The sequence below is a fragment of the Microbacterium martis genome, assembly GCF_047246685.1.
Taxonomy (GTDB): Bacteria; Actinomycetota; Actinomycetes; order Actinomycetales; family Microbacteriaceae; genus Microbacterium.
In genome coordinates, this window is the sequence record NZ_JBFOKT010000002.1 from 505,717 (window position 1) to 563,172 (window position 57,456).

The 57,456-nt window shown below is 71.0% G+C and carries 50 protein-coding genes (2 of these 50 cut by a window edge); 33 read left to right on the forward strand and 17 right to left on the reverse strand.

The window, feature by feature from the left end:
* The 15 genes from AB3M90_RS10350 to AB3M90_RS10420 form a co-directional block, all read left to right on the forward strand.
* Positions 1-704: the 3' portion of a LacI family DNA-binding transcriptional regulator gene (locus AB3M90_RS10350; protein ID WP_412951869.1), read on the forward strand. Its footprint begins 301 nt before the window's first position; 704 of the gene's 1,005 nt are visible here — the last part of the coding sequence; the start codon falls outside the window, past its left edge; the stop codon is at positions 702-704.
* 59 nt (positions 705-763) lie between these two features.
* Positions 764-2,038 carry an extracellular solute-binding protein gene (locus tag AB3M90_RS10355; RefSeq protein WP_412951870.1) on the forward strand — a complete coding sequence of 425 codons (1,275 nt, stop codon included), beginning with the start codon at positions 764-766 and terminating at the stop codon, positions 2,036-2,038.
* Between the two features lie 13 nt (positions 2,039-2,051).
* Positions 2,052-2,948 (forward strand): carbohydrate ABC transporter permease, encoded by an 897-nt coding sequence (locus tag AB3M90_RS10360; protein WP_412951871.1) that lies wholly within the window; start codon positions 2,052-2,054, stop codon positions 2,946-2,948.
* Positions 2,945-3,787 (forward strand): carbohydrate ABC transporter permease, encoded by an 843-nt coding sequence (locus tag AB3M90_RS10365; protein ID WP_412951872.1) that lies wholly within the window; start codon positions 2,945-2,947, stop codon positions 3,785-3,787. Before AB3M90_RS10360 ends, AB3M90_RS10365 begins: the two co-directional genes overlap by 4 nt.
* A 28-nt stretch (positions 3,788-3,815) precedes the next feature.
* Positions 3,816-4,808, forward strand: coding sequence for a glycoside hydrolase family 130 protein (locus AB3M90_RS10370; RefSeq protein WP_412951873.1), 993 nt, complete (start codon positions 3,816-3,818; stop codon positions 4,806-4,808).
* A gap of 94 nt (positions 4,809-4,902) precedes the next feature.
* Positions 4,903-5,034 carry a hypothetical protein gene (locus AB3M90_RS10375; protein WP_412951874.1) on the forward strand — a complete coding sequence of 44 codons (132 nt, stop codon included), beginning with the start codon at positions 4,903-4,905 and terminating at the stop codon, positions 5,032-5,034.
* Positions 5,035-5,114: 80 nt separating this feature from the next.
* Positions 5,115-7,796: an AAA family ATPase gene (locus AB3M90_RS10380; RefSeq protein WP_412952698.1), complete on the forward strand. Its 2,682-nt coding sequence runs from the start codon at positions 5,115-5,117 to the stop codon at positions 7,794-7,796.
* Positions 7,797-7,985: 189 nt separating this feature from the next.
* Entirely contained in the window at positions 7,986-8,585 is a 600-nt protein-coding gene (locus tag AB3M90_RS10385) for a hypothetical protein (protein ID WP_412951875.1), read from the forward strand.
* A 41-nt stretch (positions 8,586-8,626) separates the two neighbouring features.
* Complete coding sequence (locus tag AB3M90_RS10390) at positions 8,627-9,844, forward strand: alpha/beta hydrolase family protein (RefSeq protein WP_412951876.1); 1,218 nt, start codon at positions 8,627-8,629, stop codon at positions 9,842-9,844.
* Between the two features lie 56 nt (positions 9,845-9,900).
* Positions 9,901-10,764, forward strand: coding sequence for a hypothetical protein (locus AB3M90_RS10395; protein ID WP_412951877.1), 864 nt, complete (start codon positions 9,901-9,903; stop codon positions 10,762-10,764).
* Positions 10,765-11,156: 392 nt separating this feature from the next.
* Positions 11,157-11,807 (forward strand): histidine phosphatase family protein, encoded by a 651-nt coding sequence (locus AB3M90_RS10400; protein WP_412952700.1) that lies wholly within the window; start codon positions 11,157-11,159, stop codon positions 11,805-11,807.
* Positions 11,808-12,084: 277 nt separating this feature from the next.
* On the forward strand, positions 12,085-12,504 hold the full coding sequence (locus AB3M90_RS10405) for a Fur family transcriptional regulator (RefSeq protein WP_412951878.1): 420 nt from the start codon (positions 12,085-12,087) through the stop codon (positions 12,502-12,504).
* A gap of 69 nt (positions 12,505-12,573) precedes the next feature.
* Positions 12,574-14,043, forward strand: coding sequence for a catalase (locus AB3M90_RS10410; RefSeq protein WP_412951879.1), 1,470 nt, complete (start codon positions 12,574-12,576; stop codon positions 14,041-14,043).
* A gap of 158 nt (positions 14,044-14,201) precedes the next feature.
* On the forward strand, positions 14,202-14,669 hold the full coding sequence (locus AB3M90_RS10415) for a hypothetical protein (RefSeq protein WP_412951880.1): 468 nt from the start codon (positions 14,202-14,204) through the stop codon (positions 14,667-14,669).
* A gap of 232 nt (positions 14,670-14,901) precedes the next feature.
* Positions 14,902-15,717: an alpha/beta fold hydrolase gene (locus AB3M90_RS10420; RefSeq protein WP_412951881.1), complete on the forward strand. Its 816-nt coding sequence runs from the start codon at positions 14,902-14,904 to the stop codon at positions 15,715-15,717.
* A gap of 85 nt (positions 15,718-15,802) precedes the next feature.
* On the opposite strand, the gene msrA is transcribed toward AB3M90_RS10420, so the two are convergent.
* Both msrA and msrB read right to left on the reverse strand, forming a co-directional pair.
* Positions 15,803-16,345, reverse strand: a complete 543-nt coding sequence (gene msrA, locus AB3M90_RS10425; protein ID WP_412951882.1) for a peptide-methionine (S)-S-oxide reductase MsrA — start codon at positions 16,343-16,345, stop codon at positions 15,803-15,805.
* Positions 16,342-16,818, reverse strand: a complete 477-nt coding sequence (gene msrB, locus AB3M90_RS10430; protein WP_412951883.1) for a peptide-methionine (R)-S-oxide reductase MsrB — start codon at positions 16,816-16,818, stop codon at positions 16,342-16,344. Before msrB ends, msrA begins: the two co-directional genes overlap by 4 nt.
* Positions 16,819-16,970: 152 nt before the next feature.
* On the opposite strand from msrB, the gene AB3M90_RS10435 reads away from it, so the two are divergent.
* The 4 genes from AB3M90_RS10435 to AB3M90_RS10450 all read left to right on the forward strand — a co-directional run bounded on the left by AB3M90_RS10435 (position 16,971) and on the right by AB3M90_RS10450 (position 21,301).
* Positions 16,971-17,888, forward strand: coding sequence for a DUF808 domain-containing protein (locus AB3M90_RS10435; RefSeq protein ID WP_412951884.1), 918 nt, complete (start codon positions 16,971-16,973; stop codon positions 17,886-17,888).
* 13 nt (positions 17,889-17,901) lie between these two features.
* Positions 17,902-19,137: a hypothetical protein gene (locus tag AB3M90_RS10440; RefSeq protein ID WP_412951885.1), complete on the forward strand. Its 1,236-nt coding sequence runs from the start codon at positions 17,902-17,904 to the stop codon at positions 19,135-19,137.
* On the forward strand, positions 19,134-19,661 hold the full coding sequence (locus tag AB3M90_RS10445) for a GNAT family N-acetyltransferase (RefSeq protein WP_412951886.1): 528 nt from the start codon (positions 19,134-19,136) through the stop codon (positions 19,659-19,661). The genes AB3M90_RS10440 and AB3M90_RS10445 overlap by 4 nt, the downstream gene beginning before the upstream one ends.
* A 257-nt stretch (positions 19,662-19,918) precedes the next feature.
* Entirely contained in the window at positions 19,919-21,301 is a 1,383-nt protein-coding gene (locus tag AB3M90_RS10450; protein ID WP_412951887.1) for an LLM class flavin-dependent oxidoreductase, read from the forward strand.
* Between the two features lie 27 nt (positions 21,302-21,328).
* Here AB3M90_RS10450 and AB3M90_RS10455 read toward each other — a convergent pair whose 3' ends face one another.
* Positions 21,329-22,171 carry a helix-turn-helix transcriptional regulator gene (locus tag AB3M90_RS10455; RefSeq protein WP_412951888.1) on the reverse strand — a complete coding sequence of 281 codons (843 nt, stop codon included), beginning with the start codon at positions 22,169-22,171 and terminating at the stop codon, positions 21,329-21,331.
* Between the two features lie 123 nt (positions 22,172-22,294).
* Here AB3M90_RS10455 and AB3M90_RS10460 point away from each other — a divergent pair, with 123 nt between their 5' ends.
* Positions 22,295-23,236 carry an SDR family oxidoreductase gene (locus tag AB3M90_RS10460; RefSeq protein ID WP_412951889.1) on the forward strand — a complete coding sequence of 314 codons (942 nt, stop codon included), beginning with the start codon at positions 22,295-22,297 and terminating at the stop codon, positions 23,234-23,236.
* 42 nt (positions 23,237-23,278) lie between these two features.
* Here the strand turns inward: AB3M90_RS10460 and AB3M90_RS10465 are convergent, their stop codons facing one another.
* A complete protein-coding gene (locus tag AB3M90_RS10465) occupies positions 23,279-23,455 on the reverse strand; it encodes a hypothetical protein (RefSeq protein ID WP_412951890.1) in 177 nt (58 codons plus the stop codon).
* Positions 23,452-24,183 (reverse strand): MerR family transcriptional regulator, encoded by a 732-nt coding sequence (locus AB3M90_RS10470; RefSeq protein WP_412951891.1) that lies wholly within the window; start codon positions 24,181-24,183, stop codon positions 23,452-23,454. Before AB3M90_RS10470 ends, AB3M90_RS10465 begins: the two co-directional genes overlap by 4 nt.
* 85 nt (positions 24,184-24,268) lie before the next feature.
* On the opposite strand from AB3M90_RS10470, the gene AB3M90_RS10475 reads away from it, so the two are divergent.
* The 5 genes from AB3M90_RS10475 (at position 24,269) to AB3M90_RS10495 (ending at position 28,294) form a co-directional block, all read left to right on the forward strand.
* Complete coding sequence (locus AB3M90_RS10475) at positions 24,269-24,709, forward strand: DUF6194 family protein (protein ID WP_412951892.1); 441 nt, start codon at positions 24,269-24,271, stop codon at positions 24,707-24,709.
* Positions 24,710-24,737: 28 nt separating this feature from the next.
* Positions 24,738-25,256 (forward strand): putative immunity protein, encoded by a 519-nt coding sequence (locus AB3M90_RS10480; RefSeq protein WP_412951893.1) that lies wholly within the window; start codon positions 24,738-24,740, stop codon positions 25,254-25,256.
* A gap of 53 nt (positions 25,257-25,309) precedes the next feature.
* Positions 25,310-25,987: a response regulator transcription factor gene (locus tag AB3M90_RS10485; RefSeq protein ID WP_412951894.1), complete on the forward strand. Its 678-nt coding sequence runs from the start codon at positions 25,310-25,312 to the stop codon at positions 25,985-25,987.
* Positions 25,980-27,299, forward strand: coding sequence for a sensor histidine kinase (locus AB3M90_RS10490; protein WP_412951895.1), 1,320 nt, complete (start codon positions 25,980-25,982; stop codon positions 27,297-27,299). The genes AB3M90_RS10485 and AB3M90_RS10490 overlap by 8 nt, the downstream gene beginning before the upstream one ends.
* Positions 27,300-27,523: 224 nt before the next feature.
* Entirely contained in the window at positions 27,524-28,294 is a 771-nt protein-coding gene (locus tag AB3M90_RS10495) for a hypothetical protein (RefSeq protein ID WP_412951896.1), read from the forward strand.
* A gap of 178 nt (positions 28,295-28,472) precedes the next feature.
* On the opposite strand, the gene AB3M90_RS10500 is transcribed toward AB3M90_RS10495, so the two are convergent.
* From AB3M90_RS10500 to AB3M90_RS10530, 7 genes are read right to left on the reverse strand one after another with little or no spacing between them, the layout of a single operon-like run.
* The gene (locus tag AB3M90_RS10500; protein ID WP_412951897.1) at positions 28,473-30,176 is read right to left on the reverse strand and encodes a sugar phosphorylase; all 1,704 of its coding nucleotides are present in this window, start codon (positions 30,174-30,176) and stop codon (positions 28,473-28,475) included.
* On the reverse strand, positions 30,173-31,486 hold the full coding sequence (locus AB3M90_RS10505) for a glycoside hydrolase family 36 protein (protein ID WP_412951898.1): 1,314 nt from the start codon (positions 31,484-31,486) through the stop codon (positions 30,173-30,175). Before AB3M90_RS10505 ends, AB3M90_RS10500 begins: the two co-directional genes overlap by 4 nt.
* On the reverse strand, positions 31,483-32,583 hold the full coding sequence (locus AB3M90_RS10510) for a Gfo/Idh/MocA family protein (protein WP_412951899.1): 1,101 nt from the start codon (positions 32,581-32,583) through the stop codon (positions 31,483-31,485). The genes AB3M90_RS10505 and AB3M90_RS10510 overlap by 4 nt, the downstream gene beginning before the upstream one ends.
* Positions 32,580-33,638: a zinc-dependent alcohol dehydrogenase gene (locus AB3M90_RS10515; protein ID WP_412951900.1), complete on the reverse strand. Its 1,059-nt coding sequence runs from the start codon at positions 33,636-33,638 to the stop codon at positions 32,580-32,582. The genes AB3M90_RS10510 and AB3M90_RS10515 overlap by 4 nt, the downstream gene beginning before the upstream one ends.
* A gap of 26 nt (positions 33,639-33,664) precedes the next feature.
* Positions 33,665-34,579, reverse strand: coding sequence for a carbohydrate ABC transporter permease (locus tag AB3M90_RS10520; RefSeq protein WP_412951901.1), 915 nt, complete (start codon positions 34,577-34,579; stop codon positions 33,665-33,667).
* Positions 34,576-35,592, reverse strand: coding sequence for a carbohydrate ABC transporter permease (locus tag AB3M90_RS10525; protein ID WP_412951902.1), 1,017 nt, complete (start codon positions 35,590-35,592; stop codon positions 34,576-34,578). The genes AB3M90_RS10520 and AB3M90_RS10525 overlap by 4 nt, the downstream gene beginning before the upstream one ends.
* Positions 35,589-36,986: an ABC transporter substrate-binding protein gene (locus AB3M90_RS10530; protein ID WP_412951903.1), complete on the reverse strand. Its 1,398-nt coding sequence runs from the start codon at positions 36,984-36,986 to the stop codon at positions 35,589-35,591. Before AB3M90_RS10530 ends, AB3M90_RS10525 begins: the two co-directional genes overlap by 4 nt.
* A 129-nt stretch (positions 36,987-37,115) precedes the next feature.
* Between AB3M90_RS10530 and AB3M90_RS10535 the strand changes: the two genes are divergently transcribed.
* Both AB3M90_RS10535 and AB3M90_RS10540 read left to right on the forward strand, forming a co-directional pair.
* Entirely contained in the window at positions 37,116-38,267 is a 1,152-nt protein-coding gene (locus tag AB3M90_RS10535; protein ID WP_412951904.1) for an ROK family protein, read from the forward strand.
* A gap of 69 nt (positions 38,268-38,336) precedes the next feature.
* On the forward strand, positions 38,337-38,564 hold the full coding sequence (locus AB3M90_RS10540) for an RNA-binding S4 domain-containing protein (RefSeq protein WP_412951905.1): 228 nt from the start codon (positions 38,337-38,339) through the stop codon (positions 38,562-38,564).
* A gap of 10 nt (positions 38,565-38,574) precedes the next feature.
* On the opposite strand, the gene AB3M90_RS10545 is transcribed toward AB3M90_RS10540, so the two are convergent.
* From AB3M90_RS10545 to AB3M90_RS10555, 3 genes are all read right to left on the reverse strand, one after another.
* Positions 38,575-44,193, reverse strand: a complete 5,619-nt coding sequence (locus AB3M90_RS10545; RefSeq protein WP_412951906.1) for a DUF11 domain-containing protein — start codon at positions 44,191-44,193, stop codon at positions 38,575-38,577.
* Positions 44,194-44,360: 167 nt separating this feature from the next.
* Positions 44,361-45,104 (reverse strand): hypothetical protein, encoded by a 744-nt coding sequence (locus tag AB3M90_RS10550; protein WP_412951907.1) that lies wholly within the window; start codon positions 45,102-45,104, stop codon positions 44,361-44,363.
* Positions 45,101-46,237 (reverse strand): Dyp-type peroxidase, encoded by a 1,137-nt coding sequence (locus tag AB3M90_RS10555; RefSeq protein WP_412952703.1) that lies wholly within the window; start codon positions 46,235-46,237, stop codon positions 45,101-45,103. Before AB3M90_RS10555 ends, AB3M90_RS10550 begins: the two co-directional genes overlap by 4 nt.
* Positions 46,238-46,295: 58 nt before the next feature.
* Here AB3M90_RS10555 and AB3M90_RS10560 point away from each other — a divergent pair, with 58 nt between their 5' ends.
* Positions 46,296-47,612, forward strand: a complete 1,317-nt coding sequence (locus AB3M90_RS10560) for a right-handed parallel beta-helix repeat-containing protein (RefSeq protein WP_412951908.1) — start codon at positions 46,296-46,298, stop codon at positions 47,610-47,612.
* A 12-nt stretch (positions 47,613-47,624) separates the two neighbouring features.
* Here the strand turns inward: AB3M90_RS10560 and AB3M90_RS10565 are convergent, their stop codons facing one another.
* A complete protein-coding gene (locus AB3M90_RS10565) occupies positions 47,625-48,485 on the reverse strand; it encodes a CPBP family intramembrane glutamic endopeptidase (RefSeq protein WP_412951909.1) in 861 nt (286 codons plus the stop codon).
* A 348-nt stretch (positions 48,486-48,833) separates the two neighbouring features.
* On the opposite strand from AB3M90_RS10565, the gene AB3M90_RS10570 reads away from it, so the two are divergent.
* On the forward strand, positions 48,834-51,806 hold the full coding sequence (locus AB3M90_RS10570; protein ID WP_412951910.1) for a DUF5107 domain-containing protein: 2,973 nt from the start codon (positions 48,834-48,836) through the stop codon (positions 51,804-51,806).
* A gap of 4 nt (positions 51,807-51,810) precedes the next feature.
* Complete coding sequence (locus tag AB3M90_RS10575) at positions 51,811-52,737, forward strand: aldose 1-epimerase family protein (protein WP_412951911.1); 927 nt, start codon at positions 51,811-51,813, stop codon at positions 52,735-52,737.
* Between the two features lie 40 nt (positions 52,738-52,777).
* On the opposite strand, the gene AB3M90_RS10580 is transcribed toward AB3M90_RS10575, so the two are convergent.
* Entirely contained in the window at positions 52,778-53,692 is a 915-nt protein-coding gene (locus AB3M90_RS10580; protein WP_412951912.1) for an AraC family transcriptional regulator, read from the reverse strand.
* Positions 53,693-53,896: 204 nt separating this feature from the next.
* On the opposite strand from AB3M90_RS10580, the gene AB3M90_RS10585 reads away from it, so the two are divergent.
* The 3 genes from AB3M90_RS10585 to AB3M90_RS10595 all read left to right on the forward strand — a co-directional run.
* Positions 53,897-54,934 carry a substrate-binding domain-containing protein gene (locus tag AB3M90_RS10585; protein ID WP_412951913.1) on the forward strand — a complete coding sequence of 346 codons (1,038 nt, stop codon included), beginning with the start codon at positions 53,897-53,899 and terminating at the stop codon, positions 54,932-54,934.
* 87 nt (positions 54,935-55,021) lie between these two features.
* Positions 55,022-56,521: a sugar ABC transporter ATP-binding protein gene (locus AB3M90_RS10590; protein ID WP_412951914.1), complete on the forward strand. Its 1,500-nt coding sequence runs from the start codon at positions 55,022-55,024 to the stop codon at positions 56,519-56,521.
* Positions 56,518-57,456, forward strand: partial view of an ABC transporter permease gene (locus AB3M90_RS10595; protein ID WP_412951915.1) — the 5' portion only. The gene runs 93 nt beyond the window's last position; 939 of the gene's 1,032 nt are visible here — the first part of the coding sequence; the start codon lies at positions 56,518-56,520; its stop codon lies off the right edge, out of view. Before AB3M90_RS10590 ends, AB3M90_RS10595 begins: the two co-directional genes overlap by 4 nt.

Here is a 57,456-nt window from a genome sequence, read left to right on the forward strand (position 1 = left end):
TGCAGGTGGTGCACGGGCGCGACGCCGAGGAGCGGGCCTACCGCTCGCTCACCCGCGGTCGCGCCGACGGAGCCCTGCTGCTCGACCTGCGCAGCGACGACTGGCGGATCGCCCTGCTCGAGGAACTCGGTCTGCCCACCGTGCTCGTCGGAGCCTACGAGCAGCCCACGACGTTCTCGTGCGTGCGCACCGACGACGCGGCTCCCGTGCGCGAGCTGATCGACCACCTCCGCCACGCGGGCCACCGACGCATCGCGCACATCTCCGGGCCCCTCGAGTACGTCCACTCCCGTGCCCGCGCCGACGCGTACATCTCGGCGATCGGCGGCACCGACCTCCTGCGCGAGGGCGACTTCACCGCCGCGAGCGGACGCGATCTCACCGAGGAGCTGCTGGCGCTGCCGGAGCCGCCCACCGCGATCGTCTACTCGAACGACACGATGGCCATCGCCGGGCTCTCGTACGCCCGCTCGCAGGGTCTGTCGATCCCTCGCGACCTCGCCATCTCGGGTTTCGACGACGACCACCTGTCGGCGCACCTCTCCCCCGCGCTGACCAGCGTCTCGTCCGACCCCGCGGCCCGCGGCCGTGTCGCCGCCCGACTGCTGCAGAACGACATCCTGGGGGCCGAACCCCGCACCGAGGTCGTCGACTGCAACGTCGTGCACTTCCGCCAGAGCACGGAGGCACCCGCACCGGCCTGAGCGGCATCCGAAGATCCACGCACACGAAAAGCATCACCCATCGCGTCAAGGAGGACACCATGAAGAAGATCCGTGCAGCAGCGCTGATCGGAGTCGTCGGAGCGACCGCGCTCGTCGTCGCCGGATGCTCGTCGGGCGGGGGTGGGGGCGATGCCGGCGGCGAAGGCACCGGCCCGATCAAGGTCTGGCTCTCGAACAACGAGCAGGAGGTCGAGTGGGGCAAGGCCGTCGTCGAGGCCTGGAACGCCGAGCACCCCGACGAGAAGGTCACGGCTCAGGAGATCCCCGCCGGCTCGTCGTCGGAAGAGGCGATCACCGCCGCGATCACCGCCGGCACCGCCCCGTGCCTCGTCTACAACGTGGCGCCCGCGGCCGTGTCCGGCTGGGTCAAGCAGGGCGGCCTGGTCGACCTCAGCACCATGGAGGGCGGCAGCGACTACATCACCGACCGCGGCGGCGAGGTCGACGCCTACGCGACCGACGGCAGCTTCTACCAGCTGCCGTGGAAGTCGAACCCCGTCATGGTGATGTACAACAAGACGCTGTTCCAGGCCGCGGGCATCGATCCGGAGAACCCGCAGATGAACACCTACGACGCCTTCCTCGAAGGCGCCCGCAAGATCGTCGACTCCGGTGTGCAGAGTGCGATCTGGCCGGCACCCACGAGCGAGTTCTACCAGCCGTGGTTCGACTTCTATCCGCTGTACCTGGCCGAGACCGACGGCACGATGCTCGTCGAAGACGGCAAGGCGACGATCGATTCGGATGCCGGGCGCACGGTGTCGGAGTTCTGGAAGACCTTCTACGACGAGAAGCTCTCGCCGAACGAGGCCGCCACCGACGACGCGATGTCGGCGGGCACGACGGCCATGCAGCTCGCGGGCCCGTGGGCCATCCCGTCGTACGCCGAGACCGTCGACGTCGGCTTCATGCCCGTGCCGACCAGCGACGGGCGCGAGACGCCGATGACCTTCGCCGACTCGAAGAGCGTGTCGATGTTCACCGCGTGCGAGAACCAGGCCACCGCCTGGGAGTTCCTGAAGTTCTCCACCAGCGAGGAGAGCGACGGCCAGTTCCTCGAGGCCACGGGGCAGATGCCGATGCGCACCGACCTCACCGGCACGTACGCCGACTACTTCGAGGCGAACCCGAACTACGTGGCGTTCGCCGAACAGGCCGAGAAGACGGCCGACGTGCCCAGCATCCCGAACTCGGTGGAGGCCTGGCAGGCCTTCCGCGACGAGTACTCGGCCGCGGTGATCTTCGGGAAGGAGTCGATCGATGACTATCTGAAGGCGGCGTCCACGAAGATCGACGAGCTCGTCGCCGAGTGACCCGGACCCTCCGATGAGCGACAACCGGCGGTTGCGCACCCGATGGCTGGGTGCGCAACCGGTCGGCGGCCTCTTCGCGCTGCCGTACCTCGTCTTCGTGCTCGCGATCTTCGCGTTCCCCCTGGGCTTCGCGGTCTACATCGCCTTCCACGACTACTTCTTCACCGCGCCGGGCGCAGAGGTCGAGCGCCCCTTCGTGGGCTTCGAGAACTTCGTGACCGTGCTGACCGATCCGCGGGTGCTGGGATCGTTCCGCAACACCCTGATCTTCCTCGTCATCAACGTTCCGCTCACGGCGGTGCTGGCCCTCGTGCTCGCGGCAGCCTTGAACACCGGCATCCGCTGGGTGTCGGCCTACCGGGTCGCGTTCTACGTGCCGTACCTGACGGCGAGCGTCTCGCTCGTCGGCGTGTGGATGCTGCTGTTCTCGGGCAACGGTCTCATCAACTCCATCCTCGGACCGCTCGCCCCCGACCCCTCGTGGCTGGTGAACAGCGGGCTGGCGATGCCGATGATCGCGCTCTACGTCACATGGAAGCAGCTCGGCTTCTACATCCTGCTGTACCTCGCGGCGCTGCAGAACGTGCCGAAGGAGCTCTACGAGTCGGCCGAGACCGACGGGGCGGGCGCCCTCTCGCGCTTCTGGAACGTCACCGTCCCCGGCGTGCGCAGCGCCACCACGCTCGTGCTGATCCTGTCGATCATCACCGGCGCCAACCTCTTCACCGAACCGTACCTGCTCACCAACGGCGGCGGACCCGACGGCGCGTCGTCGACCCCGGTGCTGCTCATCTACCAACTGGGCATCCAGCAGCAGAACCCCGACACCGCCGCGGCCATCGGCATGATCCTGGTGATCCTCGTCGGGATGCTGTCGCTGGCGGCCAACCGCGTGACCCGGGAGCGATGATGCGACGCAGACGTTCACCCATCCGCATCCTGAGCATCGTCCTGCTCACGATCGCGGCGATCGGATTCGCCTTCCCGTTCTACTTCATGCTGGTCGGCGCGTTCCAGGAGAGCCCGACGAACTCCCCCGACGAGCTGTTCCCGACGAGCGGGTGGACCGTCGACAACTTCGTCGCGATCGACTCGCGCATCGACCTGATGGGCTCGTTGCTGAACTCGCTCGTCTTCACCGCGGGCGTGCTGCTCGGCACGGTGGTGTTCGGGCTGCTGGCGGGGTACGCGATCGCGCGCCTCGACTTCCGCGGCCGCGGAGTGATCTGGGTGCTCATGCTGCTCGTGCAGATGGTGCCGTTCCAACTGCTGATGATCCCGCTCTACGTGCAGATCACCCGCAACTACGGCCTCGGCGACTCGTATCTGGGCATGATCCTGCCGTTCCTCATCAACACGACGGCGGTGTTCATCTTCGTGCAGTTCTTCCGAGCACTGCCCGCCGAGATCTTCGAGGCGGCGCGCATCGACGGGGCCGGCGAGATCCGCACCCTGGTGTCGGTCGCGATCCCGCTGATCAAGCCGGTGCTCGTGACCGTCGTGCTCGTCACGTTCATCGGGCCGTGGAACGAGTTCCTCTGGCCGTTCCTCATCACGAAGGACGCGTCGCTGCAGCCGCTGGCCGTCTCGCTCGCGAACTACATCTCCAACGTGGCGCAGTCCACGGCCAATCCGAACGGCGCGATCCTCGCCGGAGCCACCGCCCTGGCGTTCCCCGTCGTCATCCTGTTCATCGTCTTCCAGCGCTTCTTCAAGGCCACCGACCTCGGTGCCGCCGTGAAGGGCTGACGACCGGCATCCGTCAGAAAGGACCCCCATGTTCACCGGAGCCTCCTTCCCCCTCGGCCCGTTCACGCCCTACGAGGGCAACCCGATCCTGCGGCCCCGCGGCGACAGCTGGGAATCGGGCAACCTGTACAATCCGGCGGCGCTCGTCGACGGCGACGAGGTCGTGCTGCTGTACCGGGCGCACGCCGACGACATCGTGTCGCACATCGGTATCGCGCGATCGAGCGACGGCGTGACCTTCACGCGCGAGGACGCGCCGATCCTCTCACCGTCGGAGGACTACGAGCGGTACGGCTGCGAAGACCCGCGCATCGCCCTCATCGACGGCACCTACTACCTCACCTACACGGGGTGGGACCGCCGGAGCGCACAGCTGTGCCTCGCGACCTCGACGGACCTCCGCACCTGGACGAAGCACGGCCCCCTGTTCGACGACTTCGACACCTTCAAGACCATGGATCCACGCGGGTTCAACTGGTCGAAGGCCGGGGTCATCGTGCCGCAGCAGATGCACGGCAAGTGGTGGATGTACTTCGGCGAGGGCGGCATCTACTGGGCGACGAGCGACGACCTCATCCACTGGACGCCGGGCACGCCCGACACCGAGCCGATGTACTCCCCCACCGCCGGCACCTGGGACGAGGCGCTCGTGGAGATCGGCACCTCGCCGGTCGTCACCGACAACGGGCTGCTGATGATGCTGACGAACGGAGCCACCCGCACGATCAACGACGACGGCTCGGTCGACGTCGACTACCGCTGCGGACAGATCGCGATCGATCCGGATGAGCCCACGACCGTCATCGCACGGATGCAGGAGCCGTGGTTGCGCCCGCAGACGTTCGAAGACCTCAACGGCCTCGTCTCGAACGTGACGTTCGTCGAGGGGCTCGTGAAGTTCCACGGCAAATGGTTCGCGTACTACGGCCAATCCGACACGACGCTGGCCGTGGCGATACACGACCCGTCCCAGCCGTGGGGCCGGGCGCTGTGGGCGTCGGGGGCGGATTCCGGGGCCTGAGCCCCGTCGCGACCGAAGGCGGGCCGCACGTCAAGCCCCTCACCGCGATCGGGTTGCGGGCGTACCGTCATCAGTCCGAGCAGAGGAGACGACGATGAGCGATCCGAAGAACCCGTCCGAGGCCGAAGACGAGGCGAGCGCGACCGGATCCGGCGCGGAGTCGCCGGAGGAGGGCGCCGAGGCGGAGCAGGCCGCCGAGGACGCGGTGATCGACGGCGACGACTGAGCCTCCCGCTCCCGTCGCCGCGCACCTCGACGCGGGTCGTCCGACATCGCTAGTCTGACGGTCGTAGAGGGGTGGCTCAGATGTGGGAACTGCGGCCGGAGCGCTCTCGGGCGTTCGCCGAGGCGATCACCGACGCGCGGGCCGGGCGTCCACGCGTGGTGTGCATCGACGGCGACTCCGGCATGGGCAAGAGCGCGCACCTGCGTCGACTTCGGGCCGCCGCCGACGGCTTCCGGGTGCTCGAAGCATACGGCGACCCCGCGGCCTACCGCCCGCCCTTCGGCGTGCTCCAGCAGCTCGGTGTCACCCGCACCGCCGCGGACGACGGAACCCTGCTGAGCCCGGCGGTCGCCGCGCAGGCACTTCGCCGCGTGATCGACGAGAAGAGCCGTGACGACGCGCTCCTCATCGCCGTCGACGACGCGCACTGGGCCGACGAGGAGTCGATGGACGCCCTGCGGCTCGTGCTGGAGCGCACCGCAGGCGACCGGCTGCTCGTCGCGGTCGCCAGTCGGCCGCTGACCGGTTCGGAGCACCTGCCCTGGCGCGGTCTGCGCGACCGGCTCGACGGTGTGGCGGTGGTGCGCCTCGACGGCATCGCCCTCGCGGAAGCCGCTCAGATCGTGGGCTCGTCGTCGCCGACGGCCGACGCCCGCACCGTCGAGCGCCTGTGGCGCCACACGGACGGCAATCCGATGTACCTGCGCTCGCTGCTCGGCCAGTACTCCTGGGAGGACCTCCGCGACGCGGACGAGCTCCCGGCGCCCGTCGAGGTGGCCCGCGACCTCGACGCGCGCCTCTCGGCCTTCGATGCCGACGCCGCCGCGCTGCTGCGCGCCATCGCGATCGTCGGCCCGTCGTGGGTCGACCGGCTGGATGCCGCAGCGATCGCCGAGATCGACGACGCGGCGACGGCCGTCGAGATCCTGCTGAGCAGCGGACTGCTCGTCGCCCGGTCCGGTGGCGCGCTGACCGACGTGCGCATCGTGCACGCCCTGGTTCGCGCGGCCATCCATCAGTCCATCCCGGCCGACGAGAGGCGCCGGGGTCATCTGCGCGCCGCGGCGGTGCTCAACTCGCCCATGCGGCGGCTCGAGCACGAGGTCGCCGGCGCCCGTCGGCGCGATGAGGCCCTGGCACGGCGCCTCGAAGACGCCGCTCTGGCGGCACGCGCGTCCACCGACCACCGACGGGAGGCGCAGCTGCTGCAGTGGGCGTCGCAGCTGAGTGAAGACGTCGCCGAACGCGAGCGGCGCTGGCTCGACAGTCAGCTCGCGACCGTCCTCGCGCGTGACGTGCGATCGGTGCGCGACCGGCTGAGCGAGATCGCGTGGGCGGGCGACATCCCGCGGCGCACCGTGGTGATGGCGATGCTGTTCCTCACCGAGAGCAGGATCGCCGACGCCCGCCACCTCCTGGAGGGCGTCAGCGACGCCGATCTCTCCGCAGCCGACGAGCTCACCCGCACCCGCATCCTCGTGCTGACGGCGTGGACGATGCTCGTCTCGGGCGCTCCGACCGACCGGGTCGCCGCGATCATCCGACATCTCCCGGCGACGGCGGCACAGGATGTCGCGACGGCGTCGTTCTACATCCGCACCGCGGGGCAGGTGGCCGGACGCCAGGACGACTTCGATCACCTCTCCGACGACCTCGCCGCCGTACCGCTCACCGTGCAGGACACCCCGATGGAGGACACGAGCCGGCTGGGCTGGCGCGGTGCCATCTACTCGCTGTGCGGCTTCGCACGGGAGGCGCGGCGCGACCTGGCCGAGGTGGTGTCGCGGGTGCGGTCCGGACGCGTGGGCGGAACCGGTGGAGTGGACCATGTGCTCTACGGCTTCGCGCTGTGGCAGGACGGCGAGATCGACCGGGCCGGCATCGAGTTCGACGCGGCGACGGCTCTCGCTCTCGACCGCCTGCCCCCGCTCGTGCAGGCGGCGCTGCCGCTGGTCCCGCTCGTGCGCGGCGACCTGGAGCGCGCCGACCGTCTGCTGGAGGAGTCCGAGACGGTGCTGCGGGATCTTCCGTGGACCGAGGCCATCGCGATGCTGATGATGGCGCAGGTCGCGCGACGGCACGCCGGCGACGACGAGGCTGCGCGCTCCGGATACCTCGACTACGTGCGCACCCTGTTCGGCGCCGACGTCGCCTCGGCGTCGCATCCGTCGGGGGCGATCTGGCATCTGCACGTCGCTCTCGCCCGCATCTGGGCCGGGGAAGGCGACCAGGTGGAGGACCACCTGATCGCGATCGAGCGAGACATGATCGTTCCCGAGTGGGCGGGATGGGCGCGGCCGTGGCTGGTCGGACTCGCCGCCGAGCGCGACGGCGACGACGCCACGGCCCTCCGGCAGCTGCGCGACGCCGCGGACCGGGCGGACGACGAGCTGCCCCTGTATCGCGCGCACCTGCACGCCGACCTCGCCCGCGTCGCGAGCCGGGCGGGCGACGACGCGACCGCCGGCGATGCCTCCGGGCGCGCGCGCGACCTCTACGCGCGCATCGGTGCGACCCGGTACGTCGAGCGGATGTCGGCCGGCGGGCGATCGACGGATGCCGCCGCCGGCGCGGATGTGTTCGCCGCACTGAGCGACCGCGAGCGCGAGGTCGCCACCCTGCTCATCGCCGGATTCAGCTATGCGCAGATCGCCGCCGAACTGTTCGTCACGCGCAGCACGGTCGGTTTCCACCTCGGCAACATCTATGCGAAGACGGGGGTCTCCACCCGGCATGCTCTCACCAGGCTCGCCCGCAGCTGAGCCGTCGGCCGGGCACCGGCGACACCCACCTGGACGAAACGACCAGGCGGCACCTGGTCGTCGTGCCCCGGCAGGACTGCACATTCGATCCAGTCGGCGCGCGCCCCATCGGTTCGAGACTGGATGCATCGCCGGAGCATTCGGCCCGGCATCCATCCGCCCCCGCGGGCGCCGCAAGAGAGAACCGCTGTGAACCCCGTCAAGATCGTCCTCGCCCTCATCCCGTTCCTGGTGTTCGGCTTCCTGTCGCATCTGATCGTGCCCGGCTGGGCCGCGCTGATCTCCGCTGCGCTCGCGCTGATCGTCACGCTCACCGACCTCCGCGGCGGCCTCAAGATCGTGCCGCTCGCCGGCACGGTGATCCTCGCCGTGTTCGCCGTCGTGGGTTTCGCCGCGACGCCCGACGCTTACCCCGCCCTCGCCGCGTACTCCCACGGCATCGCGACCCTGGTGCTCGCCGGCGTGATCCTCGTCACCGCGGCGTTCGCGCCCTTCACCGCCTCCTACGCGAAGCAGAGCGTTCCCCGCGAGTACTGGACCTCGCCGACCTTCGTCGCCACGAACCGTCGCATCAGCGCCGCCTGGGGCGGCGCGGTGGCAGCCATGGGAGCGGCTCACCTGGCGGCCGGCGCCCTCATGGCGGCCGGCGACACCGCGCCGGTCATCAGCGCCCTGGTCAACTGGGGCATCCCGGTCGTCGCGATCGTCCTCGCCTACAAGTACACGCAGGCCGCGGCCGCGGCCGCGCATCCGTCGACGGCATCCGCCGGAACGACGGCATCCGCCTGAGAACGGCATCCGCCGGAAACGAAGAAGAGAGAAGAGATCCCATGAACGCGCACGAGAAATCCGAGATCAAGCCGTTCTCGGTCAATCAGGACTACGACTTCGAGATCCGCACCGCGCTCGGCCACGCGAGCGCCGGCGCGGGCGATCCGGGCGAGATCCTCGCCGCCACCGAGCAGGTTCGCAAGAACGATCATGAGGGCTGGTTCGACGCGTGGAAGGCCCTGGCCGACCGCACCGCGCAGATCGCCGACACCGCCGCCGGTCGCGGCCACCGGGTCAGCGCCGCCGACGCCTACCTGCGCGCCTCGGCATACTACGGCGTCGCCGTCAACGCCCTGAGCTCGCTCGACGACACGACGCGGCTGCAGCCCACCTTCGCCGAGCAGCGGAAGGCGTGGGACGGCTTCATCGCCCACACCAGCGCCGACGTCACCGCGATCCGCATCCCCTACGAAGACGACGCCCTCCCGGGGTACTGGTTCCGCGGGGCGAGCGGGGCCACCGCGCCCACGCTCATCGCGGTCAACGGCAGCGACGGCGCCCTCGCCGGGCTCTGGGCATCGTGCATCCAGGCAGCGCTCGCCCGCGGGTACAACGTGCTCGCGTTCGACGGTCCCGGACAGCAGAGCCAGCTCTTCGAGAAGAACATCCCGTTCCGTCCCGACTGGGAGCACGTGCTCACCCCCGTGCTCGACCATGTGCTCACGCTCGACGGCGTCGACCCCGACAAGGTCGCCGTCTACGGCATCAGTCAGGGCGGCTACTGGGTCGCCCGAGCCCTCGCGTTCGAGCACCGCTTCGCCGCCGCCATCACCGATCCCGGTGTGGTCGACGTGTCGACGTCGTGGACCAGCCACCTGCCCCCCAGCCTGATCAAGCTGCTCGACGCCGGCGACATGGCGAAGTTCGACAAGGAGATGGCGTTCGGGTTGAAGTTCTCGCCCGAGACCGCGCGCACCTGGGCGTTCCGCGCCCGCCCCTACGGCACCACCGGGTACGGCGAGACGATCCAGGCGGTGCGCACCTACACGATGGCCGACGTCGCGGGACAGATCACGACCCCGCTGCTCATCCTCTCGCCCGAGAACGAACAGTTCTGGCCCGGGCAGGCGCAGCAGCTCGCCGACCTGACCTCGTCGGTGTCGACCGTGATCGCGTTCACCGCGGCCGAAGGCGCCGACGGTCACTGCCAGCCGATGGCCCGCGCCCTGACCGCGCAGCGCATGTTCGACTGGCTCGACGAGAAGCTCGCCGGCTGAGGCCGGCCGCGCCCGCCATCACATCCACACCCCATGTCCCTTACCTGGAGCACCCCATGAGAAGACCCCTCCGCACCCTCTTCGCCGCCCTCGCCGGCACCGCGCTCGCGCTCGGCGGCACGACCGCCGCTCTCGCGCAGACCACCGCCGAGGTGAGCGCCAGCCCGGCCAGCATCCAGGTCGGCGAGAAGTCGACCATCACGGCCACCGGGCTCGGCGATCTGACCACGGCGACGTTCGGGCTCGACGCCACCCCCGGCGGCGAGCTGTCGGCCGACGGCGGGGCGCCCGCGGCATCCGTCGAGGTGACCGTCTCGGGCGGCCGCGCCTCGGCGGAGTTCTCGGCCACCGAGGCCGGCACCTTCACGGTCGCGGTCACCAACGGCGAGACGCCTCTGGGCACCACGACCGTCACGGTCACGGGCGGCGGCGGGTCGGGCGGGTCGGTCGCCGAGGTGAGCGCGTCGCCGGCCGACGTCGACGCCGGCGAGACGGCGACCGTCACGGCGAAGGGGCTCGGCGAGCTGTCGACCGTGACGTTCGGTCTCGACGACACCCCCGGCGGTGAGCTGTCGGCGGCGGGCGGACAGCCATCGAGCTCGGTCCGTGTGAATGTCGAGGGCGGCACCGCGACCGCCGAGTTCACCGCCACCGAGGCCGGCACCTTCACCGTGGCCGTCAGCGACGGCGAGACGGTGCTCGGCACGACGACCGTGACCGTGTCGGCGCCCGCCCCCTCGGTCGAGCCAACCCCGACGGCGACGACCGACACCGATGGCGGCAGCGGGGACGGGGCGCTCATCGCGATCATCGTCATCCTCGCGGTGCTCGTCGTCGCGGCGATCGTGACGCTCATCGTCATCGCGCGTCGCCGCCGGTCGGGCACCGGCACGCCGGGCGCGGACAGCGCGGCGGGCTGAGGTCTCGCGGGCGGCGGGCTCGCGGGCCGGGGTCTCGCGGGCCGGGGTCTCGCCCCGGGCTGAGGTCTCGCCCCCGGGCTGAGGTCTCGCGGGCCTCGCCCGCTCAAGGGAGGAACACGCCGGGAGCGACGCGATCCCACCGGCGTGTTCCTCCTTTGACCCGCGAGCGCGGGGGGAGGGACGGACGGACGGGCGGGCGGGCGGATCTCGCCCGCTCAAGGGAGGAACACGCCGGGGGCGACGCGATCCCACCGGCGTGTTCCTCCTTTGACCCGCGAGCGCGGGGGGGGGGCGGGGGGACGCACGGACGGGCGGGCGGGGCGACGGGCGGGGGCGAGGGGCGGGGGCGACGCGGGGGGGCGAGGGGGCGGGACTACGGTGGCGGTGTGTCCATGAACGATCCTCTGCCCGACCGTCCGGCGCCCGACAACCCGACCGGAAAGCTGGTGCTTCTCCGGCACGGTGAGACCGAGTGGTCGAAAGCCGGCCGGCACACGGGTCTGACCGACGTGCCGCTCACCCCCCGCGGCGAGGCCCTCGCCCGCGGCGCAGGCAGGCTGGTCGCCGACTACGACTTCTCTCTCGTGCTCTCCTCGCCGCTGCAACGAGCGCGTCGCACCGCAGAGCTCGCGGGGCTGCATCCGGAGGTCGATCCTCTGCTCGTCGAGTGGGACTACGGCGGCTACGAAGGACGCACGACCAAAGACATCCGCGAGGAGCTCGGCTACAACTGGAGCGCCTTCACCCACGGCGTCATCCGCGGCCGCACTCCGGGCGAGACGGTCGAAGAGGTCGCCGCACGAGCGTCGCGCGTGCTCACCCGCGTCGTCCCCGTGCTCGCCGAGGGAGATGTCGCCCTCGTCGCCCACGGGCACTTCCTGCGCATCCTCACCGCGGTGTACCTGCGGCTCGCCCCGCGCTTCGGCGCGCAGATCAGCCTGAACGCCGGATCGGTGTCGGTGCTCAGCTTCTACCGCGAGCAGCCGGCGATCCTCTCCTGGAACTACGGGCTCGAGCTGCCGCTCGCGCCCTCCGAGTCCTGAACGCGCGGCGGGTCCGGTGCCGGATGCCGGATGCCGGGGTGCCGGATGCCGGGGTGCCGGGGTGCCGGATGCCGGGGTGCCGGATGCCGGGGTGCCGGATGCCGGATGCCGGGGTGCGGTCCCGATCTGCTCCCGCGGTCCCGATTCGCTCACTTTTCGCACGGATAGGTGAGCGGATCGGGACCGGGTGAGCGAATCGGGACACGCAACACCCGGAACCCCGGCATACCGGCATCCTTCTTTTGAATCATTCAAAACTACGTGTAGGGTCGAAGGCATGGAGACGGACCTCGACTCGGTGTTGCACGACGCCGGGCTGCGCGCGACCGCGGGCCGCGTCGCCGTGCTCGAGGCGCTGCACTCCATGGCCCATTCGGATGCGGAGCGGCTCTACCGCGCCGTGTCCGATGTGCTGCCGACGACGTCGATCCAGTCGGTGCACAACATCCTCGCGGACCTGACGACGGCGGGGCTCATCCGCCGGATCGAACCGGCAGGCTCCGCGGCCCTGTACGAGCGGCGCATCGGCGACAACCACCACCACGTCGTCTGCACCGCCTGCGGTGCCGTCGGCGACGTGGACTGCGTCGTCGGCGAGGCGCCGTGCCTCACCCCGTCCTCGGCGGGCGGCTTCACCGTCCAGACCGCCGAGGTCACCTTCTGGGGCCTCTGCCCCAGTTGCCAGCACGCCGCGTAGGCATAGGCGCACGCATCCTGTCCTGCGGACAGGGTCGTTCGTCGCGCCCGCGCGCAGAAGGAGATGAACATGACGAACCCTCCCCAGACCGGGAAGCCCGCCACGACCACCCAGACCGGCACGCCGGTCGCCAGCGACGCGCACTCGCTGACCGTCGGTGCCGACGGGCCCACGGTCCTGCACGACCGCTACCTCGTCGAGAAGCTCGCCTCCTTCAACCGCGAGCGCGTGCCGGAGCGCAACCCGCACGCCAAGGGCGGCGGCGCGTTCGGCGAGTTCGTCGTCACGGAGGACGTGTCGGCCTACACCCGCGCCGCGGTCTTCCAGCCGGGCGCCACCAGCGAGACGCTGCTGCGCTTCTCGTCGGTCGCGGGCGAGCAGGGCTCGCCCGACACCTGGCGCGACGTGCGCGGCTTCGCGCTGCGCTTCTACACGACCGAGGGCAACCTCGACATCGTCGGCAACAACACCCCCACCTTCTTCCTGCGCGATGCGATGAAGTTCCCCGACTTCATCCACTCGCAGAAGCGCCTCGGCGACTCGGGACTGCGGGATGCCGACATGCAGTGGGACTTCTGGACGCTCTCGCCCGAGACCGCCCACCAGGTCACCTACCTCATGGGCGACCGCGGCCTGCCGCGCAGCTGGCGCCACATGAACGGCTACGGCTCGCACACCTACCAGTGGGTCAACGCCGCGGGCGAGCGCTTCTGGGTGCAGTACCACTTCCTGTCGAACCAGGGCGTCGAGGCGATGCACGCCGACGAGGCCGAGAAGCTGGCCGGATCGGATGCCGACCACTACCGTCGCGACCTGTTCGACGCCATCAACCGCGGTGAGCACCCGTCGTGGGACGTGTATGTGCAGGTCATGCCCTACGACGAGGGCAAGACGTACCGCTTCAACCCGTTCGACCTCACCAAGACCTGGTCGAAGAAGGACTACCCGCGCATCAAGGTGGGCACCTTCACGTTGAACCGCAACCCGCAGAACTTCTTCGCCGAGATCGAGCAGGCCGCGTTCTCGCCCGGCAACCAGGTGCCCGGCACCGGCATCTCGCCCGACAAGATGCTCATGGCGCGCGTGTTCGCATACTCCGACGCGCAGCGCTACCGCATCGGCGCGAACTACAACCAGCTGCCGGTCAACCAGCCGCACGCGGCCGAGGTGCGCAACTACATGCACGAGGGCCAGATGCAGTACACCTTCAACCCGGCCGAGCACCGCGTCTACACGCCGAACTCGTACGGCGCTGCCGGCGGTCCCGCCGCCGACCCGCTGGCCGGCGTCGAGGCGAGCTGGGAGTCCGACGGAGAGCTCATCCGCGCCGCCGCGACCCTGCACGCCGACGACGACGACTTCGGCCAGGCGGGCACGCTCTACCGCGACGTGTTCGACGGAGCGCAGCGCGTCCGCTTCCTCGAGACCCTCACCGGTCAGGGCCGCGGCATCACGATCGACGAGATCCGCGAGCGCTTCTTCCAGTACTGGACGAACGTCGACGCCGAGCTCGGCGCCGCCCTGCGCGACCGGGTGTGATCCCCGTCTGAGCGGGAGAGGGGCGGATGCTGCGGCTGCAGCATCCGCTCCTCGTCTCGTGGGGAGGAGTTCTCCGTGTCGGGAGGAGGATCCGGGGAGATTGGTCCTCCCGACGCAGAGTCCTCCGCCCATCCCCCGTCCACGCCTCGAGAGGAACCATGATGAGGTTCGGCCCGCTGCACTCGGTCCGCGGCAAACTGGTGGTTGGCGATCCCGGGCGCCGGCACCTCGTGCTCACGCCCGAAGAGGCGCGCTACCGGAACGACGGCGAGGTCGAGGCGGTGTTCCCTTGGCCGGAGGTCACCGGCATCCGGCTCTCGTTCCCGACCACGAGATTCCGCTTTCCTGCGGCGGTCTCGGGCGTGACTCTATCGGCTCTGGCCCTTCTCATGAACGACGATCCGCAGATCTCGCCGAAGGACGGCACCGTCGTGGTGACCGGCCACGACGACTTCGAGGCCCCGCTGAGCTGCCATCACCTCGGCGGCTACTGGCAGCGAAGCGTCGACGTGGCGCAGGACCTGATCACGCGATTCGTCGATGACCCGTCGTCCCGAGTGCTGCTGACCCACCCCGACTCCTTGGTCGAGGCCGCTGCGTCCGCCGCGCGAAGAAGACCGCGGTAGCCGGCTCGAGGCGCTCACCGCTCGAGCCTTCGCAGAAGGATACGTCGTTCGCGATGCAGCTTCCACCAGCTGAACGTGGCACGAAGCTGCAAGCGGCCCAGTTCATCGAGACTCGGCAGATCGCGATCGTCCAGCTCCTTCGCGATCGCCTCTCGATTCTCCTTCCGAATCGGGCGAAGGCTCCTTCACAGCGCGAGCTCTCCTTCGCGGCGTGTGACGCAACAGGTCCAGAATGGATGCCGTGGCCGTTCCTCTCGCAGACCTGAACTCCATGCCCGAACCGCAGCAGGTGTACGCGGCCGACGGCACGCGGCTCGCGACCTACACCTGGGGCGAGCTCGATTCTCCGGTGGTCGTCGCCGTGCACGGATTCGCCTCGAACGCCCGCGACAATTGGGTGCTCACAGGGTGGGTGCGCGAGCTCACCCGCGCCGGCTACCGGGTGCTCGCCCTCGATCAGCGGGGCCACGGGCTCAGTGAGAAGCCGCATCAGGCCGATGCCTACGGCATCCGCACGCTCGTGACCGACGTCGAGGCTGTGATGGACGCCTATCTCGTCGACGACGCGTCGTACGTCGGCTATTCGCTCGGCGCGCGCGTCGGCTGGGAGGTCGTCCGCGACCTGCCCCACCGCATCGGGCGCGCCGTGCTCGGCGGCGTGCCCGACGGCATCCCGCTCGCCCGGCTCGACCTCGAACAGGTGCGCGCGTACATCGGCGACGGCACGCCGGTCGCCGATCCGACGACGCAGAACTACGTCGCGCTGACCGAACGGGTGCCCGGCAACGACCTGCGCGCGCTCGTGGCGCTGGCGGAGGGGATGCGAGCGTCGGGAACGATCGATCCCGACCCGGCGGATGCTCCGACCCGGCCGATTCTCTTCGCGACCGGATCGAAGGATGCCATCATCGAGGGTTCCCGCGCGCTGGCGGCCGCCGCGCCGGACGGACGCTTCGTCGAGATCCCGAACCGGAACCACTTCAACGCCCCCGGCTCGCGGGACTTCAAGGAGGCGGCGCTGGGGTTCCTCGCCGCCGGCCGCCCCTGAGAGGAGAAACACGCCGGTGCGCACGAGCGATCACCGGCGTGTTTCTCCTTCGAGGCGGGACGGATGCCGCCGCCCGCCCGGGCCGTCAGACCGCGGCGGCGTCGCGCTTCGGCAGCACCCACCCCGCGCGGGGGAAGTGGCACGTATAGCCGTTGGGGTAGCGGATCAGGTAGTCCTGGTGCTCGGGCTCGGCCTCCCAGAACCGACCCTCGGGCTCGATCGTCGTGACGGCCTTGCCCGGCCACAGCCCGGAGGCGTCGACGTCGGCGATCGTGTCGCGGGCGACGCGCTCCTGCTCGGGGCTGAGGGGGAAGATCGCCGACCGGTAGCTCGAGCCGACGTCATTGCCCTGCCGGTTCAGGGTCGACGGGTCGTGGATCTGGAAGAAGAACGCGAGGATGTCGCGATACGTCGTCGTCGTCGGGTCGAAGACGATCTCGACCGCCTCGGCATGACCCGGGTGGTGGCGGTACGTGGCGTGGTCGTTCTGACCGCCGGTGTAGCCGACCCGTGTGTCGAGCACGCCGGGCTGGCGGCGGATGAGGTCTTCCATGCCCCAGAAGCAGCCGCCCGCGAGGACGGCGGTCTCGGTGCCGGGGGTACGGGTGATGGTGCCGGTGTCGGTCATGACTGCTCCTCAGAGGTTCGGGTGGCGGTGGTGTCGAAGAGGCGGCTGTATCGACCGTAGCCCTCCTCCTCCAGTCGGTCGACCGGGATGAACCGGAGGGCCGCGGAGTTCATGCAGTAGCGCAGACCGCCGGCGTCCCGGGGGCCGTCGTCGAAGACGTGCCCCAGGTGGCTGTCGGCGCCGGCGGAGCGCGCCTCGGTGCGCGTCATCCACAGCGTCCGGTCGGTGCGCGTGGTGACGGCATCCTGCTCGATGGGCTTGGTGAAGCTCGGCCATCCGGTTCCGCTGTCGTACTTGTCGGTGGACGAGAACAGCGGCTCGCCCGAGACGACGTCGACGTAGATGCCGGCGTCATGGTTGTTCCAGTAGGCGTTGCGGAAGGGCGGCTCGGTGGCATCCTGCTGGGTCACCTCGTACTGCAGGTTCGTGAGCGCGCTGACCGCCTCGGGGGTCTTGCCGTAGTCGTTCGACATGATCTGACTCCTTGTCCGACGTCGCTGGCTGCGCCGTCAGAGAGGAGAACGGATGCGGGGCCGGATTTGGTCCCGCGGGCCTGGGAGCGCGCTGTGAGTTTCGCCGGATCGATAGAGTTGCTCCGCACCTCACACCCACAGGGAGACCGCACATGTCCGTTGGACTTCTCGCCGTCGTCGACGACATCCTGAGCGCCGCGATGAAGGCGTCGGCCAAGGCCGCGGGCGTGGTCATCGACGACGCCGCGGTCACGCCGCAGTACGTGCAGGGCATCACGCCCGCCCGTGAGCTGCCCGTGGTCGGCAAGATCGCGCTCGGCTCGCTCGCGAACAAGTTCGTCATCATCATCCCGGTGGCGCTGTTGCTCACCGCCTTCGCACCGTGGGTGCTGCCGTACCTGCTGATCCTCGGGGGGACCTACCTCTGCTTCGAGGGCGCCGAGAAGGTGCTCGAATGGTTCGGCGTGCACCACGGCCACGCCGACGAGGGTGCGCGCGATGAGCGCAAGCTCGTCCTCGGGGCGGTGCGCACCGACCTCATCCTCTCGACCGAGATCATGCTGATCTCCCTGGCGAACCTCGAGAAGGGGCTCGACATCTGGACGACGCTGGCGATCCTCGCCGTGATCGCGCTGCTCATGACCCTCGTGGTGTACGGCGCCGTCGCCCTGCTGGTGAAGATCGACGACATCGGGCTCCGGATGGCGAAGAACCCGGTGCAGCGCGTGCGCCACACCGGCACGCGGATCGTGCGGTCGATGCCCGCGGTGTTCCGCTTCATCAGCATCCTGGGCACCGTGGCGATGCTGTGGGTGGGCGGCCACCTCGTGCTGGTCAATCTCGGTGAGGTCGGCTGGCACTTCCCCGTCGACGTCCTGCACGCCGTCGAGCACGCGCTCGAGCCCGCCGGTGCGGTCGTGGTCTGGATCGTCGACACGATCATCTCGGCGATCGCGGGCCTGGCGATCGGCCTGATCGTCGTCGGGATCGTGCTCGGCATCGGACGGATGCTGGGCAAGACGCCGAGCTTCCACGAGGGCGAGGAATCGCCCGCCGACGTGCACGCCTGACCCGCTTGCCGACATGTCCACCCCGCCCAAGGTCCGGAGCGCGAAGCGCGACGCCGATCGCTGGTTCCGCGAGCAGGGCCTGCCGACCTTCGTGCCCCTGCGGCGCTGGTTCACCGATCTGCCGCGACGGGTCGCGCCGCTGGTCGTCTGGGTCGCGATCGTGGTCTATCCGCTCGGCGACGGGATCGAGGTGGCGGTCGAGGTCGCCGACGACTCGACCGGCGGGGAAGCCACCGCGCTCGTCCTCCTCGTCGTGCTCGTGCTGGCCGCCGCCGTGGCCATCTCGTGGGCCGGTTACCTGCTCGTGCGCCTGATCCTCAGACGGCTGTCGGTCGGGATCGGCACGATCGTCGCGATCGCGCTCATCCTGCTGTGCGCCGGGGGCATCGTCAGCGACGGATACGAGAGCGACCCGAGGGCGACCGTCGGGCCGGTGGTCGCGGCCGTCCTGGTCGTCTCGCTGTGCGTACTGGTGACGGGCATGGGCGGCGGCGCGCTGATCTCGTGGGCCTCGCGGCTCGCCGTGCGCAACGCGTCGGCGATCGGGCACATGGCCTCGATCGCGCTCCCGGTCATCCTCATGCTGGTGGTGTTCGCCTTCTTCTCGGCGGAGGTCTGGCAGATGGCATCCGCTCTGCACTGGGGGTCGATCGCGCTGGTGGGGCTGGTCGTCGCCGTGCTGGCCGGGATCGTCGTGCTGCGCGTCAGCGCCTCCGAGATCGACGACGACGCGCAGGCCCCGAGCGAGGTGCAGCGGCGAGCGCTCCTCGTCGACACTCCGGCCGAGCACCTCGGGTCGGCAACGACGACGCACCGCCGCCTGGGCGCTGCGCAGCGGTGGAACATCCTGCTGGCGATGACGGTGGCCCAGCTCGTGCAGGCGCTCTTCTTCGCGCTTCTTCTCGCTGCGCTGCTGATCGTGATCGGGGGCATCGCGATCCCGGTCGGCGTCGTGGAGATCTGGCTCGGCCCGGGCAGCGAGGCGCAGCGGCTCAGCGTGGAGCCGCTGATCGTCGCGGGCGCGGAACTGCCGATCACGGTGAACCTGTTGAAAGCGGCATCCCTGCTCGCCCTGATCGCGACCCTGCCGTTCGTGTTCTCGGCCGTCAGTGAGGCGCGCTACCGCGAGCGCTTCTTCGATCCGATCATGGCCGACATGCGCCGGGCGATCGTCGTGCGCGATGCGCTGGCCCCGGCACCCGCGCGGCGGCCGCGCCCGGCGAGCGAGACCGAGGAGCACTCCCCATGACATCCGTGCGTATTCGGAACGCCGAAGCCGGCGATCTCCCGACCATCACCGAGATCCACAACCACGCCGTGGTGCACACGACCGCGATCTGGAACGAGGATGCCGTCGACGTCGACGACCGCGCCGCCTGGCTCGCCGATCGCACCGGTCGGGGGTATCCCGTCATCGTCGCCGTCGACGAGACCGGCGTGCTCGGCTACGCCTCGTACGCGCAGTGGCGGCCGCACAGCGGTTACCGTCTCACGGTCGAGCACTCCGTCTACGTCCGCGGCGATCAGCGCGGCCGCGGCATCGGCACCACGCTCATGGCGGCGCTCATCGATCGCGCTCGCGCCGCCGGCATCCATGTGATGATCGGCGGGATCGAGAGCGGCAACACGGCGTCGATCATCCTGCACGAACGGCTCGGCTTCGCCGAGGTGGGACGGATGCCGCAGGTGGGGGCCAAGTTCGGCCGCTGGCTCGACCTCAGCATGCTGCAGCTCCTGCTTGATGACCGGGAGACGCCCGACGCGCCATCCTGATCGACGGACCTGCTGGGCATGGCCGGTCGGCATCATCGGCAACGTGCTGCTGCCGAGGGCGGTCGGATGACACTCCCGCCCGATCCGAGCCCGCATCCGCCCGCCACTTGCAGGTCGAGATGACGGATGCAGGTGGGGTTCGGCGAAACGCACCTGCAACTGTTTTCTCGACCTGCAGACGTCACCGGCATCCGGATTGTTTCCGACCGTGTCGTCGAGGCTGGCCGCCGCCCCCGGCATCCTCTTTCATGGTGTGCATGACCCGTCAGATCCGCTTCAACGCGTTCGACATGAACTGCGTCGCCCACCAGTCGTCCGGCCTGTGGCGTCACCCTGACGACCGCTCGCGGCAGTACAACACGATCTCGTACTGGACCGACCTCGCGAAGCTGCTCGAGAGCGCCACCTTCGACGGCATCTTCATCGCCGACGTGCTCGGCACCTACGACGTGTACGGCGGCACGAACGAGGCCGCGATCCGCAACGGCGCACAGGTTCCGGTGAACGACCCGATCCTGCTGGTGAGCGCCATGGCCGCCGTCACCGAGCACCTCGGGTTCGGCATCACGGCCGGCACCGCATTCGAGCATCCCTACCCCTTCGCCCGCCGCCTCAGCACGCTCGACCACCTCACCCAGGGCCGCATCGGCTGGAACGTCGTGACCGGCTACCTGCCCAGCGCCGCGCGCAACATGGGCCAGGAGGATCAGCTCGCCCACGACGACCGCTACGACCACGCCGACGAGTACGTCGAGGTGCTGTACAAGCTGTGGGAGGGGTCGTGGGAGGACGACGCGGTCGTCGAGGACCGCGAGCGCGGCATCTTCACCGACCACACGAAGGTGCACCCGATCAAGCACGAGGGCAAGCACTTCAGCGTGCCCGGCATCCACATCTCCGAGCCGTCGCCGCAGCGCACCCCCGTGATCTATCAGGCGGGCGCGAGCCCGCGCGGCGTGCGCTTCGCGGCCGAGAACGCCGAGGCGATCTTCGTGGCGGCACCCTCGAAGGAGGTGCTGGCCGGCACGGTGAAGCGCATCCGCGATGCCCTCGAGGCCGCCGGCCGAGACCGCTACGACGCCAAGATCTACACGCTGCTCACCGTCATCACGGCGGCGACGAGCGAGGAGGCGAGCGCGAAGCACGCCGAGTACCTCTCGTACGCGAGCCCCGAGGGAGCCCTGACGTTCATGTCGGGCTGGATGGGCGTCGACCTGTCGCAGTACGCCGAGGACGAGCCGGTCGGAAACGTCGAGTCCAATGCGATCCAGTCGGTGCTGCAGCACCTGAAGGAAGAGGCCGACCTCGGGCGCGAGTGGACGGTCGGAGACTTCGGCCGCCACAACGCGATCGGCGGCCTCGGCCCCACGATCGTCGGCTCGGGCGAGGAGATCGCCGACGAGCTGCAGTCGTGGGTCGACGAGACCGACATCGATGGGTTCAACCTCGCCTACGCGGTCACCCCCGGCACGTGGGCCGACGTGATCGAGCACGTCATCCCCGTGCTGCGCGAGCGCGGCCTCTACCCCGAGGAGTACACGCCGGGCACCCTGCGTCACAAGCTCCAGGGCAAGGGCGACCGGGTGCAGGACACGCACCGCGCCGCGAAGTACCGCATCGGCGCGGGCGTGCCGGCCTGATCCGCCGTTCGGCTGGGACCTTCGCCGTCAGACGGCGATTCGCGGGCTGAGCGCCGACAGCAGCTGCAGCTTCTCGTGACTCTCCGACCCCGGAGCGGCCGTGTACACGAGCAGGGCGTGCGACTGCTCGGGATCGACGAGCGTCTGACAGCCCAGTTCGAGTGCACCGAGGCTCGGATGCACGAAGTGCTTGGTCTCGCGCGGGCGGACCCCGACCTCGTGCGTCGCCCAGATCTGGCGGAACTCGGCGCTGAGACGATGCAGTGATGCGGCGTAGCCGGCCGCACGCGAGTCGTTCCCTCGTCGGGCGATGACCTCCCGCAGACCGGAGACCCACAGGCGCGAGAGGAACTCATGCTCCTCTTCGGCGTACAGGGCGCGCGACGACGGGTCGCTGAACCACCGATAGCCGATGCTCCGCTCAGGTCCCGTGATCCGAGCGGTCTCGCCGGTCAGCGCGATACCGAGCGGTGTCTGGAGCAGCGTCTCGCCCAGCTCGCTCACGATCTCCGCGGGCGTGTCCTGCAATCGGTCGATGATGCGCAGCATCCCGGGGCTGACATGCTCGCTCTCCCCGCCCCGCGCCGGGGGCTGGTGGCCCGCGAGGCGGAAGAGGTGGTCGCGCTCGGCGACCGTCAGATGCAGGCCTTGGGCGATGGACGCGATCATCTGCTCCGACGGCAGAGGGCCGTCGCCCCGTTCGAGACGCGCGTAGTAGTCGGCCGACATGTGGCTGAGCGCGGCGACCTCTTCTCGCCTGAGCCCTTCCGTGCGGCGGCGCTGCCCGCGCGGCATCCCGACGTCCGCCGGTTGCAGGCTGTCGCGTCGCAACCGCAGGAATCGCGCCAGCTCCGCTCGGTCGATCGCCATGTTCGCACCCTCCGTGTCGACGTCACCGATCCTCGCATCCGGCCGCCCGCCTATCCACTGCATGACGTGTCCTGGATGCGACGGCGCCGCGACCGCAGGCTGAGGAAGACACGAAGGAGCATCATGGCCCGACAGAATCCCGACATCCGAATCCCTTCCCTTCACGGTCGACGCGCCGTCGTCACGGGAGCCAGCGACGGAATCGGTCTGCGCATCGCGACCCGGCTGGCGCAGGCCGGTGCCGACGTCGTGCTCCCGGTCCGCAACAGCGCCAAAGGCGAGGAGGCCGCTCGGGCGATCCGCTCCTCGGCTCCCGGGGCCCGCGTGCGAACCGAGTCGCTCGATCTCTCGTCGCTCGAATCCGTCGCGGCCTTCGCCGAGAGGATGCTCGCGGAGGGCGAGCCGGTGCACCTCCTGATCAACAACGCCGGGGTCATGACCCCGCCGACCAGGCAGACGACCGCCGACGGGTTCGAGCTGCAGTTCGGGACCAACCACCTCGGGCACTTCGCCCTGGTGGCGCGGCTGCTCCCCCTGCTGCGCGCAGGGCAGGCGCGCGTCACCTCGCAAATCAGCGTCGCCGCCAGCCGGGGCTCGATCGACTGGGACGATCTGAACGGGGAGCGCGCCTACGACGGGATGCGCGCCTACCGGCAGTCGAAGATCGCGTTCGGTCTGTTCGGGCTCGAGCTCGCCCGGCGCAGCGAAGCCCTCGGCTGGGGCATCACGAGCAACCTGTCCCACCCGGGCGTCGCGCCAACAGCTCTGCTGGCGGCACGCCCCGAGCTGGGCCGCGCCCGCGACACGACGAGCGTGCGCCTGATCCGGTGGGCCTCGGCCCGCGGCATCCTCGTGGGGACTGCCGAGAGCGCCTCCTTGCCGGCGTTGATGGCGGCGACGGCAGCGGATGCCGGCTCGGGCCGGCTCTACGGTCCCCGCGGCCCCGGCCACACGGGTGGGGCGCCCGCCGAGCAGACGCTCTATCCGCCGCTGCGCGTCGCAGCCGACGCCCAGCGGATCTGGCGCTTCTCGGGGGAGCTGACCGGCGTCGCCTTCGCGTCGTAGACGCGGCTGCGCTCAGGCGGGTACGACCGGGCGCGCATCGGCTCAGTCGGCCTTCGAGCTGAAGACGCTGCGCAGCACGAAGAACACGACGACGGCGACGGCCGCCACGATCACGAGCTTCACGATGAACCAGAGCACCGAGAAGAGCGCGCTCACGATCCACCACGCGATCACGACGGCGAGGATCACACCGAGGATGGTCCAGATGTTCTTGGTCATGCGTCCAGCCTAGTTTCGCCTCCGGTCTCCGACATCCGCGGGCTGAGCTCCAGCAGCTCGTGCAGGTCGCCCGCTGCCGCGAGAAGAGCGATGCTGCGTCGGGTCAGGTCGGCGAGCCGGTCCGAGAGGATCCGCTGCGCATCGCCGGTCAGCGCCTGTCCGCGCAGCTGGTCGAGCACGCGGACGATGGAAGGGATGCCGTAGCCGCCGGCGCGCAGAGCGGCGACGATGCGCGCCTCGGTGATCGCTCTCGCGCCGTAGGTGCGCGAGGAGGACGCCGGGGACCGCAGCGGATGCAGGAGGCCCTCGCGCTCCCAGTGGCGGAGCGCCGATGCACGCACGCCGAGCGCCTGGGCCAGCTCGCCGATCGACATCGCATCCGCGTCGCCGAACACGTCGACCGACTCCTCGACGGCGGCCGCCAGAGCGCGCAGCGCCTCCTTCACGCGAGACCGCTCGTCGGCGATCTCGACGTGCAACCGGTCGAGCCGCTCCGCGGCGTCGTCGACGGCAGCGTCGATCAGAGCGGGCATGAGGCGCCTCGCGGGCACGGGGCCGAGAGCCGCGGCGAGGCCGCGATAGGCGCGGAGCGCGACGAGATGCGGATGCCGATAGCGGCGGTAGCCGTTCGACGCCCGTTCCGCGCAAGGGATGATTCCCAGACGTTCGAGGTCGCGCACCTGCTGCGTCGAGTAGCCGACCAGGCGACCGAGCTCAGCCGTGGTCATGGCGTGCACTTGAGGGTTCGACACCGTGATCGCCTCTCTCATCGCACCCAAGTCTCAATAAGCACATCAACTTCACCATAGAAGGATGAATGCACACGAGATCATCGAGACGGTCCGCGGATTCGAGGGCGCTCTGGTCGTCGCACCCGAAGCAGGCAGCCCCTTCCCCGAGCTGTCCTGGGGCGACGCCTACTTCTACCACGCGCCCGACGGTCGGATGCCGGAGCGTACCCAGCCGTACGGCACGATCATCACGAAGGACTACCCGGATGACGCATCCTCCGAGCTCGACGCCCCGAATCGCTTCCGCGTGAACATCCACGTCGGACGGGAACGCGCCGACGCGGTCGTCACGTCGGATCCCGACCCGGTGCAGACCGACGTGTTCCGACGGCATCCGCTGTACGGGTCCGCCGGATGGGTCTGTGTGATCAACCCGAGCGAACAGACGACGGATGCCGTGCTCGCCCTGCTCCGCGAGGCGCACGAGGCCGCGCGAGACCGTTCCGCCCGCCGGGCGCGCTGAGGTGGGCGTGACCGGTTCTCCTCAGGCGTTGAGCGACACCGACCGCCGGATCGTCGCCGCCTGGGCGGCCGACTGCGCCGAGCGTGTGCTGCCCCTGTTCGAGGCCGAGGCCCCCGACGACGATCGCGCCCGCGACGCCATCCACCGCGCGCGGGCCTTCGCGCGCGGTGAGCTGTCGGCCGCCGGAGAGATCCGCCGACGGTTCGTCGCCGGGCGCGCGGCGACGAGCGCACGCACCCCGGTCGGAGTCGCCGCGGCGCGGGCCGCCGCCCAGGCCGCCGGTGTCGCGCACATGGGTGCGCATGCGCTCGGGGCGGCGGCCTACGCGGCGACGGCCGCCGGTCTCAGCCGTCCGGATGAGCCGGACGCGCTCGAGACGGAGGTGCGCTGGCAGCTCGAGGCCCTCAGCCCGCAGGCGGCGACCGCGCTCCGTGCGCTTCCGCTCCTCGGCGACGACACGGCCGGCCCGCTGGGCCCCGGACTCCTCGCCTCCGGCAGCCTCGGCGCCGTCATCCGTCGCCTGCAGGCGCACCTCGCCGGGAGCTGAACGATTCCCACCGCTTCAGCGCGGATTCAGCGTCGGCCCGCCACACTGGGGTGATGCGCATCCTGGTGGTCGACGACGAGGTGCGTCTCGCCGACGGCGTGCGCCGCGGGCTCGAGGCGGAGGGCTTCGCCGTCGACGTCGCGCACAACGGGGTCGACGGCCTCTGGCGCGCGCGCGAGAACCGGTACGACGCGATCGTGCTCGACCTGATGATGCCCGGGATGAGCGGCTGGAAGGTGTGCGAGGCGCTGCGCGCCGAGGAGAACTGGACGCCCGTGCTCATGCTCACCGCGAAGGACGGCGAGTGGGACCAGGTCGAGGCGCTCGAGACGGGCGCCGACGACTACGTCACGAAGCCGTTCTCGTTCGCCATCCTCGTCGCCCGCCTGCGCGCGCTCGTCCGCCGGGGCGCGGTGGCTCGCCCGACCGTGCTCGAAGCGGGCGACCTGCGGCTCGACCCGGCCGCGCACCGTGTCTGGCGCGGCGAGGCGCAGGTGACGCTGACCGCGCGGGAGTTCGCGGTGCTCGAGTACCTGCTGCGCCACCGCGGTCAGGTCGTGACCAAGCGCGCGCTGATCGACGGCGTCTGGGACGACGACTTCGACGGCGACCCGAACATCGTCGAGGTCTACGTGGGGCATCTGCGGCGTAAGCTCGACAAGCCGTTCGGACGCGAGGCGATCGAGACGATCCGCGGCGCCGGCTATCGATTGGCGGCCGACGGTGGCTAATCGCTGGTGGCGCTCGGTGCGCGGCCGCACGACCCTCGGGGCGACGGTCGTCGTCGCCGTGGCGCTCGCGATCGGCGCGTTCTCGTTCTACGCCGTTCTCAGCGCCGCCGTCCACGGCAGCACCGAGCGGGCCGCCGAACAACGCCTGGACGAGCTCGTCGATCGCGCGGACGGGCCCGGCCGAGCCGCTGTCGAGGCCCTCGAAGACGAGTTCGCGCAGATCGTCGGCCCCGACGGCACCGTGCGATCCGCCAGTGAAGACGCCCGCGAGGCCCTGGGCTCGACGCCCCTTCCGATCGCCGACGACCCTCAGACGAGGATCATCGACGGGGAGCCGATGCTCGTCGTGTCGAACGACCTCGACGACGGCGACGGCACCCTCGTGCTCGCCGTGTCGATGGAAGACGACGGCGAGACGCTGGCGACCGTCGCGACCCTGCTCGCCGTGGCCGTCCCGCTCGTGCTGGTGCTCGTGGCGGGGACGACGTGGTTCGTGACCGGTCGTGCTCTGCGGCCGGTCACGCGCATCCGCCGTGAGGTCGACGGCATCACCGCGGACCGGCTGCACCAGCGCGTCGCCGTTCCGGCATCCGCCGACGAGATCGCCGCCCTTGCGACGACCATGAACGGGATGCTGGACCGACTGGATGCCGCCGCCGCCGCGCAGCGGCGCTTCGTGTCGGATGCGTCTCACGAGCTGCGCTCCCCGCTCGCGACGATCCGTCAGCATGCCGAGCTCGCGCAGGCGCATCCCGATGTGACGAGCATCGGCGAGCTCGCCGAGGTCGCGTCGACAGAGGGCATCCGGCTGCAGGGCATCGTCGAGTCGCTGCTCCTCCTCGCCCGACTCGACGAGGGTGCGGCGCCCCACGATCAGCCCATCGACGTCGACGACCTCGCCCTCGCCGAGGTGCGCCGGCTGCGGGCGACCGGCCTCGACGTCGACGGATCCGGTGTGCAGGCGGCGCGGGTCTCGGGCGACCCGCGGTTGCTCGGCCAGCTGCTGCGCAATCTCGCCGACAACGCCGCCCGCCACGCTCGCGGACGCGTCGCGATCGGCGTGGTCCCCGTCGACAGGCACGTGTTCGTCATGGTGGAGGACGACGGCGCCGGGGTTCCGGCGGCGGAGCGCGAGCGGATCTTCGAGCGTTTCGTGCGACTCGACGAGGCCCGCAGCCGCGATGCGGGCGGGAGCGGCCTCGGCCTGGCGATAGCCCGCGGCATCGCGACGGCCGAAGGCGGCACGGTCACCGTCGACGACTCGCGGTGGGGTGGCGCCCGCTTCGTCGTCGCCCTCCCCCGGGACCGCTGAGCCCTGGGCCCCCCAAGCCTGGGTCCCTGAGCCTGTCGAAGGCCCCCCAAGCCTGGGTCCCTGAGCCTGTCGAAGGGCCCCCGCACGACGCTTCGACAGGCTCAGCGACCCAGCCGCGGCCCCCGCACGACGCTTCGACAGGCTCAGCGACCCAGCCGCGCTTCCTGAAAGACGGTTCAGGTCGCTTCAGGAAGGCTTCAGTGCCCGCGCGGGAGCATCGTCACATGGACGACAAGACCCCCACCCCTGACCAGACCCCCGACCACCCGACCGTGCCCGTCACCCCGACGACGGATGCCGCCGCCGACGCGGCATCCGCCCCGGCGCAGCCGGCGACCCCGACCGCCTCCACCGCCAAGCCCCGACGCAAGCGGGCGCTGCTGATCGGCGGCGGCATCGCCGCAGCCGTCGTGCTCGTCGGCGGCGGCGTCGCGGTCGGAGCCGCCATCGGCGACGAGTTCGGAGACGACGACGATCGCACGTCGATGTCGGCCGACCACCACGACGACGACGATCGCGGCTCCGACCGCGACGACGACGGTGGCGCACCGGCGGACGGCCGCGGTCCGGCCACTGACATCGGCACAGACTCGGCCGACCAGCTCATCGAGATCGCCGACGCGGCGCGCGATGCCGCCGAGGGCGAGGTCACCTCGATCGACGCGAAGCGCGACGGCACGTGGGAGGTTCAGCTGACCGCCGAGGACGGCGCCGAGACCGACGTGCGCGTCGACGAGCAGGGCGCGGCCACGGTGATCGCGAGCGAAGCGGCCGAGGGCGACGACACGGCGCCCACGCTGACGCTCTCCGACGAGGCGATCCGGTCGCTGGTCGATGCCGCCCTCACCGAGGCCGACGGCAGGATCACCGACCTCGATGTCGACAGCGACGACGTGAGCCCGTACGACGCGTCGGTCCTCACGTCGGACAACCGGTCGATCGACATCAGCTTCACGGCGGAGTTCGCCGTCATCGGCAGCGGCACCGACGACTGAGAGCGGCAGATCACGGAGAAGCGGTGGGTGGGGCGTAGAGGGGTCCCCACCCACCGGCCGTCATTCAGAGGACGGCTGAAGTGACCGCCCCGACCCCCCGGCCGACGCAGTCAGGCACAAGCAGACCACACCGGCATTCACAGCTCGCCGGCAGTCCGTGAAGATCCCGGCCCGGGGCTCAGTCCTCCGCGAGCCAGACGAAGCCGAACGGCTCGAGGACGAGCCCGTCGTGATGCGTCCCCGTGAGGAGATCGGTGCCCCGAAGGGTCGCCACCTCGACCGTCTCGTCGCTGACGTTCACGGCGGCGACCACCTCGTCGGCGGTGCCCGCCGCGCGGCGCACCACGAGCACGCGATCGTCGATGCGCTCGATCCGCTGCGAGGCGAACGGCGAGAACGCCGGAGTGCCCCGCCGCACGGCGAGCATGGCCCGAAGGCCCTCCAGCATCCCCGACCGGCGGCCCGGCGCGTGCAGGTCGGCCGCCAGCCGATCGGCGTCGAGCACCTCGCGGTTGATTCGCCGGGCGATGTCGCTCTCCTGCACACCCTGGTGATCCTGCTGCGAGCCGAGCAGCGAGTGGTGGTAGATCGCGGGCACGCCGACGAACGACAGCAGAATGGCGTGCGCCGCCAGGCCCCGCCGCACCGCCGAGACATCGGGCTCGGGGTCGTCGGGATCGACGAGCGCCTCGAGGAAGTTCGTGTTGAGCTCGTACACCCCCTCGCTGCCGTCGGGCCGGCGCGCCATCGACACCCGTCCGCCGCGCGCGAGCGTGCGCTCCACGAGCAGTGCGCGATCGGCATCCGTCAACAGGCCCTCGGTGGGGCGCAGCCCGATTCCGTCGTGGCTGGCGAGGAAGTTGAACCACGTGGCCGTGTCGCTCACCGGGCCGACGCCCGCGGCCCACGCGGCGAGCGCGGTCGTCCGTCCGGTGACGAACGCGTGCAGCACCAGCGGCGGGAGCGCGAACTGATAGACCATGTGGGCTTCGTCGGCGCCGTCGCCGAAATAGGTGATGTTGTCGGCGTGGGGCACGTTCGTCTCGGTGAGCAGCAGAGTGCCGGGCGCCAGTTCGTCGACGAGGACGCGCCAGATGCGGATGATGTCGTGCGTCTGCGGCAGATGGATACAGGTGGTGCCCGACTCCTTCCACAGATAGCCGATCGCGTCGAGGCGCACGGTCGTCGCGCCCCGCGCGAGATACCCGAGCAGGATGTCGGTCAGGTCGAGGAGCACCGCCGGGGTGCTCGGATCGACGTCGATCTGGTCGGGGCCGAACGTGGTCCAGGCGCGCGCCACGGTGCCGTCGGGCCGCTCGTACTCGTGCACCAGGGGCGACACCCGCGGGCGGACGACGCGCGAGACGTCGAAGTCGGCTCCGGGATCGAGGAAGTATCCGTCGTACCGCTCGTCGCGCGCCAGCCAGGCCCGGAACCAGGGCGACGAGCTCGAGATGTGATTGGCGACGAAGTCGAGCGCCAGCGCGTACTCGTCGCGCAGGTCGGCGATGTCGTCCCACGTGCCCAGCGCCGGGTTCACCTGGCGGTGGTCGACGACGCCGAAGCCGTCGTCGGAGGTCCACGGGTAGATGGGCAGCAGGTGCACGTCGCTGATGACGTCGCCGATGTGGTCGCGCAGGACGCCGGCGAGGGTGTGCAACGGCGTCTCGCCCGGGCGACGGAACGAGTCTCCGTAGGTGATGAGATACGCCGTGCTCTCGTCGGGTCCCGCCGCACCGGAGCCGTGCAGCACCGGCGCGAGCCGGGGGCGCCAACTCTCGGCGAGGTCGACCAGCGCGGCGAGCACCTCGTCGGCGGCATCCGGATACAGGCGGGCGACCAGGGGCGCGAGGCGGCGGCGGAGTCCGTTCTCGGAAGTCATGCCTTCTCCTCTTTCAGCAGCGCGTCGACGAGCTGCCTGCCACGGGCGTCGAGCCCGCCGAGGCGGTCGGAGAACCCGCGGATGCCGGGCGCCGCCAGCACCACGTCGGCCCACTCCTCCCGCAGCGCGAACTCGGGTCGCGCGACCAGGCAGTCGGAGTCGTTGGTCCAGAATCGGCCGTGCTGCCACGACCGTGCTTCGACCGACATGCGTCCGCGCAGGCCCTGAGAGCCGTCTTCACCGCCCTCGTGGAAGGTGTCGCCCGCGACGCGCATGCCGTCGACCAGCCCGACGCTCGGCAGGATCGGCGCCCCGCAGCCGAGCAGGAACGCGTCGTCGCCGAGGACCTCGCGGATGAGTTCGAGCCCCGATCGGTACGCCGAGACGGGCGTGGCATCGGGGTCACGCCGAGCGCCGGGGAGCGCGCCGGAGTAGAGGAAGTCGAGCTTGACGTAGTCGATGCCCAGGTCGCGGATGTCGGTGAAGACGCGCGTCAAATAGTCGCGCACGCCGGGATGGGTCAGGTCGAGGCCGCGCAGGTCGTCGCCCCAGTTTCGGCCGGCGTCGCCGAGAACCCAATCGGGGTGCTCGCGCGCGACCGACGATCCGGCTCCCACCGAGAAGGGGGCCAGCCAGATCCCGGCGCGTCGCCCGCTGTCGAGGATGGCGGCGACCGTGTCGGGAAGCGACCCGAAGCGCGGATTCGGCGCCGTCCACTCGCCGGTGCCGAGGCTCCACCCGTCGTCGATCTGGACGACGTCGACATCGAGTCCCGCGTCGTCGATCGCGCGGAGGTTCTCGACGACGTCGGCCGCGCGCACCTCTTCGAAGTACTGATACCAGGTGCACCACACGCGCGGAGACCGTCGGCCGATCCGAGCGCCGGATGCTGCGCCGAAGCGCTCGCCGAAGACCTCGAGGGCTGCACCCCCGGATCCAGGGCCCTTCGACAGGCTCAGGGACCCAGGGTCGGACAGGCTCAGGGACCCAGGGTCGGCGTCGGTCTCGACCACGACGCGGTCGCCGCGCCATCGCACGCGGATGGTGGGCACCTCCCGACTCGCGTCGAGCGTGCCGAAGACGCGCGCGTCGCTCCCGTCACCGGGATCGACGACGAGCAGACCCTCGCCCTGCAGGGCGTCGTCGGCGACGGGCACCCCGGGGCGGAACCGCATCGCGTGCTGCCACGCCTCGGTCGGCAGGTGCACCCGGTCGTCGCGCAACGACCAGGTCGTCGGACTCCAGCTCTGCCATCCCTCCGCGTACACCCGGGCATCGGGGCCCACCGGGATCTCGTCGACGATGCTCATGCTGCTCCGCTCCGCCCGCCGAGGGCTGCCGTCAGTTCCAGATCGATCGGATGCACGGGTGCGCCGCCCTGCTCGGCCGATTCGACCGCCGCCATGGTCATGCGCACCGTCGCAAGCACCTGCGCGGCCGCGTTCTCGGGCTCCCGCTGCTCGGCGACGGCACGCTGGAGTTCGCCCATCGCGCCGGCGAACCCGTCGGTGAACCACTGCCCCTCCAGCGGGAAGCGGATGCTGTCGCCGTCACGGTCGAGCACGAGGTGGTCGGAGCCGAGCAGCACGCTGCCGCGCAGCGTGCCCTCGGTCCCGTGTATCCAGAAGGGGCATCCGCCGGCGTGCGTGGTGACGCTGCCGACGATGCGGATCGCGGCGCTCGCACCCGACGACACGTCGATGCGCAGATCGGCGCCCCAGGGGTTGCGTGCGTCGGCGGGCTGCGCGGGAACCCGATGATCGGATGCCGCGACGGCGACGACCGACGAGCCCTCGAGCCAGCACCGGGTGATGTCGATCCAGTGCACCAGATAGTCGTTCAGCAGCATGTGCGGCACGTCGTCGAAGGGCGTTCCCGCCAGCGGTGGCAGCGGCTTGTCGTGCAGGTGGGTCACGCCGACGACGTCTCCGATGCGGCCCTCCCGCACGAGCAGCGTCGCGAGGCGCCAGGCCGGGGCCCAGCGGGCATTCTGGTTGACGGCGACGCGCACGCCTCTCGCGTGCGCCTCGTCGAGCACCTCGATCAGGCGCGGCAGCTCGGCGGGATCGCTGATCAGCGGCTTCTGGGCGAGCACATGCCTGCCGGCGGCGACCGCCGCGGCGATGAGCTCGACGCGCCCGTGCGGTCCGGTGGCGAGATCGACGATCTCGACCCGCGGATCGGCCAGCAGGTCGTCGAGCGACGCGTGCACGGTCTCGATCCCGAAGTCTGCGGCGAGCGCCGTCGCATCCGCTTGGTTCCGGGAGGTCACCGCGACGACGGGCACGTCCCACTCCCGATAGGCGGGGAGGTGCGCGGAGCGCGCGATGGCTCCCGCGCCCACGATTCCCACGCCGGAGCGCCGCTCAGGGAAGGAGGGTCGGTGATCGGGCGTCTCGACGGTCACCGTGCGCGCTCCGGCGCGGCGTCGAACCGGAGGACCGCCTGCAGGATCTCGGGATCACCCTCGTCGAGGCGTTCGAACACCCCGGCCACCTCGGCGGCGGGAACGACGTCCGACACGAGCGCGCCCGCATCGATCTCTCCGCCGAAGACGAGCCCCATGACCGTGCGGACGAGACGCGCCTGGTTCCAGCGTCCACCGAGCTCGACCGGCACGCCGGAGATCTGGCTGGCCACGATCCGCACCCGGTTGTGATGGAACTCCTCGCCCAGGCGCAGGTTCGCCGCTCCCCCCTGATAGAAGCCGGAGGCCGCCACGAGACCTTCGGTCACGACGGCGCGGATCGCCTCGTGCAGGGCCCGGTCTGTGCCCGAGAGCTCGATCGCGCTGTCGGCGCCGCCGCCCGTCAGCTCGCGGATCATCTCTCCCGCGCCGCCCGGTCGCAGAGCGTCGACGGCGTGGACGGCGCCGAAGGCGGTCGCCATCGCGAGACGGCTCGCCAGGGTGTCGACGGCGATCACCCGGCCGCCGGCGAGCGTGGCGAGACGCGTGGCGAGGAGTCCGATGACGCCCTGCCCGAACACCGCGACCTGCTCGCCCAGGCGCACGTCGGCGGCGAGGACGCCGTTGAGGGCGATCGCCCCGACCCGCGCGAAGGTGCCGAGCACGGGGTCGACGCCGTCGGGCACCGCCCGGCCGGCCACGGCCGCGGCCGGCACGACCGCATCGCTGCGGTGACCCCAGATGCCGTGCACCACGTCGCCCACCCGCACGTCGGTCACGTCGGCGGCGACCTCGACCACCTCGCCGACCTCCGAGTACCCCCAGCCGCTGACGGGGTAGCCGAAGCTGGGCTCACCCGGAACGAACAGGCGCCGCTCCGCATCCCACGTGGAGGTGAGATACGGATTGGTGCCGCGGTACGCGGTCAGCTCGGTCCCCGCCGAGATCCCGGAGTACCAGGTGGCGATGCGGACGCTGCCGGGGATCAGCGGCTGCGCCTCGGTCTCGACCAGCTCGACCTCGCGGACGGCGGAGAACTGCACGACATGGGGCACGGACGGCGCCTCCCTCTCGGATCGGTTCAGCCCTTCTCCGCCCCGGCGGTGAGGCCCCCGACGAGGAGCCGCTCCGAGGCGAAGAAGAGCAGGATGATGGGCAGGGTGAGGATGACGGAGCCCGCCATCAGCACGGTGGTGGGAACCTCGATGCTGCCGGACAGCTGCGACAGGCCGAGCGACACCGTCCAGGCGTCGCGCTTCTCGACGAGGAACAGCAGGGCGAACAGGAACTCGTTCCACGCGATCATGAAGATGAACAGGCCGTTCGAGACGATGGCCGGCATCGCCAGCGGGATGCTGATCTTGCGCATGATCTGGAACCGGCTCGCTCCGTCGAGCGAGGCCGCCTCTTCGAGCGAGACCGGGATCGTCGCGAAGTAGTTGCGGAGGGTGTAGATCGACACGGCCGCGACCTGCGAGACGTAGACGATCAGCAGCCCGAAGAGGGAACCGCGGAGCCCGATCTGCGTGAAGAACACGAAGAGGGGGACGGCCAGCAGGATCGCCGGGAAGAAGTACACCGCGAGGAAGAGGGCCGAGACCTGGCGGCGGCCGAAGAAGGCCAGCCGGCTGACGGCATACGAGCCGGGGATCGACACCAGCAGCGTCAGGACGACCGTCGCCAGCGCCACCAGCAGCGAGTTGCGCATGAAGACGATGAAGCCCTGCCCGCCGGCATCCACCGGGGCGAGCACCTTCAGGTACGTCGACAGGTCGAGCTCGTCGATCGAGATCCACAGGGCGCCGGGATTCTGCACCAGGGAGTCGAGGGAGCGGAAGCTCATCAGCACCATGTAGTAGAACGGCACGACGGCCGCGAGCACCAGCAGCACGATCACGATCGGCCGCAGGACGCGGAACAGTCCGTTCTCGACGCGGTCGCGGCCGATCCCGCGACGCGAGGAGCGCCGCTTCACGGCATCCGTCACGGCGGTCATGCCTGCTCCTCCTGCCGGCCGAAGATCTTGAGGTAGACGCCGACGAGCACGGCGAGGATGGCCGCGAGCACGAGCGCCTGGGCGGCGGCGGCTCCGATGTCGCCCCGCGCGGTGAGCAGGTCGAACACCCGCACCGAGACGACCTCGGTGCCGGCACCGCCGCCGGTGAGCAGGTAGATGTCGTCGAAGTTGTTGAAGGTCCAGATGAAGCGCAGCACGGCCAACACGGCGATCGTCGGCAGCAGCTGCGGCAGCAGGATGTGACGGAAGCGCTGCGTGGGCGTGGCGCCGTCGACCCTCGCCGCCTCGTCGAGCACACCGGGCACGGCCTCGAGGCGCGCCGTGAGGAAGAGGAACGCGAAGGGGAAGGAGCGCCAGGCCTCGAAGAGGATGACGGTGATGAGCGCGATCGGCAGATCGACCTGCCAGCCGAAGATGCTGACGGGGAGCGCGCGATCCGACAGGAAGGCGACCGGATCCTCCCAGCCGAGGACATTCTGTCCGAACCAGTTCACGATGCCGAACTGCGGGTTGAGCATCGTCGACCACACGAAGGTCGCCGCGACGACCGGTGCGACGTACGGGAGCAGCAGCGAGGCGCGGACGAGACCGCGCCCCCGGAACGGCTTGCGGAGGGCGAGCGCGGCGATCAGACCGATGCCGATGGCGAGGGCGGTGCCGCAGACGGAGTAGACGATGGTCGTCCACAGGGCGCTGAAGAAGCCCGGTGAGGTGAGCACGTCGACGAAGTTGTCGAGGGTGTACTCGCCGATGATGCCGGTTCCGCGGACGTTGATCAGCCGCACGTTCTGGAACGCCAGCGAGATCGCCCAGATGATCGGCAGCACCACCGCGACGAGGATGATGATGAACGTCGGCGAGATGAGGACGAGACCGGCACGGTTCTCCTCGCGACCGTGCCGCGAGCGCCGACTGCGCGACTCCTGCGCGCGGGCGGGCCCGGGCCCGGGGCGCACGGCCTCGGGCCCGGATCCTTCGGTGAGGATGCTCACTCGAGCGACTCCCCGATCGAGCGCACCGCCTCGGCGGCGGTCGCAGCGGCCTCGGCCGGATCTCCGCCCTGGGCGACCTCGCTGACGGCGGTCGAGACGGGCAGCTCGCCCTGGAGGGCGCCGAGGAGGGCTCCCTGACCCTGGGTGATGCCCCAGCGCGCCAGGTCCTGCGGTCCGGCGGCGACGGCCTCGAGCACCTCGGGGGCGTAGAAGTCGGACAGCGGCGCCTTGGTGTCGACACCGGCGGGAAGGGTGGCCCACAGATCGGAGAACTTCGTCGGCTCGTCGGGCGTGCCGGTACGGACCGGCACCTTGCCCTCGGGGGCGATCGCGATCCACGGCTCGTAGCCGTCGCTCATCATGTACTCGATGAACGACTGCGCCGACTCGGCGTTCGCGCCCTCGGTGATCGTCCACGAGGTGATCTCACCGAACTGCGCGGGCGCATCGCCGTCAGGGCCGGCGATCGAGGTCACCACGCCGGTGTTCTGGGCCAGGAAGGCGGGGTCGGCCGCGCACTCGGGGCACGACGGCTTGGCGTCTTCGCGGAGACCCGCCATCTCGTCGAGCACGAAGCTCGACCAGATGAACATCGCCGCGCCGCCGGCGAAGTAGGTCGCCCGCGTGGTGTCGACGTCCTGCGCGCCCGGGACGGAGTAGTTCTCGGTGAGATCGCCGTAGAACTGGAACGCGCTGATGCAGGCGTCCGAGTCGAGCTCGACATCGCCGTCCTCGTTCACGAGCTCGCAGCCGTTGCCGAGGGCGATCTGCTCGAAGGTCTGCTCGGTGAAGGCGTCGCCGGGCGCGGTGGCCCCGACGAAGCCGGCGACCTCCGGCGAATCGAGCGTCTTCGCCGCCTCGAGGATCGACTCGTACGAGTCGGGGGCGTCGAGACCCGCCGCCTCGAACAGGTCGGTGCGGTAGAAGAGCATCTGGGTCCACGACTCGCTGGGGACGGCGAGCGGGGTGTCGCCGTCGGAGGTGAGCTCGAGCGCGTTCTCCGAGAAGGTCGAACGGTCGAGCGCATCGAGCGTCGCGGCCACGGCGTCGGTGTCGACGAACTCGTTGGCCGAGAGCGTGCGCACCTGCGGGAGCGAGATCCCCGCGATGACGTCGGGAAGGTCCCCGGCGGCGGCCGAGGAGGTGAGCAGCTGAGCGAACTGGTCCTCCGCGACCGAGACGAGCTCGACGTCGATACCCGTCTTCTCGGTGAACGCGTCGACGATCTCCTGCGTGGCGGCCACGCGGTCGGGAAGGTCTTCCTGCAGCCAGAACGTGATGCCTTCGCCGCCCTCGCCGCCGCCTCCCCCGTCGTCGGAACTCGTGCATCCGGTGAGGGCGAGCGCCGTCATGGCCACCACGGCCGCCGCTGCTGCTGTCGCGCGGGTCTTCACTATGCGCCTCCTTGCGCTGGGTCTTCCGGGATCCGCCGAGGTCTCGGCGCTCATTAAGACTAAAAGCTAGACATATGTCGGCTAGGTGTCAAGCATTACTATGCTGAGGACGATCCCAAGGAGGTGTGGATGTCCGGTCCCGGCGATGTGCTCGACCTGATCCGCGAGCGGCGCGCGTTCACGCGCGGAGATGTGCTCGAGGTCACCGGGCTCTCGCGCATGACGGTCGCCACACGCATCGACGCGCTGCTCGACGCCGGACTGATCGTCGAATCGGGCACCGAGCGCGTCGCAGCGGGCCGGCCCTCGCGGCGCCTGGAGTTCAACACCGCGCACGCCCACGTCGTCGCGGCGAGCGTCGACACCACGCACACGACCGTCGCGCTCACCGATCTCGCCGGCCGCGTGGCGATCGAGGAGCGCATCGAGGTCGCCGTCGCCGACGGTCCCGACCTGACCCTCAACGCGATCGCCGAGCGCGCCGCCGGTCTGCTCGACCGTGCCGGCGTCACGCGCGATCAGGTCGCCGCCATCGCGCTCAGCATCCCCGGACCGGTCGATCCCGACACCGATCGGCCGAGCCAGCCGCCGATCATGCCGGGATGGGACGCCTACCCGATCCCCGACCATCTCAGCGGATCGCTGGGTGTTCCCGTCCTCGTCTCCAACGATGCGGATGCCGCGGCGCTCGGCGAGCAGCGCGCCGCCCATCCCGGCTCTCGCGCGCTCTGCTTCCTCAAGGTGTCGTCGGGGATCGGCACGGGCATCGTCCTCGGCGGACGCGTGTACCGGGGCGCCGACGGCGGGGCGGGCGACATCGGCCACGTGAAGATCGCCGAGCACGCCGACCTGCTGTGTCAGTGCGGGGCACGCGGATGCCTGGCGGCTGCGGCATCCGGTCGCGCGGTCGCGCGATCCCTCACCGCGCTCGGAAAGCCGGCCGCCTCGGCGTCGGATGTGGGCGCGTACCTCGCCGCCGGCGACCCGGATGCGGCCGCCCTCACCCGGCAGGCGGGCCGCCTCATCGGAGAGGTCGTGGCGACGGTCGTCTCGCTCCTCAACCCCTCCGAGGTGGTGCTGGGCGGAATGCTGGCCTCGCCGCCGCTCCTCGCCGGGGTGCGCGAGACGCTCTACCCTCGGTCGCTCCCCCGCGCCACACGACACCTCAGCATCAGCCAGTCGACGCTCGGAGAGAAGGCGACCGTGGTCGGCCTCGCCGCGATGGTCGTCGAGCGGGAGTACTCGGCGACGGCGGTGAACGCGGCGCTCGCCCGCGCGTAGCGGCGCCCACCCGCCTGCAGCTGCGCCCCGACGAGAACGGTCGAGGTCACCCGCGGCTACGATGCAGGGATGACGAACAGCGGTCCGGTCGACGACGTCTCCATCGGCGGGGACATGATCCGTCTGGGGCAGTTCCTGAAGTTCGCAGGGCTGCTCGACTCCGGCGGCGACGCCAAGGAAGTGATCATCGACGGCTTCGTGACCGTCAACGGAGAGGTCGATCGCCGTCGAGGTCGACAGCTCCACGACGGCGATCTGGTCGCCTTCGAGGGACGCACCGTGCGCGTGCGTCCCTGACCGCGCCGGGTCAGGACCCCTTCCGACGTCGCACCGCGACCAGGATCGCCCCGGCGACCAGGAGCAGGGCGCCGATCACGATCACCGGGAGGGGCAGTGCGAGCCCGGTGGGCGGCAGCACGGTCACGAGTCCGGCATCGATCGTCACGTCGATGAAGCTCGCCATCAGGGTGCCGTCGCTTCCCACGACCGTGCGGATGTCGGCGGAGCCGGCCCCGAGCGTGAACACCGGGGTCCGTCCGTCGCCGCGCGGGTTCGAATCGGCGTCGCCGCCCGAGCCGTTCGTCGTGAACCGGTAGCCGTCGGGCAGGTCGGTGAACTGGATGAAGTACTGACCGGGAAGCAGCCCGTCGAACAGGTAGCGTCCGTCGTCCTCGGTGGACTGCGGCGGCACGACGGCTCCCCGCCAGTCGCGCGCCGGAGTCCCGTCGGCGTTGCGGAGCGTCACCGTGACCCCCGACACCGGTGTCTCGCCGGCATCCTGACGCCCGTTCGCGTTCGCGTCGAACCAGACGACGTCGCCGACGGCGTAGAGATCCGCGACGATTCCCAGGTCGATGGTCGGATCGATGCGGACCGCGCGGGCCACACCGTCGGTCGCAGCCACGGGGCGCACGTCGGCGCTCGCGCCCGACAGCGTGAACACCGGGGTGAGTCCCGACGCATCGGCGTTCGAGTCGTCTCCCGCCGAGGCTTCCGCGACGCGCGCCCCGGTCGGGTGATACCCGACCGGCCAGCCCGAGAAACGCACGCGATAGTCGCCGGGCGCCAGTCCGTCGAAGACGTAGTGACCGTTCGCGTCGGTCTGCACGGGGGCGACCGGCGCGCCGTCGGCGTCGAACGCCGGCTGTCCGTCCGCCCGCAGCAGGGTCACCGTGACTCCGGCGACCGGCGGCTCTCCGGCGTCCTGTCGCCCGTCGCGGTTGCGGTCGACCCAGACGTGATCGCCGACCGCGAGCAGGGGCGTGAGCCCGGCGTCGATCGTGCGATCGATCCGCTCGGCCACCGTGACGCGGTCGTCGGGTGTCACCTCGGTGGTGTCGGGTCCGCCGGGCCCGAGCAGGAACGGGGATGTAACGCCCGATGCGTCGGGGTTCGAGTCGCCTTCCGGCGCACCGCTGCCCGGACGCGTGAAGCGGAGGGTGGGCGGGGTGTCGGCGAAGACGACCCGGTACGTCCCCGGCCGGAGGCCGTCGAACAGATAGCGCCCGTCGTCGCCCGTGCGGACCGGAGCGACGGGATCGCCGTCGAGATCGGTGACCGGAGCCCCGTCGGCGTCGGTCAGCGCGACGAGCACCCCGGCGACCGGCTGCTCGCGCGGGCCCTGGCGGCCGTCGCCGTCGTCGTCGAGCCACACACGGTCTCCGATCGCGTATGCCTGCGTGAAGCCGAAGTCGACGGTGAGCAGATCGGCGGCATCGCCGTTCGGACCGTGCGCGCGGGCACCGGCCGCTCCCGCGTCGGCGTCGCCCGTCGGGTTGTCGCGTCCCAGGGCGACCACGCCCGAGCTGATCCCGGTGACGGCCGGATCGGGAGCGTCGATCCCCTTGTCGGCGTTGTTCCGCGACGCGGCATCCGTCGTCGGCGAGGACGAGAGCCAGCCCTCCAGCGGCGCCCCCTCGGCGAAGTTCGCCGCCGCCACCCGCACCCGGTAGTCGCCGGCGGGCAGACCGTCGAAGCGGTAGTGCCCGCTGGCATCGGTCGTCGTGGTGACGGGGGCGCCGTCGGCGTCGAGCACAGGAGCACCCGCGGCGTCGAGCAGCTCGACGACGGCCTCGGCCACGGGCTGCTCGTCGTCGTCGACGACGCCGTTGTTCGCGTGGCCCTCCTCCGCGCCGCTGTCGAACCACAGCCGGTTGCCGAGCGACAGGCCCGGAACGAAGCCGAAGTCGACCGTCAGGTTGTCGAACGGGTCTCCGAACGGCCCGTTCGCCCCGGCATCCGTCGCTCCCCGGTCGGTCTCTCCGGTCACGCCCGGCTGCAGATCGACGGTCGCCGACGTGATGCCGGTGGTGCCGGGATGCCGGGCGTCGTCGCCCGAGTCACGACTGTCGTCACCCGCGCCGAAGCTCGTCGACGCCCCCGTGCTCGACAGGTAGCCGGCCAGCACACCCGCGTCGTCGAAGTTCGCCGCCGCCACCCGCACCCGGTACTGTCCGGGGGCGAGACCGTCGAACCGGTAGTAGCCGTCGACATCGGTCGTCGTCGTGCGGGGCTCGCCGGCCGCATCGCGGACGGGGGTGCCGTCGGCCGCGAGAAGCTCGACGACGGCACGGGCGACGGGCTCTTCGCCGAGGTCGAACCGGCCGTTGTCGAGCGCCGCGCCGTCGCCGGTGTCGAACCACAGGCGGTTGCCGAGGCTCAGAGTGGGCGGAAGCACCGGAAGCTCGACCGCGTCGTCGTTGTTCGACGGGTTCGCCGCATCGGGGGCGGGGTCGCCGTTCTCGTAGGCGTCGGGTGCGCTGCCGACCGGAATGCTCTCGGCCGTCGGCTGGTTCGGCGACGGCTGCACGACGGCCACATTGCGCAGGGAGGCGGCGTCGACCGACGTGACCCGCGCGGTCACGGTGAGCGGCGATGCCTGCTCGCCGGCGTCGAGCGGGTCGCCCTCCCACGCGGCCACCACCTCCTGACCCGTCACCACGGCGGCGGACCAGTTCTCGCCGTCGGCAGAGACCAGGTCGAGTCCCGCCGGCAGGCGATCCGAGACCGTGAGGCCCGGGAGCGCCGTGCCCGGTCCGAGGTTCGAGGGGATCAGGTCGAACGTGACCTCGTCACCGAGGCGATACGGCCCGGGGCCCGAGGTCAGCCGCTTCTCGAGCGTCAGGTCGATGAGGGGGACGAAACCGAAGTCGACCGTCAGCGTGTCGTACGCGTCCCCGTGGGGACCGTGCGCTCCGGCTCCCGCACCGGACACCGCCTCTCCGACCACCCCGGGCACGAGAGCGATCGTGGCGGAGGTGATGCCCGTGGCCGCCGGATCGGCGGCATCCTCGCCCTTGTCACGATCGTCGCTGACGGCGTCGAACGTGGTCGCCGCCCCCGTGGCGGAGGTCCAGCCCTCGAGCACCGCGCCGGCAGCGAAGTTCGCGGCGGCGACCCGCACGCGGTAGTCCCCGGCCGGGAGCCGATCGAATCGGTAGTTCCCCTGCGCGTCGGTCGTCGTCGTGATCGGAGCGCCGTCGGCGCCGAGGACCGGCGCGCCCGCGCCGTCGAGCAGTTCCACCGTCGCGCCCTCGATCGGGCTCTCACCGGCGTCGAGCACTCCGTTGTTCGTCTGCCCCGGCCCGGTGTCGGACCAGAGCCGGTTGCCGAGCGAGAGCAGCGGAACGAACCCGAAGTCGACCGTGTGGTCGGCTGATCCGGCGGATGGCGTGCGCACCGCCGCCGTGACGAGCACCGGCGACTGCGGAATGCCGTTCGAGTCGACGGCGACGTCTCCCCCGGCCGCCGAGACTGTCGGTCCGAGGTCGTGGAGGGGCCCGCCCGAGCCGTAGTCGCCGGGCTCGTCGAGGCGGATCTCGTAGTCCGATTCCGGGGTCAAGGGCAGACCGTACGCGGCCGAACCCGTCGAGGTGCCCGGCGACGACGAGAAGAGATACTCGCCCTGCGGGCCGGTCACGGCGGTCGCCACGAGCGTGCCGTCGGCGGCGAAGAGGCGCACGGTGACGCCGGCGATCGGCGCCTCGGCTGCGCCCTGCACGCCATCGCCGTCGGCATCGAGCCAGACCCGGTTCCCGATCTCGACCGGAGCGGCGGCGACCAGCGACGTCAGGTCACCGAGACCCCCCGCCTTGGCGAAGCTGCCGTCGGGTGTCGCGCTCAGCTGGGTGAGGGTTCCCCCGCGCACGGCCCGACCGTCGCTGTTGCCGAAGACGCGCACGCCGTCGCGGTTCAAGGCGTTCCCGTCGGTGGTGGAGTCGATCGTCGTCGCGATCAGCGTGCTGCGCCCGGGGATCTGCAGAGCGGATCCGAGCGCGGTGTTGCCGTGGTAGTCGACCGGCGGTCCCCCCGCCGTGCGGCGCCACCAGTAGGTCGTCTCGTAGAACTTGCCGCCGCCCGGTCCCCAGTCGTTGGTCGGCTGCGTCGACGTCGTCGAGCCGCACGTGCCGTCGTTCTCGAGCACGTAGGCGCCGGCGCCGTCGGGGCACGCCTTCAGCAAGTCGCCCGCGCCGATGTACCCGTAGGCCCGGGCGTCGTTCGTCACGGCGCTGCCGAGCATGACCCCGAACTGCCCGGCGGTGCGGTCCTTCACCGAGAGCACCAGGTTTCCGGCCGAGTCGAAGACGACGCTCGATGCGACGGGCGTCGGGGTCATCTGCGTGTTCCACGTGTCGTTCCACGGAGCGTGGTTGTTGGTCTGCGTCGGCGAGGGCACCGCAGAGGAGTATCGCAGCGCACGGCTGAAGGTCAGCGGGGCGCTCAGCACCGCCGGGCCGAACACCCGGGTCTCCTCGTCCATCGGCACGACCCACGCCCGCAGCTCGCCGACGGTCGGACCGGTGCAGGTCAGCGTCACGTACACCGATCCGCGGTACGAGCCGAGACCGTACGGACGCACCTGGGCGGGGTCGCATCCCTGCGCGGCGGACAGCGGGATGTCGATCGCCTGCGGCGTCGCCGGGGTCGGGGCGTCGCTGGGAGTCGCCCCGGGCGTCAGCGGGACGGCGTAGAGCCGGCGGTCGTTGAGGTTCACCGCGTAGAGCGTGCGCTGGTCGGCCGAGATCTCGATGTCGCCCAGGCCGATCTTTCCCACCGCGGGGAAGGCGACCGAGTCGTGGAACCAGTCGTAGCCCGTGAGATCAGCCGGTCGCGGATCGGCTCCCGCATTCGGGATCGTCACGAACGGGCGCGCGTTCGGAGCGCCGCTCAACGCATCGGTGAGGTAGATCGCGCCGAGGCCGGCGGGTCCGAGCATGGTCCCGCGCCGGAACGACGCTGCGCTGAAGACGAATCGTTCGCCGTGATGGGCGGTCCCCCAGACGGTGCCCATCTGACCCTGGGTGGCCAGCACCGTCCGCCCTGAGGCGGGCGAGCCGCTGGTCGTGTACGGGAAGCCGAACAACGCCGGCTGTCCTGCCAGATTCGGGGTGACCCCGGCAGAGCCCGATTGGAAGGCGTTGGCGCTGAACACCGAGCGCTGCGAGGGCACGACGATCTGCGGCGTTCCGGCCCCCGTCCAGACCATGCCCTCCTGCGTCGCGCCGAGATCGACTCCGGTCGCGCCGAGGTCGACGAACTGCACGGTGCTTCCGTTGTCGGCCCCGATCCGCGCCGGACGATAGCCGTCGGGCAGCGCGAAGTCGACGCGCACCTGCGTCGTCGCGGCACCGGAGACGGCGAGCGTGTAGGAGCCGTCGGCCGCGGTGGTCGCCGTCGCGCGCACCACGCCGGTCGCGTCGGTGGCGGTGACGCCGACTCCGCCGAGCCCCGTGTCGCCGATGACGTCTCCGGATGCCGCGTCGCGCGCCCCGTCATCGTCGAAGTCCTGGTAGACCACGCCGGCGATCGAGCCGTCGGCGGCGGATGCCGGTGCAGCGGCGAACATGGTCGACGCGATCGCCGCGATGAGTGCGACGCCGAGCGCCGCCCGTGATCCCCGCCGCGGTGAGCGCGACGGAGCGGCCACGTCACGATCCACAGTTCTCCCCCAGAAGTCCCAGTCGGGTGCGAGTCTCGACCCCACCCTGATCGGCTGCCCGCAGGGAGGCGCTCGACGACGCACAACAGCTGCGATCCTGCCAAATCGGCTTTCACGATCACCGCGCGGACTGTGAACGTTCGCGCCGAGCGCCGTCAGCCGAGTTCGGGGGCGCGCGGCACGGCGACGTGCTCCTCGGGGTTCAGGTCGATCGACACCGCGCCCGCCGGCAGGTCGGCCTCGAACCGCCGGAGGGCACCGCTCTCGTCGATCCAGAACCGCGTCGTGCCGCCCGCGGCGCCGGAGGCGGCATCCGTCGGTCCCGAGAAGACGTCGACCGCCGTGCCGTCGACGTCGTCGCCGCGCAGCCACCGTGCATCCGAGGTCTCGAGCAGCTGAGCGTTGTCGGGCCGGTCGGCGCCGAGGTTCAGCAGCAGCACGAGCACCGCGTCGATCGACGATTCCGTCGGGTCGAGCGGTCGAGCCGCTCCCGGCGAAGCCGGAGGGGCGGTCGGCACCTCCTCGCCGCTCCCGGCGCCCGTCCATCCGACGAACAGCGCGTCGTCCCAGGTGATCACGGCCGATTCGCCGTCGAGCACCGCGGTCGCGATGCCCACTCCGCCGCGGTGGTCGAAGCGTCCGCGCAGCGTGACCGTTCCGTCTGCGGTCGGCACGGCGGTCTCGAACGTCCTGCTGCCGTCGCGGTAGGCCAGGAACCGGGCGACGGCGAGACGCTCGGCCTCGTCGGCGGTCAGCGGACGCGGACCTGCCTCGGCGACCGCCGATCCATCCCCCGCCGGCGCCGGGGCCTCGGCACCCGACCAGGCCAGCGTCGCCCCCGCGCCCACCAGCAGCAGCAGCGCCACGGCACCGACGGCGATCCATCCGCGACGTCTCACGAGGCGCCGAAGATCGTCGAGCCGAGCGGATGCTGCGCGTCGAACCCGGGCAGCACGAGGAACGCGCCGGTCGCCGTCGTGACCGTGAAGTCGAGCAGGGCGTCCGCCTCCGACATCCGCTCCATCGTGCGGACGAAGGTGCCGATGTCGGCCTGGAAGCTCACGAACAGCAGACCGAGCGGATCGTCCATCGAGTAGGAGCGGCGGAGCATCAGCGGCACCCCGGCGGGCCGCGGGTGCGCCCGCCGCACGTGCGCGTCGAGCGGGATGCGATATCGGCCGTCGGGCGTCTTGGCCTGCAGGTCGACGTCGTCGGCGATCCCTCCGCCCGACAGGGGCGCGCTCCCCGCGCGCTCGCGACCGACGATCGCCTCCTGGTCGGCGAGGGCGAGTCGCCGGAAGGCCGCGACGTCGATCTCCATCCGACGGACGACGACGATGCTGCCGCCCGACGCGACGCCCCCGTCGATCCAGACCGATGCGCGCTGCTCTTCGGGCGTGACGGGCACGGCGATCCCGTCGACGAAGCCGAGCACGTTGCGGGCGGCGGAGTGGCCGTCGCGGACGTGCTCGGACGGTCCGCGCATGCCTCGCTGGCGCCAGCGCTCGGTGAGCGAGGGGGCGTCGGCGAGCACGCCGGCGAGCGCGAGCGGCGGGACGAGCGGATCGGACGCGCACACCTGGATCACGACGTCTCCCCCGTGGTGACGTTCGTCGAGCTGCTCGCGTCGAAACGCCGGAAGCTGCTGCGAGCCGGGGCCGTCCGGGTCGGCCTCAGCCATCAGCCGAGGCCCCACGCCGACCGTCACGGTCAGGTCGCCGGGGGCGATCCCGCTGAGAGCGGGATGCTCGCCGGCGGTGAGCGCGCCGATGCTGTCGCCGATGCCGGCGAGCACCTCTCCGGGGTCGCCGTCGAGATCGAGCACGGCGACCAGGAGGTGCGCCTGCGGGGTGCGGGGGCGCGCGACGCCGGCCTGCCGGGCACCGAACGGCGACACGCTCCGCCCCGGGGAGGCGGCGTCGGCCACGGGGGTCGCGGGCGACGGTGCGCAGCCCGCGAGGGTCGCGCCGAGGACGGCGAGACCGCCGGAACCCAGCAGGGTCCGCCGCGAGATCGCGCTCGTCTCCTCCATCACGACGACGATGATAGCCTCCGTCCAGAAACCGGCCGTCACCCCCTACCATGAGGCGATGCGCTCTCGACCGACCCTGATCCTGCTCGCCTCGGCGACCCTCGTCCTCTCGGGGTGCGCCGGTCCGACCGCCTCCGAGCGCTCCGCCCAGCCCGCGATCGTCACGGTCCCGGGCGATCATCCGACGATCTCCGACGCCGTGGCCGCGGCCGCGGAGGGCGACACCGTCCTCGTCGCATCCGGCGCGTATCGCGAGACGGTCACGATCGACACGCCCGGGATCACGCTCCGCGGCGAAGACCGGAACGGCGTCGTGATCGACGGCGAGGTACGGCGCGGCAGCGGCGTGGTCGTGTCGGCACCGCGGGTCACCGTGGCGAATCTCACGGTGCGCAATGCGACGCAGAACGGGGTGCTCGTCACCGGGATGCGCGACGACGACGGCGAGGCGGTCGGGGGGCATGACGGCTACAGCGCACCCGATCCCAACGGCACTCCGCTGCTCGACGGCTTCCTCGTCGACCACGTGACGGCGTCGAACAACGGCCTCTACGGCATCTACGCGTTCCACTCGTCGAACGGCGCGATCACCGATTCGTTCGCGTCGGGCGGCGCCGACTCCGGCATCTACGTCGGGCAGTGCGCATCGTGCAACATCGTCGTCTCGGGAAACGTCGCGGAGCGCAATGCGGTCGGCTTCGAGGTCGCCAACGCCGGGGGCGACCTCGTCGTGACGGGCAATCGCTTCGTCGGCAACCGGGTGGGGGCGACTATCACCTCCGACTATCAGGAGGCCTTCGTGCCCCAGCGCGGTGCCACCCTCGCCGGCAACGTGATCGCCGCGAACGCCCAGCACGACACACCGGAGCAGGCCGACGGCGGGTTCGGCATCGGCATCGGCATCGCGGGCGGCACCGAGAACCACCTCATCGCGAACCTGATCACGGGCCATCCCGTCGCCGGCCTCGTCGTGACGTCGGCGGAGGATCTCGGACCGATCGGCAACCGGACCGTCGGCAACGCCTTCGACCGCAACAGCGCCGATGTCGTCTACGCGCCGACGCCGCGCGGTGCGGGCAGCGGCAACTGCTGGGAGGGCAACACCCTGGCGGGCACCGTGCCCGAAGGGCTGCAGTCGACGTCGCCGTGCTCCGCCCCGGCCGAGGTGGCGGCCGGGTCGATCGCTCGGGTGCAGGCTCCGGCCGGCATCCCGTTCACCGACGTCGTCGCGCCCCCGCCGCAGCCCGACCTCGGACCGGTGGATGCCGCGGCCACGCCGTGGCGCGGTGAGGCCGCCGTGCCCGACGTCGATCTCGACGCCGTCGCCATCCCCGCGCCCACCCTGCTGGCGGAGAGGTCGGCGATCAGCTGGTGACGGCCGCGAGCGCTACGCCCGCACGCCGCGTTCGCGACGCCCCTCGCGGATCGTGCTGATCAGGAACACGACCGCGAACACGCCGAGAGCCACCTGCACCACCGCCGACACGGGGCCGAGATCCATGCCGGCGTGGCCGGGGGCGGCATCCGAATCCCCCGACTGCACGTAGAGCGAGAAGTCGGTCAGGGCGTGCAGCAGCATCGGCACCCACAGCCGTCCGGTGGCGAGGAACGCCGCATAGAACATCACGCCGTTCATCGAGGTGACCGCGACCTGGAAGGCGACCACCGGCAGCGGAACCCCGTGGGTCAGACTGCCGAACGAGTGGCTCACGCCGAAGAGCAGAGACGTCAGCAGGACCGTGAGGAACTCGCCGTGGTGCGCACGGATGCTGACGCGCAGGATGCCGCGGTAGTAGAGCTCTTCGGCGAAGCCGATCATGAGGCATCCGAGCGCGGCCGTCAGCACGAACACCATCGGACGGTCGCCCCAGGGAGTGGCGAAGAGTCCGAGGACCGGGTTGATCAAGAGGAGGATCGGGACGGCGAGGAGCCAGCGCCGACGCGGCCGGGCGGGGGCTGCGGCCGGGTCGCCGAGGGTCCACACGTCGCGCGACCAGCCGGACCACCGGACGAAGATCACTCCGGCGACGATCAGGATCGGCAGGGCGACGAAGTGCGACAGCGCGAACTCGCCGGCGACCGAGCCGGGCTGGACGATGTCGACCAGGAGGTTCGAGACGCCGGCGGCCAGGAGCACGTAGACCACGACGGTGATCAGGCCCACCCAGAGGGTGCGGGGAACGCGGTCGCGCGGGGCGGCGGCGGAGGCGTCGGACGATCGGCGGCGGAGGTTCTCGGACTCGGTCATGCGTGCTCCTCAGGGGAAAGGGGATCCGCGTCGCGGGTGGAAGGACGACGACTTCCGCGGGAAGTGTCGCGGACGATCGTGTCGCTCGAAGGGAGGCGCGCCGTCGCGCTGCGGCGGTATATCGGTATGCGTGCGATCGCGCGGTCTGCGTGGTTCCGGAACCGCGCCCGCTCCGAGCGCGCCCTCTCCTCGCGCTGACCGAGGGCAGGAATCCTCGAATCCTCCATGTGCTCCCGCGTTCTGCCCATACGGCTGCGGCGAAGACGGACCCTACCGTGGGTGCAGTCGTCCTGATTCCCGCCGCATATCGTCGTGCGACGAGGAGACCCGACCAGGGAAGAGCTGCACATGAACGTCGGAACCGATGCGATCGAATCCACCATGCCCGTCGATGGTCCGCGTGAAGCCGTCGCGTCGATCACGCTGCCCGAGGCGGCGGGATCGGCGCGGGCCCGACTGGCCGACGGCAAGGCCGCCGCGTGGAGTGAGCCGCTGACCATCCGCACCTACGAGGCCGCCGACCCCAGCGAGTACCCGATGTACCTCGACCACCGGGTGTACCAGGGCTCGAGCGGCAAGGTGTACCCGATCCCCTTCATCGAGCGGATCGCCGACGAGGGGGTCGACCGCGAATGGCAGGCGGTGCATCTCGAGAACGAGTACCTCCGGCTGGTGATCCTGCCCGATCTCGGCGGTCGCATCCACATCGGATACGACAAGGCGACCGGCTACGACTTCTTCTACCGCAACAACGTCATCAAGCCCGCGCTGGTCGGACTCGCCGGGCCATGGATCAGCGGCGGCGTGGAGTTCAACTGGCCGCAGCATCACCGCCCCGCGACGTATCTGCCGGTCGAGGTCGCGATCGAGCACGACGACGACGGCTCGGTCACGGTCTGGTGCCACGACCACGACCCGTTCACCCGCATGTCGGCGCAGCATGGAGTGCGCCTGACACCCGGCAGCAGCGTGGTCGAGCTGCGCGTGCGGCTGCACAACCGCACGAGCGAGCGGCAGAGCTTCCTGTGGTGGGCGAACGTCGCCGCGCGCGTGCACGACGACTATCAGTCGTTCTTCCCGGAAGACGTGCGCTACGTGGCCGACCACGCCCGCCGGGCTCTGACGGCGTTCCCCGAGGCCGACCGCCCGTACTACAACGTCGACTACCCGGCGCTCGCGGCGCAGCATCCCGGTGCCGACCGCATCGACTTCTACCGCAACATCCCGGTGCCCACGTCGTACATGATCGTCGACTCGCAGCAGGACTTCTTCGGCGGGTACGACCACGCGGCCGGTGCCGGATTCGTGCACTGGGCGGAGCGTCGGCTGTCGCCCGGCAAGAAGCAGTGGACCTGGGGCGACGCGCCGTTCGGCCACGCGTGGGACGACCAGCTCACCGACGCCGACGGCCCCTACGTCGAGCTCATGGCCGGCGTCTACACCGACAACCAGCCCGACTTCTCCTGGCTGCTGCCCGGCGAGACCAAGGTCTTCTCGCAGTTCTGGTATCCGATCCCGGCCATGGGTGCGGCGCACCAGGCGACGACGGATGCCGCGGTGCACGTCGAGCGCACCGATCGGGTGACGGCGTCGTTCGCCGTCACCCGCCGCCGGGATGCGGCGGTTCTGCGCATCCTCGACGGGGAGGCGGTGATCGCGTCGACCACGGCCGACCTCGTTCCCGGGATCGCCGTCACGCTCGCCGCCGACATCGCCCCCGGCCCGACCGTGCGCGTCGAACTGCTCGACGCCACGGGCGCCGTGCTCGTGCGCTGGCAGCCCGACGCATCGCCCGACGAGGAGCCGTGGGTGGCCGACGAGCCGCCGGCGCCCGAGGCCATCGAGAGCATCGAAGAGCTGTACCTCACCGGATTGCACCTGCTGCAGAACCGGCATCCCACCCGGTCGCCGCTGCCCTATTGGCACGCGGCCCTGTCGCGCGATCCCGGCGACGCGCGCACCAACACGGCGATGGCCCAGCGCGCCTACCGCGCCGGGAGGTTCGACGAGGCGCTGCGGTGTGCCGAGACCGCGATCGCCCGGCTGACGCGTCGCAATGCGAACCCGACGGATGCCGAGGCGTTCCACATCGCCGGCCTCGCCCTCGCCCGGCTGGGCCGGGAGACCGAGGCTCAGCGCATGTTCGGCAAGGCCGGATGGGACGGCGCGTGGGCGGCGGCATCCGGACTCGAACTCGTGCGCTCGCTGCTGCGCACGGGCCGGACCAGGTCTGCGCTGCGCGTGCTCGACTCCCTCGACGGGGTGGTCGGCCACGACCCGCGCCGGATCGCCGCACGGGCCATCGTGCTGCGCCGACTCGGAGAGCGGGCGGCGGCGGCCGACCTCGCCGCGAGAGCGCTCGAGGCCGATCCGCTCGACGTGACCCTGCGCGTGCTCGCCGGCCGTCCGCTCGGCGACGACGCCGGCCTGCTGCTCGACGCCGCCGTCGACCTGAAGCTCGCCGGCGAGGTCGACGACGCCCTCGCCCTGCTCGAGGCGGCAGCGGGCGCACCGGTGTCGCCGTCGGGCAACGTGCGCCCGATCGCCCGGTATCTCGCCGCCGAGATCCTCGAGGCGCGCGGACGGGGCGACGATGCGCGACGGGCGCGCACGCAGGCCGCGGAGAGCGATCTGCGGTGGGCGTTCCCTTCCGGGCTCGACGCGCTGCAGGCGCTCGAGCAGGCGCAGCGCGCCGATGCGTCCGACCCGGTGGCGCCCGCTCTTCTGGGCATGCTGCTGTATGCCCACGGACGGCGGTCCGACGCCGCATCGGCGTGGGACCGGGCGCTCGACCTCGGGGGCGGCGACCCGGTGCTGCTGCGCAACGCCGCCCTCGCCGCCTACAACGTCGCGCACGACGACGACCGCGCGTGGCGGCTCTACGCACAGGCCGTGGCGGCGGCTCCCCGCGACGCGCGGCTGCGCTACGAGCACGACCAGCTCGCCGCGCGTCTCGGGCGCTCGACCGCCGAGCGGCTCTCGGCTCTGCGCCCGGTCGAAGACCTCGTCCTCCAGCGCGACGACCTCACCATCGTCTACGTGCGCCTGCTCGTCGCCGAGAGGGAGGCGGGTCGCGCCCTCGACATCCTGACCTCCCGCTCGTTCCACCCCTGGGAGGGCGGGGAGGGACAGGTCATCGCGGCCTGGGACGAGGCCCGGCGAGCGCTCGGGCTGCCGCACGCCGACCCGCCCGCGACGCTCGGCGAGGCGCGCGCGGTCTATGCGCCCCCGGCGGCCGTGCGCGACGACGGGGTCACCGACTACTTCGCCACGAGCCTGCCGGAGTTGCTGCTGTTCTCGCGCCAGAGCGGCGAGGACTGACCCGATGCGAGCGCGGTCCGGGGCGCAGTACGTGCTCTCGGCGGGCGAGTACGAGGCCGAGGTGGCGAGCGTGGGTGCGACGCTGCGCTCGCTACGACACCGCGGGGTCGACCTCGTGCGGGCGTTCGACGCCGACGAGGTGCGCCCTGCCATGCGCGGAGCGGTGCTCGCGCCCTGGCCCAACCGCATCGCCGACGGCGAGTACGACTTCGGCGGCATCCGTCATGCGCTTCCGCTCACCGAGCCCGAGCGGCGCACCGCCGCGCACGGGCTGGTCGCCTGGATGGACTTCACGTGCGTCGTGCGACGGCCGGACGCGGTGCAGCTCTCGGCGACGATCGAGCCGCAGCCGGGGTACCCGTGGCGGGTGCGGATCGACGTGACCTACCGCCTGACGCCCGACGGCCTGCGGCACGACATCACGGCCACGAACGAGAGCCCGGATGCTGCGCCCGTCGGCCTGGGCGGCCATCCGTATCTCGTCGCGGGCGCACCGGGACCGCGGCGCATCGACGCCCTGCAGCTGTCGGTGCCGGCCGAGGAGGTCCTGCTCGTCTCGCCCGACCGGCTGCTCCCGACCCGGTCGGTCGCCGTCGCCGAGGTGCCCGACCTCGACCGCCGGCACCCGCGTGCGCTCGCCGACGCCGAGATCAACCACGCCTACACGGCCGTCGAGCGAACGGCGGGAATCGCCCGGGTGACGCTGACGGATGCCGCGGGCGTCGGCGTCGCGATCGAATGGGACGAGCGGTGCCGGTGGGTGCAGATCTACACCGACGACCACGGATCAGCCGGGGAGCGCCGGCAGGGCGTCGCCGTGGAGCCGATGACGTGCCCGCCCGATGCCTTCCGATCGAAGCGCGATCTCGCGAGCGTCGCCCCCGGCGCTTCGGTGTCGGCGGGATGGACCATCCGCCCCGTGCCCGGCTGAGTCGTCGGGTGCGCGTCCGCACGACGGGGCGGCCGGTCGCTCACCCCTTGTGCAGCGCGCGATAGCCCGAGGGATTGACGCCGTGCAGCCGGCGGAAGTGCCGGGAGAAGTACAGCGGATCGGTGTACCCGACCGCGAGCGCGACCTCGCGCACGGGGAGCGTCGTCGTGTCGAGCAGGCTGCGGGCGCGCGCCATGCGCAGCGACGTGTGGAAGGCGCCGGGTCCGCCGCCGGTCGCCTCGCGGAAGAGCGCGCTGAGGTGCGACGGCGACATGCCGACGAGGGCGGCGAGCTCGTTCACCTGGATGCTGCTGTCGATCCGCGATTCCAGGTAGTGCATCGCCCGTTCCAGAGGCGAACCCTCGCCGGGCAGCGTGCTGTCTGCGGCGATGCGGGTGAGCAGGTTCCACGCGATTCCCGAGGCCGTCAGCAGCTGCGCGAGCGACAGCCGCCGCTCGAGCACGGTGACCAGTTCGTCGAACAGCGCGACCACCCGGTCGAGTGAGCGCAGGCGGGTCAGGGGATTCTGGCGTCCGAGCGTCGTCGTCGCCAGCTCCGCGGCATCCGTCCCGCGCACGTGCAGCCACCAGATGCTCCACGGATCGTCGGCCGACGCCTCGTAGCTGTGCGGGCTGCCCGCGGCGATCGCGATCGACGAGGAGGGGGTGAGCACGAAGCGCTCGCCGCCGATCGTCACCGTGCCGCGACCCGAGACGCACAGCAGCACGACGGTCTCGGCGGTTCCCCGGCTGCGCACGCGCCGGTGGCCCTCCGCCTCGGGGAAGTACCCGGCGTCGGTCACCAGCAGGCGGCGTGTGCCGGGCTCGGTGAGGGCCGCGTCCACCTGCGGCCGCGGAACGACGCAGAGACGCTGACGCGCGAAGCCGTCTCTGCGGTAGTGCGGGGCGGGAACCGGCGTCTCGTCCATGGTCGCGACCTCCTGAGCCGATGACACGGGAACAATACGGGAATATCGCGCCGCGCACCACGATCGTCGCTTCGGCGGGCAGAATCATGCGTGTCGTCGGGGGACCGGATGATCCTCCATATCCGCCGTGCGATTGTCCTCGGTCCCGCCTTGGTCCAGCACGTATCTTCGGTGGTGTCCGATCACGGGTCGGCCACGACGGCCGCCACAGCACCAGACAAGGGAGTCTCGATGATCACCATTCGCAATCGCCGCTGGTCGCGCACCGCGGCGGGCGGTGTCGCCGTCCTGGCGCTCGCCGCCCTGACCGCCTGCTCCTCCGGCATGGAGACCGCCGACCCGGGAGCCGGAGGCGGCGAGACGACCGACGGGCCGCTCACCATCGCCCTCATCCAGAAGCAGGGCGACCAGCAGTACTTCATCGACGAGGCGAACGGCGCCAAGGAGGTGGCGAAGGCCGACGGCGACGTCACCGTCAACGTCATCGACGTGGCCAGCGACTCGAACAAGGCCATCTCCGAGGTCGAGGCCGCGATCGCCCAGCAGGTCGACGGCATCATCATCGTCGTGCCCGACACGCAGATCGGCCCCCAGGTCATCCAGCTCGCGACCGACGCGGGCATCCCGATCATGGCCGCCGACGACCCGATCGAAGACGGCGCGGGCGAGCCCCTGGCCTTCACCGGGTTCGACGGCACGTCGATGGGCGAGAAGGTCGGCGCCGAGGCGGCCCGGCTCTACCAGGAGGCCGGTTGGACCGCCGCCGACACCCGCATCCTGTCTGCCTACAAGCAGGACCAGCCCAACTGCGTCGAGCGCGTCGACGGCGCCGACAGCGCGTTCACCGAGGCCGTGGTCGACGGCCCCGAGGTCATCGACGTCGGAACCGACAACTCGGTGACCGACGCGCAGGACAAGGCGGGGGCCGTCATCACCGCCAACGCCGGAGTGAAGCACTGGATCGTCTGGGGCTGCAACGACGAGAACGAGACCGGCGTCGTCACGGCGCTGCAGAACGCCGGCATCGCGCCGGCCGACATCATCGGCGTGGGACTGGGCGCCTACCTCACCTGCAAGGACTGGAACGCCGGGCAGGAGACGGGCAACAAGTCGGCCCTGTTCATCTCGGGCGTCGAGGTGGGCAAGGCCGCGATGACCTCGATGATCGACCTGCTCCGCAACGGCACCGAGCTGCCGCCGAAGACGGTCGCCAACACCGAGATCGTCGACGCCTCCAACTGGGAGGAGAAGGGCGTCGTCTGCACCTGACGGCCAGGGGGTGGTCGGCGCTACCGACCGCCCCTCCGTTCCCCTTCCCTCCGGCCGCCCGGCGGCCCTCCGCTCGAGAGGAGCACCATGACCGCGGATGCCATCGCCCTGCGGGCGCGCGGGATCACCAAGTCGTTCGGTCCCGTCCGCGCTCTGCGCGGCGTCGACCTCGAACTGCGCGCCGGCGAGGTCACCGCCCTGATGGGCGAGAACGGCGCCGGCAAGTCGACGCTGCTCAAGATCCTCGACGGCGACTACCAGCCCGACGGCGGCGCCCTCGAAATGGCCGGCGCGCCCGTCTCGTTCGCCGGCCCGGCCGACGCGCGCGACGCCGGGCTCCGCGTGATCGCCCAGGAGCCCGAGATCGTGCCCTGGGTCTCGGTCGCAGAGAACATCTACGTGGGCACGCTCGGGGCCGGCGCCTTCCGTCGCGGCGAGCTCGAGCGCCGCGCCGCCGAGGAGCTGCGCCGCTGGGGCTTCCACCGCGTGATCGACCCGCGCACCCTCGGGGCAGACCTCTCGCCCGCTCAGCGGCAGATCGTCGAGATCATGCGCGCCGTCATCACCCGCCCGAAGGTCATCTGCTTCGACGAGCCGACCTCGTCGCTCGGCGACGAGGAGGTGACGCTGCTGTTCGCCCTGATCCGCGAGCTGCAGAAGGAGGGCGTGGCCATCGCCTACGTCTCGCACCGCATGGGCGAGATCTTCCAGCTCGCCGACCGCATCACCGTGCTCCGCGACGGCGGCTACGTCGGCACGAAGTCGGTCGACGAGACCGACCACGACGAGCTCGTGCGAATGATGGTGGGTCGCGATCTGACGCAGTTCTTCCACCGCGAGCCCGCCGCCCTCGGCGACGTCGCGCTCGAGCTCGTCGACGTCTCCAACGACGAGGTGCACGACATCTCGCTCAGCGTGCGCGCCGGCGAGGTGGTCGGCGTCGCCGGTCTCGTCGGAGCGGGTCGCAGCGAACTCATGAAGACGATCGCCGGAGACCTGCCGGTGAGCTCCGGCGAGATCCGCGTGCGCGGAGCCCTCACACGGATCCGCAGCCCCCGCGACAGCATCCGCGCCGGCATCGGCTTCGCTCCCGAGGAGCGCAAGGCCGAGGCGCTTCTTCTCGAGCGCAGCGTGCGCGACAACGCCGCCCTGGTGGTGCTGCGCAGACTCGCGCGCTGGATCTTCGTGAAGGATGCCGCGGAGCGCGAGCTCGCGCAGGGATACATCGACTCGCTCCGCATCCGCACCCCCGGTCCCGACCAGCTCGTCGGCCGGCTCTCCGGCGGCAATCAGCAGAAGGTCGTGCTGGCGCGCTGGCTGGCGGCGAGACCGAAGATCCTGCTGCTGGACGAGCCGACCCGCGGCATCGACGTCGGAGCCAAGGCCGAGATCTACGCGATCATCGACCGGCTGGCGCACGAGGGGGTCGCGGTCATCGTCGTCTCGAGCGAACTCCCCGAGGTGCTCGGCGTCTCGGACCGCATCTATGTCATGGCCCACGGGCGGATCACGGGAGAGCTCCCGCGCTCGGAGGCAACCGAAGAGAGCATCCTGGCGCTCGCGATGGACGAGGAGGTCGCCGCATGAGCGACAGCAGTCTCAAGGTCTCGACGACCACCACCACGGTCGAGCACGACAGGCCGTCGGCTTTCCGCCGGTTCATCGGCGGGGTCGGCGTGCAGAACGTCTCGCTCATCATCGCGATCGCCCTGGTCGTCGCGGTGATCGGCATCCAGAACCCGCTGTTCTTCAGCGTCGGCAACCTCAAGGTCATCGGCACCGCGATCGCGATCATGGGTCTGCTCGCGGTCGTTCAGACCATCGTCATCATCCTGGGAGCGCTCGACATCTCGGTCGGCTCCATCGCCGGATTGACCTCGGTCACCTCCGCGATGATCTTCACGGCGGCCGGACCCGCCCTGGGCGTCGTCGGCGCCATCGGCATCGGCATCCTCTGCGGACTCGTGAACGGCTGCATCATCGTCTTCGGACGCGTGAACCCCGTGATCGCGACCCTGGCGACGCTGGCCGCCTTCAAGGGCGTCGCGCAGCTGATCTCCGACGGGCGCGCCCAGGGCTACACCGGCGCCGATCCGTTCTTCGTGTTCCTCGCCCGCGGTGGCGTCGCCGGAATCCCGACGCTCATCCTGGTGCTGCTGCTCGTCGCGGCACTCGCCCACGTGACGCTGCGGTACACCACGGTCGGACGCAACATCTACGCCGTCGGCGGCAACAACATCGCCGCCCGTCTCGCCGGCATCGACATCAACCGGTACATCATCGGCGTCTACATGGTCACCGGTGCGATCGCCGCGATCGCCGGCATCCTCATCACCGCCCGCACCGGTTCCGGGCAGCCGATCTCGGGATCCGAGGGACTGGAGCTGCAGGCGATCACCGCCGCGGCTCTCGGCGGCGCGGCCCTGAAGGGCGGCAAGGGCACGATCCCCGGCACCATCCTCGCCGTCATCCTGCTCGGGGTGCTCACCAACGGCATGACCATCCTGGGGGTCAACACGTTC

What these genes read in the sequence shown, in the direction of transcription:
- AB3M90_RS10355 (WP_412951870.1), top strand. Translation starts at nt 764, where the DNA reads ATGAAGAAGATCCGTGCAGCAGCGCTGATCGGAGTCGTCGGAGCGACC.
- AB3M90_RS10360 (WP_412951871.1), top strand. Translation starts at nt 2,052, where the DNA reads ATGAGCGACAACCGGCGGTTGCGCACCCGATGGCTGGGTGCGCAACCG.
- AB3M90_RS10365 (WP_412951872.1), top strand. Translation starts at nt 2,945, where the DNA reads ATGATGCGACGCAGACGTTCACCCATCCGCATCCTGAGCATCGTCCTG.
- AB3M90_RS10370 (WP_412951873.1), top strand. Translation starts at nt 3,816, where the DNA reads ATGTTCACCGGAGCCTCCTTCCCCCTCGGCCCGTTCACGCCCTACGAG.
- AB3M90_RS10375 (WP_412951874.1), top strand. Translation starts at nt 4,903, where the DNA reads ATGAGCGATCCGAAGAACCCGTCCGAGGCCGAAGACGAGGCGAGCGCG.
- AB3M90_RS10380 (WP_412952698.1), top strand. Translation starts at nt 5,115, where the DNA reads ATGTGGGAACTGCGGCCGGAGCGCTCTCGGGCGTTCGCCGAGGCGATC.
- AB3M90_RS10390 (WP_412951876.1), top strand. Translation starts at nt 8,627, where the DNA reads ATGAACGCGCACGAGAAATCCGAGATCAAGCCGTTCTCGGTCAATCAG.
- AB3M90_RS10395 (WP_412951877.1), top strand. Translation starts at nt 9,901, where the DNA reads ATGAGAAGACCCCTCCGCACCCTCTTCGCCGCCCTCGCCGGCACCGCG.
- AB3M90_RS10400 (WP_412952700.1), top strand. Translation starts at nt 11,157, where the DNA reads ATGAACGATCCTCTGCCCGACCGTCCGGCGCCCGACAACCCGACCGGA.
- AB3M90_RS10405 (WP_412951878.1), top strand. Translation starts at nt 12,085, where the DNA reads ATGGAGACGGACCTCGACTCGGTGTTGCACGACGCCGGGCTGCGCGCG.
- AB3M90_RS10410 (WP_412951879.1), top strand. Translation starts at nt 12,574, where the DNA reads ATGACGAACCCTCCCCAGACCGGGAAGCCCGCCACGACCACCCAGACC.
- AB3M90_RS10415 (WP_412951880.1), top strand. Translation starts at nt 14,202, where the DNA reads ATGATGAGGTTCGGCCCGCTGCACTCGGTCCGCGGCAAACTGGTGGTT.
- AB3M90_RS10420 (WP_412951881.1), top strand. Translation starts at nt 14,902, where the DNA reads ATGGATGCCGTGGCCGTTCCTCTCGCAGACCTGAACTCCATGCCCGAA.
- msrA (WP_412951882.1), bottom strand. Translation starts at nt 16,345, where the DNA reads ATGACCGACACCGGCACCATCACCCGTACCCCCGGCACCGAGACCGCC.
- msrB (WP_412951883.1), bottom strand. Translation starts at nt 16,818, where the DNA reads ATGTCGAACGACTACGGCAAGACCCCCGAGGCGGTCAGCGCGCTCACG.
- AB3M90_RS10435 (WP_412951884.1), top strand. Translation starts at nt 16,971, where the DNA reads ATGTCCGTTGGACTTCTCGCCGTCGTCGACGACATCCTGAGCGCCGCG.
- AB3M90_RS10440 (WP_412951885.1), top strand. Translation starts at nt 17,902, where the DNA reads ATGTCCACCCCGCCCAAGGTCCGGAGCGCGAAGCGCGACGCCGATCGC.
- AB3M90_RS10445 (WP_412951886.1), top strand. Translation starts at nt 19,134, where the DNA reads ATGACATCCGTGCGTATTCGGAACGCCGAAGCCGGCGATCTCCCGACC.
- AB3M90_RS10450 (WP_412951887.1), top strand. Translation starts at nt 19,919, where the DNA reads ATGACCCGTCAGATCCGCTTCAACGCGTTCGACATGAACTGCGTCGCC.
- AB3M90_RS10455 (WP_412951888.1), bottom strand. Translation starts at nt 22,171, where the DNA reads ATGGCGATCGACCGAGCGGAGCTGGCGCGATTCCTGCGGTTGCGACGC.
- AB3M90_RS10460 (WP_412951889.1), top strand. Translation starts at nt 22,295, where the DNA reads ATGGCCCGACAGAATCCCGACATCCGAATCCCTTCCCTTCACGGTCGA.
- AB3M90_RS10465 (WP_412951890.1), bottom strand. Translation starts at nt 23,455, where the DNA reads ATGACCAAGAACATCTGGACCATCCTCGGTGTGATCCTCGCCGTCGTG.
- AB3M90_RS10470 (WP_412951891.1), bottom strand. Translation starts at nt 24,183, where the DNA reads ATGACCACGGCTGAGCTCGGTCGCCTGGTCGGCTACTCGACGCAGCAG.
- AB3M90_RS10475 (WP_412951892.1), top strand. Translation starts at nt 24,269, where the DNA reads ATGAATGCACACGAGATCATCGAGACGGTCCGCGGATTCGAGGGCGCT.
- AB3M90_RS10485 (WP_412951894.1), top strand. Translation starts at nt 25,310, where the DNA reads ATGCGCATCCTGGTGGTCGACGACGAGGTGCGTCTCGCCGACGGCGTG.
- AB3M90_RS10495 (WP_412951896.1), top strand. Translation starts at nt 27,524, where the DNA reads ATGGACGACAAGACCCCCACCCCTGACCAGACCCCCGACCACCCGACC.
- AB3M90_RS10500 (WP_412951897.1), bottom strand. Translation starts at nt 30,176, where the DNA reads ATGACTTCCGAGAACGGACTCCGCCGCCGCCTCGCGCCCCTGGTCGCC.
- AB3M90_RS10505 (WP_412951898.1), bottom strand. Translation starts at nt 31,486, where the DNA reads ATGAGCATCGTCGACGAGATCCCGGTGGGCCCCGATGCCCGGGTGTAC.
- AB3M90_RS10520 (WP_412951901.1), bottom strand. Translation starts at nt 34,579, where the DNA reads ATGACCGCCGTGACGGATGCCGTGAAGCGGCGCTCCTCGCGTCGCGGG.
- AB3M90_RS10535 (WP_412951904.1), top strand. Translation starts at nt 37,116, where the DNA reads ATGTCCGGTCCCGGCGATGTGCTCGACCTGATCCGCGAGCGGCGCGCG.
- AB3M90_RS10540 (WP_412951905.1), top strand. Translation starts at nt 38,337, where the DNA reads ATGACGAACAGCGGTCCGGTCGACGACGTCTCCATCGGCGGGGACATG.
- AB3M90_RS10555 (WP_412952703.1), bottom strand. Translation starts at nt 46,237, where the DNA reads ATGGAGGAGACGAGCGCGATCTCGCGGCGGACCCTGCTGGGTTCCGGC.
- AB3M90_RS10560 (WP_412951908.1), top strand. Translation starts at nt 46,296, where the DNA reads ATGCGCTCTCGACCGACCCTGATCCTGCTCGCCTCGGCGACCCTCGTC.
- AB3M90_RS10565 (WP_412951909.1), bottom strand. Translation starts at nt 48,485, where the DNA reads ATGACCGAGTCCGAGAACCTCCGCCGCCGATCGTCCGACGCCTCCGCC.
- AB3M90_RS10570 (WP_412951910.1), top strand. Translation starts at nt 48,834, where the DNA reads ATGAACGTCGGAACCGATGCGATCGAATCCACCATGCCCGTCGATGGT.
- AB3M90_RS10575 (WP_412951911.1), top strand. Translation starts at nt 51,811, where the DNA reads ATGCGAGCGCGGTCCGGGGCGCAGTACGTGCTCTCGGCGGGCGAGTAC.
- AB3M90_RS10585 (WP_412951913.1), top strand. Translation starts at nt 53,897, where the DNA reads ATGATCACCATTCGCAATCGCCGCTGGTCGCGCACCGCGGCGGGCGGT.
- AB3M90_RS10590 (WP_412951914.1), top strand. Translation starts at nt 55,022, where the DNA reads ATGACCGCGGATGCCATCGCCCTGCGGGCGCGCGGGATCACCAAGTCG.